This window comes from Marinobacter sp. (assembly GCF_048269445.1).
Classification (GTDB): Bacteria; Pseudomonadota; Gammaproteobacteria; order Pseudomonadales; family Oleiphilaceae; genus Marinobacter.
Genome location: NZ_JBLXIQ010000005.1, coordinates 115,343 through 173,013, shown reverse-complemented (window position 1 = coordinate 173,013; position 57,671 = coordinate 115,343). Strand labels below are relative to the sequence as shown.

53 protein-coding genes (2 of these 53 running past the window's edge) are annotated in these 57,671 nt (G+C 58.3%); 24 read left to right on the top strand and 29 right to left on the bottom strand.

The window, feature by feature from the left end:
- Window positions 1-780 carry the 3' portion of an adenosylmethionine decarboxylase gene (gene speD / locus ACN0XM_RS12295; protein ID WP_417567233.1) on the top strand. 15 nt of this gene lie to the left of the window's left edge, so the window shows 780 of its 795 coding nt (coding positions 16-795); the start codon falls outside the window, past its left edge; it ends in the stop codon at window positions 778-780.
- Between the two features lie 136 nt (window positions 781-916).
- Window positions 917-1,762, top strand: coding sequence for a pirin family protein (locus ACN0XM_RS12290; RefSeq protein ID WP_417567232.1), 846 nt, complete (start codon window positions 917-919; stop codon window positions 1,760-1,762).
- Window positions 1,763-1,775: 13 nt separating this feature from the next.
- On the opposite strand, the gene ACN0XM_RS12285 is transcribed toward ACN0XM_RS12290, so the two are convergent.
- Both ACN0XM_RS12285 and ACN0XM_RS12280 read right to left on the bottom strand, forming a co-directional pair.
- Window positions 1,776-2,642, bottom strand: coding sequence for a phosphoribulokinase (locus ACN0XM_RS12285; protein ID WP_417567231.1), 867 nt, complete (start codon window positions 2,640-2,642; stop codon window positions 1,776-1,778).
- Window positions 2,643-2,660: 18 nt separating this feature from the next.
- A complete protein-coding gene (locus ACN0XM_RS12280; RefSeq protein WP_417567230.1) occupies window positions 2,661-6,425 on the bottom strand; it encodes a DUF1631 family protein in 3,765 nt (1,254 codons plus the stop codon).
- Window positions 6,426-6,594: 169 nt separating this feature from the next.
- On the opposite strand from ACN0XM_RS12280, the gene ACN0XM_RS12275 reads away from it, so the two are divergent.
- Window positions 6,595-7,665 carry an aminopeptidase gene (locus ACN0XM_RS12275; protein WP_417567229.1) on the top strand — a complete coding sequence of 357 codons (1,071 nt, stop codon included), beginning with the start codon at window positions 6,595-6,597 and terminating at the stop codon, window positions 7,663-7,665.
- Here the strand turns inward: ACN0XM_RS12275 and argA are convergent.
- From argA to coaBC, 7 genes are all read right to left on the bottom strand, one after another.
- On the bottom strand, window positions 7,639-8,946 hold the full coding sequence (gene argA, locus ACN0XM_RS12270) for an amino-acid N-acetyltransferase (protein ID WP_417567228.1): 1,308 nt from the start codon (window positions 8,944-8,946) through the stop codon (window positions 7,639-7,641). The genes ACN0XM_RS12275 and argA overlap by 27 nt on opposite strands.
- 90 nt (window positions 8,947-9,036) lie before the next feature.
- Window positions 9,037-10,206 carry an acetylornithine deacetylase gene (gene argE, locus ACN0XM_RS12265; protein WP_417567227.1) on the bottom strand — a complete coding sequence of 390 codons (1,170 nt, stop codon included), beginning with the start codon at window positions 10,204-10,206 and terminating at the stop codon, window positions 9,037-9,039.
- A gap of 26 nt (window positions 10,207-10,232) precedes the next feature.
- Window positions 10,233-11,483 (bottom strand): acetylornithine deacetylase, encoded by a 1,251-nt coding sequence (locus ACN0XM_RS12260; RefSeq protein WP_417567226.1) that lies wholly within the window; start codon window positions 11,481-11,483, stop codon window positions 10,233-10,235.
- Between the two features lie 24 nt (window positions 11,484-11,507).
- Complete coding sequence (argB, locus tag ACN0XM_RS12255; protein ID WP_417567225.1) at window positions 11,508-12,404, bottom strand: acetylglutamate kinase; 897 nt, start codon at window positions 12,402-12,404, stop codon at window positions 11,508-11,510.
- A 58-nt stretch (window positions 12,405-12,462) separates the two neighbouring features.
- Window positions 12,463-15,099, bottom strand: coding sequence for a phosphomannomutase/phosphoglucomutase (locus ACN0XM_RS12250; RefSeq protein ID WP_417567224.1), 2,637 nt, complete (start codon window positions 15,097-15,099; stop codon window positions 12,463-12,465).
- 95 nt (window positions 15,100-15,194) lie between these two features.
- Entirely contained in the window at window positions 15,195-15,656 is a 462-nt protein-coding gene (gene dut / locus ACN0XM_RS12245) for a dUTP diphosphatase (RefSeq protein ID WP_417567223.1), read from the bottom strand.
- Between the two features lie 40 nt (window positions 15,657-15,696).
- Entirely contained in the window at window positions 15,697-16,896 is a 1,200-nt protein-coding gene (coaBC, locus tag ACN0XM_RS12240; protein ID WP_417567222.1) for a bifunctional phosphopantothenoylcysteine decarboxylase/phosphopantothenate--cysteine ligase CoaBC, read from the bottom strand.
- Window positions 16,897-17,081: 185 nt separating this feature from the next.
- On the opposite strand from coaBC, the gene radC reads away from it, so the two are divergent.
- From radC to rpmG, 3 genes are all read left to right on the top strand, one after another.
- Complete coding sequence (gene radC / locus ACN0XM_RS12235) at window positions 17,082-17,756, top strand: RadC family protein (RefSeq protein WP_417567221.1); 675 nt, start codon at window positions 17,082-17,084, stop codon at window positions 17,754-17,756.
- Window positions 17,757-17,984: 228 nt separating this feature from the next.
- A complete protein-coding gene (rpmB, locus tag ACN0XM_RS12230) occupies window positions 17,985-18,221 on the top strand; it encodes a 50S ribosomal protein L28 (protein WP_099618617.1) in 237 nt (78 codons plus the stop codon).
- 11 nt (window positions 18,222-18,232) lie between these two features.
- Window positions 18,233-18,388, top strand: coding sequence for a 50S ribosomal protein L33 (gene rpmG, locus ACN0XM_RS12225; protein WP_008173465.1), 156 nt, complete (start codon window positions 18,233-18,235; stop codon window positions 18,386-18,388).
- A gap of 68 nt (window positions 18,389-18,456) precedes the next feature.
- Here rpmG and ACN0XM_RS12220 read toward each other — a convergent pair whose 3' ends face one another.
- The 3 genes from ACN0XM_RS12220 to ACN0XM_RS12210 all read right to left on the bottom strand — a co-directional run bounded on the left by ACN0XM_RS12220 (window position 18,457) and on the right by ACN0XM_RS12210 (window position 20,767).
- Entirely contained in the window at window positions 18,457-19,317 is an 861-nt protein-coding gene (locus ACN0XM_RS12220) for an endonuclease/exonuclease/phosphatase family protein (protein ID WP_417567220.1), read from the bottom strand.
- Window positions 19,318-19,379: 62 nt separating this feature from the next.
- Window positions 19,380-20,015 (bottom strand): thiol:disulfide interchange protein DsbA/DsbL, encoded by a 636-nt coding sequence (locus ACN0XM_RS12215; RefSeq protein ID WP_417567219.1) that lies wholly within the window; start codon window positions 20,013-20,015, stop codon window positions 19,380-19,382.
- 143 nt (window positions 20,016-20,158) lie between these two features.
- On the bottom strand, window positions 20,159-20,767 hold the full coding sequence (locus ACN0XM_RS12210) for a c-type cytochrome (protein ID WP_417567218.1): 609 nt from the start codon (window positions 20,765-20,767) through the stop codon (window positions 20,159-20,161).
- A gap of 176 nt (window positions 20,768-20,943) precedes the next feature.
- On the opposite strand from ACN0XM_RS12210, the gene yihA reads away from it, so the two are divergent.
- Complete coding sequence (yihA, locus tag ACN0XM_RS12205; protein WP_417567217.1) at window positions 20,944-21,567, top strand: ribosome biogenesis GTP-binding protein YihA/YsxC; 624 nt, start codon at window positions 20,944-20,946, stop codon at window positions 21,565-21,567.
- Window positions 21,568-21,578: 11 nt separating this feature from the next.
- On the opposite strand, the gene gntR is transcribed toward yihA, so the two are convergent.
- The 6 genes from gntR to ACN0XM_RS12175 form a co-directional block, all read right to left on the bottom strand.
- Complete coding sequence (gene gntR / locus ACN0XM_RS12200; protein ID WP_417567216.1) at window positions 21,579-22,577, bottom strand: gluconate operon transcriptional repressor GntR; 999 nt, start codon at window positions 22,575-22,577, stop codon at window positions 21,579-21,581.
- 50 nt (window positions 22,578-22,627) lie between these two features.
- Window positions 22,628-23,146, bottom strand: coding sequence for a gluconokinase (locus ACN0XM_RS12195; RefSeq protein WP_417567215.1), 519 nt, complete (start codon window positions 23,144-23,146; stop codon window positions 22,628-22,630).
- Between the two features lies 1 nt (window position 23,147).
- Window positions 23,148-24,464: a TRAP transporter large permease gene (locus ACN0XM_RS12190; RefSeq protein WP_417567214.1), complete on the bottom strand. Its 1,317-nt coding sequence runs from the start codon at window positions 24,462-24,464 to the stop codon at window positions 23,148-23,150.
- Window positions 24,457-25,059: a TRAP transporter small permease subunit gene (locus tag ACN0XM_RS12185; protein WP_417567213.1), complete on the bottom strand. Its 603-nt coding sequence runs from the start codon at window positions 25,057-25,059 to the stop codon at window positions 24,457-24,459. Before ACN0XM_RS12185 ends, ACN0XM_RS12190 begins: the two co-directional genes overlap by 8 nt.
- A gap of 61 nt (window positions 25,060-25,120) precedes the next feature.
- The gene (locus tag ACN0XM_RS12180) at window positions 25,121-26,131 is read right to left on the bottom strand and encodes a TRAP transporter substrate-binding protein (protein WP_417567212.1); all 1,011 of its coding nucleotides are present in this window, start codon (window positions 26,129-26,131) and stop codon (window positions 25,121-25,123) included.
- Between the two features lie 304 nt (window positions 26,132-26,435).
- Window positions 26,436-27,122, bottom strand: coding sequence for a TetR/AcrR family transcriptional regulator (locus ACN0XM_RS12175; protein WP_417567211.1), 687 nt, complete (start codon window positions 27,120-27,122; stop codon window positions 26,436-26,438).
- A 194-nt stretch (window positions 27,123-27,316) separates the two neighbouring features.
- On the opposite strand from ACN0XM_RS12175, the gene ACN0XM_RS12170 reads away from it, so the two are divergent.
- From ACN0XM_RS12170 to coaD, 4 genes are all read left to right on the top strand, one after another.
- The gene (locus ACN0XM_RS12170) at window positions 27,317-28,762 is read left to right on the top strand and encodes a coniferyl aldehyde dehydrogenase (protein ID WP_417567210.1); all 1,446 of its coding nucleotides are present in this window, start codon (window positions 27,317-27,319) and stop codon (window positions 28,760-28,762) included.
- A gap of 176 nt (window positions 28,763-28,938) precedes the next feature.
- Window positions 28,939-29,577: a hypothetical protein gene (locus ACN0XM_RS12165; protein ID WP_417567209.1), complete on the top strand. Its 639-nt coding sequence runs from the start codon at window positions 28,939-28,941 to the stop codon at window positions 29,575-29,577.
- A gap of 27 nt (window positions 29,578-29,604) precedes the next feature.
- Window positions 29,605-31,197: a GMC family oxidoreductase N-terminal domain-containing protein gene (locus tag ACN0XM_RS12160; protein WP_417567208.1), complete on the top strand. Its 1,593-nt coding sequence runs from the start codon at window positions 29,605-29,607 to the stop codon at window positions 31,195-31,197.
- 92 nt (window positions 31,198-31,289) lie between these two features.
- Window positions 31,290-31,772 (top strand): pantetheine-phosphate adenylyltransferase, encoded by a 483-nt coding sequence (coaD, locus tag ACN0XM_RS12155; protein ID WP_417567207.1) that lies wholly within the window; start codon window positions 31,290-31,292, stop codon window positions 31,770-31,772.
- A 50-nt stretch (window positions 31,773-31,822) separates the two neighbouring features.
- Here the strand turns inward: coaD and ACN0XM_RS12150 are convergent, their stop codons facing one another.
- The 5 genes from ACN0XM_RS12150 to ACN0XM_RS12130 all read right to left on the bottom strand — a co-directional run bounded on the left by ACN0XM_RS12150 (window position 31,823) and on the right by ACN0XM_RS12130 (window position 37,914).
- A complete protein-coding gene (locus ACN0XM_RS12150) occupies window positions 31,823-33,118 on the bottom strand; it encodes a DUF945 family protein (protein ID WP_417567206.1) in 1,296 nt (431 codons plus the stop codon).
- 15 nt (window positions 33,119-33,133) lie between these two features.
- Complete coding sequence (gene ppk1, locus ACN0XM_RS12145) at window positions 33,134-35,275, bottom strand: polyphosphate kinase 1 (protein WP_417567205.1); 2,142 nt, start codon at window positions 35,273-35,275, stop codon at window positions 33,134-33,136.
- Window positions 35,276-35,342: 67 nt separating this feature from the next.
- Complete coding sequence (gene hemB, locus ACN0XM_RS12140) at window positions 35,343-36,359, bottom strand: porphobilinogen synthase (RefSeq protein WP_417567204.1); 1,017 nt, start codon at window positions 36,357-36,359, stop codon at window positions 35,343-35,345.
- A 141-nt stretch (window positions 36,360-36,500) separates the two neighbouring features.
- Window positions 36,501-37,532, bottom strand: a complete 1,032-nt coding sequence (locus tag ACN0XM_RS12135) for a lipase secretion chaperone (protein ID WP_417567203.1) — start codon at window positions 37,530-37,532, stop codon at window positions 36,501-36,503.
- 160 nt (window positions 37,533-37,692) lie between these two features.
- On the bottom strand, window positions 37,693-37,914 hold the full coding sequence (locus tag ACN0XM_RS12130; protein ID WP_417567202.1) for a hypothetical protein: 222 nt from the start codon (window positions 37,912-37,914) through the stop codon (window positions 37,693-37,695).
- 272 nt (window positions 37,915-38,186) lie between these two features.
- Between ACN0XM_RS12130 and ACN0XM_RS12125 the strand changes: the two genes are divergently transcribed.
- From ACN0XM_RS12125 to panP, 4 genes are all read left to right on the top strand, one after another.
- Entirely contained in the window at window positions 38,187-38,819 is a 633-nt protein-coding gene (locus ACN0XM_RS12125) for a TetR/AcrR family transcriptional regulator (protein WP_417567201.1), read from the top strand.
- A gap of 2 nt (window positions 38,820-38,821) precedes the next feature.
- Entirely contained in the window at window positions 38,822-40,522 is a 1,701-nt protein-coding gene (locus ACN0XM_RS12120) for an isovaleryl-CoA dehydrogenase (RefSeq protein ID WP_417567200.1), read from the top strand.
- Between the two features lie 260 nt (window positions 40,523-40,782).
- A complete protein-coding gene (locus ACN0XM_RS12115) occupies window positions 40,783-41,127 on the top strand; it encodes a DUF503 domain-containing protein (protein ID WP_417567199.1) in 345 nt (114 codons plus the stop codon).
- 194 nt (window positions 41,128-41,321) lie between these two features.
- Window positions 41,322-42,998 (top strand): pyridoxal-dependent aspartate 1-decarboxylase PanP, encoded by a 1,677-nt coding sequence (gene panP, locus ACN0XM_RS12110; protein ID WP_417567198.1) that lies wholly within the window; start codon window positions 41,322-41,324, stop codon window positions 42,996-42,998.
- Between the two features lie 86 nt (window positions 42,999-43,084).
- On the opposite strand, the gene ACN0XM_RS12105 is transcribed toward panP, so the two are convergent.
- Entirely contained in the window at window positions 43,085-43,351 is a 267-nt protein-coding gene (locus tag ACN0XM_RS12105) for a hypothetical protein (RefSeq protein ID WP_099618595.1), read from the bottom strand.
- 95 nt (window positions 43,352-43,446) lie between these two features.
- The gene (locus ACN0XM_RS12100; RefSeq protein WP_417567197.1) at window positions 43,447-45,006 is read right to left on the bottom strand and encodes an inorganic phosphate transporter; all 1,560 of its coding nucleotides are present in this window, start codon (window positions 45,004-45,006) and stop codon (window positions 43,447-43,449) included.
- A 209-nt stretch (window positions 45,007-45,215) separates the two neighbouring features.
- Between ACN0XM_RS12100 and ACN0XM_RS12095 the strand changes: the two genes are divergently transcribed.
- The 3 genes from ACN0XM_RS12095 to ACN0XM_RS12085 all read left to right on the top strand — a co-directional run bounded on the left by ACN0XM_RS12095 (window position 45,216) and on the right by ACN0XM_RS12085 (window position 49,530).
- Window positions 45,216-46,331, top strand: coding sequence for a GGDEF domain-containing protein (locus ACN0XM_RS12095; protein ID WP_417567196.1), 1,116 nt, complete (start codon window positions 45,216-45,218; stop codon window positions 46,329-46,331).
- A 94-nt stretch (window positions 46,332-46,425) separates the two neighbouring features.
- Window positions 46,426-46,872, top strand: a complete 447-nt coding sequence (locus ACN0XM_RS12090) for a flavodoxin (protein WP_417567195.1) — start codon at window positions 46,426-46,428, stop codon at window positions 46,870-46,872.
- Between the two features lie 99 nt (window positions 46,873-46,971).
- On the top strand, window positions 46,972-49,530 hold the full coding sequence (locus tag ACN0XM_RS12085; protein ID WP_417567194.1) for an EAL domain-containing protein: 2,559 nt from the start codon (window positions 46,972-46,974) through the stop codon (window positions 49,528-49,530).
- A gap of 8 nt (window positions 49,531-49,538) precedes the next feature.
- On the opposite strand, the gene ACN0XM_RS12080 is transcribed toward ACN0XM_RS12085, so the two are convergent.
- From ACN0XM_RS12080 to ACN0XM_RS12070, 3 genes are all read right to left on the bottom strand, one after another.
- Window positions 49,539-50,393: an acyl-CoA thioesterase gene (locus tag ACN0XM_RS12080; protein WP_417567193.1), complete on the bottom strand. Its 855-nt coding sequence runs from the start codon at window positions 50,391-50,393 to the stop codon at window positions 49,539-49,541.
- 134 nt (window positions 50,394-50,527) lie between these two features.
- Window positions 50,528-51,682: an NAD(P)/FAD-dependent oxidoreductase gene (locus ACN0XM_RS12075; protein WP_417567192.1), complete on the bottom strand. Its 1,155-nt coding sequence runs from the start codon at window positions 51,680-51,682 to the stop codon at window positions 50,528-50,530.
- A gap of 84 nt (window positions 51,683-51,766) precedes the next feature.
- The gene (locus ACN0XM_RS12070; protein WP_048496576.1) at window positions 51,767-51,934 is read right to left on the bottom strand and encodes a rubredoxin; all 168 of its coding nucleotides are present in this window, start codon (window positions 51,932-51,934) and stop codon (window positions 51,767-51,769) included.
- A 259-nt stretch (window positions 51,935-52,193) separates the two neighbouring features.
- On the opposite strand from ACN0XM_RS12070, the gene ACN0XM_RS12065 reads away from it, so the two are divergent.
- The 5 genes from ACN0XM_RS12065 (at window position 52,194) to phoR (ending at window position 56,416) form a co-directional block, all read left to right on the top strand.
- A complete protein-coding gene (locus ACN0XM_RS12065; protein WP_417567191.1) occupies window positions 52,194-52,751 on the top strand; it encodes a hypoxanthine-guanine phosphoribosyltransferase in 558 nt (185 codons plus the stop codon).
- A complete protein-coding gene (locus ACN0XM_RS12060) occupies window positions 52,732-53,316 on the top strand; it encodes a chorismate--pyruvate lyase family protein (RefSeq protein ID WP_417567190.1) in 585 nt (194 codons plus the stop codon). The genes ACN0XM_RS12065 and ACN0XM_RS12060 overlap by 20 nt, the downstream gene beginning before the upstream one ends.
- Window positions 53,317-53,386: 70 nt before the next feature.
- Entirely contained in the window at window positions 53,387-54,274 is an 888-nt protein-coding gene (gene ubiA / locus ACN0XM_RS12055; RefSeq protein ID WP_417567189.1) for a 4-hydroxybenzoate octaprenyltransferase, read from the top strand.
- Window positions 54,275-54,350: 76 nt separating this feature from the next.
- Window positions 54,351-55,043, top strand: coding sequence for a phosphate regulon transcriptional regulator PhoB (phoB, locus tag ACN0XM_RS12050; protein ID WP_417567188.1), 693 nt, complete (start codon window positions 54,351-54,353; stop codon window positions 55,041-55,043).
- A gap of 53 nt (window positions 55,044-55,096) precedes the next feature.
- Window positions 55,097-56,416, top strand: a complete 1,320-nt coding sequence (gene phoR / locus ACN0XM_RS12045; RefSeq protein ID WP_417567187.1) for a phosphate regulon sensor histidine kinase PhoR — start codon at window positions 55,097-55,099, stop codon at window positions 56,414-56,416.
- Here phoR and ACN0XM_RS12040 read toward each other — a convergent pair.
- Window positions 56,413-57,294, bottom strand: a complete 882-nt coding sequence (locus ACN0XM_RS12040; RefSeq protein ID WP_417567186.1) for a response regulator — start codon at window positions 57,292-57,294, stop codon at window positions 56,413-56,415. The two genes, phoR and ACN0XM_RS12040, sit on opposite strands and share 4 nt — an antisense overlap.
- Window positions 57,295-57,538: 244 nt before the next feature.
- Between ACN0XM_RS12040 and ACN0XM_RS12035 the strand changes: the two genes are divergently transcribed.
- Window positions 57,539-57,671, top strand: the start of a protein-coding gene (locus tag ACN0XM_RS12035) for a lytic murein transglycosylase (protein WP_417567185.1). The gene runs 1,118 nt beyond the window's last position; only the first 133 of its 1,251 coding nucleotides appear in the window; the start codon lies at window positions 57,539-57,541; its stop codon lies beyond the right edge, outside the window.

Here is a 57,671-nt window from a genome sequence, read left to right as displayed (position 1 = left end):
CAGCTGCACGGTTTTAACAACCTGACCAAATCCCTGAGCTTTAATATCTACGACATCTGTTACGCGCAGACCGAAGAACAACGCGAAGCTTACATCGACTACATCGATGAAATGTACAACGCCGAGCGTCTTACCCAGATCCTGTCCGATGTGGTCAAGATTATCGGGGCCAACATCCTCAATATCGCGCGCCAGGATTATGAGCCCCACGGTGCGTCAGTCACCATGCTGATCGCCGAGCACGAACTCACCAATGGCGAAGAGCCGGACAACGAAGAGTCTCCAGGCCCGCTGCCCGACACCATCGTTGCACATCTGGACAAAAGCCACGTCACTGTCCATACCTACCCGGAAAGTCATCCCCATGATGGCGTGAGTACCTTCAGGGCAGACATCGACGTGTCCACTTGCGGCCTGATTTCGCCCCTGAAAGTATTGAACTACCTGATCCACAGCTTTGACTCCGACGTGGTTACCGTGGATTACCGTGTCCGCGGCTTCACCCGCGATGTGGACGGCACCAAGCACTATATCGATCATGACATCAACTCGATCCAGAACTATCTGACCGAGGATACCCAGAATGCGTATCAGATGATCGATGTGAACGTGTATCAGGAAAACATGTTCCACACCAAGATGATGCTGAAGAACTTCAAGCTCGATAACTATGTGTTCGGTGTCAATGCCAGTGATCTGGATCCGACGGAAGCCCAATCCATCGAGGACAGGCTGCGCCGGGAAATGCTGGAGATCTTCTACTCCCGAAACGTGGAATAAGTGTTCACCGGTGGCGCCCCGGGCGGGCCGCCACCAGTCCTTCAGTTTTTTTGATGTCTCCCGCCAGATTTCTGCGTTTTATACTTGTCTCTCCGCTCGCTTTAATAGTAACCAGAGCAAACAAAAGGAGGACACCATGACCCTGCGCTCCCTGAAACAGATAATTCCCGCATTGGAAACTTCCGATGGTGCCGGTGTGCGCATCAAACGTTCCATTGGCCAGCGGCAAAGTGTTCGCCTGGACCCGTTCCTGATGCTGGACGAGTTCGGCTCAGCCGAGGCGGCAGACTACATTGCCGGCTTTCCGTCCCATCCCCACCGCGGGTTTGAAACTGTGACCTATATGATTGAGGGTCACATGCTTCACGAGGATCATCTTGGCAATCGTGGCGATCTGCGTAATGGCGGCGTGCAATGGATGACTGCTGGCCGTGGCATCATCCACTCGGAGATGCCCCAGCAGGAGGAAGGCGTGATGCGGGGCTTTCAGCTATGGCTGAATCTGCCCGCCGCGGAAAAGATGACTGAAGCCGGTTACCGTGACATCCAGCCCGAAGAAATCCCGGAGATCGCTTTTGACGGCGGCATGATTAAGCTGATCGCCGGTACGATGGAGGTTGATGGCCGATCCCACCGCGGGGCAGTGCCCGACCGGAGCACCCAACCGGTGTACGCGGACATTCACCTGGTACCCGGGGGCAGCATTCGACTGCCAGTTCCCGAAACTCACAACAGCATGTTGTACCTGTACGAGGGAGACGCCAGTCTGGGTGACGCAAGATTGCAAAGCAGCGCTGCCAACATCCTGGGTGACGGAGACCAGATCAGCGTCCAGGCAGGAAACTCTGGCGCGCGCCTGCTGCTGATTGCCGGCAAGCCCATCGGCGAGCCGGTGGTTCAGTATGGACCATTCGTAATGAACACCCGTGAAGAAATTGAGCAGACACTGCAGGATTACCGGGATGGTCGTCTGACTGCCTGAAAACCGCAGTCGCTCAGGCGAACGGCTTTCGGGCCATCAGCTGCTGGACCATGGGCCTGACAATCAGGTCCATGGCCAGCGGCATTTTTGTGCCCGGGATCACCAGGGTATCGTGGCGTGACAGGCTGCTGCCCGTAATCACCTGCAACAGATAGGGAAACTCGACTTCCGAGGGTTCCCGGAACCGGATTACCAGCATGCTCTCATCTTCGGTGGGTACATCCCGGACCACGAAGGGATTGGAGGTATCCACCAGCGGGATGCGCTGAAAGTTGATGTGGGTGTGGGAAAATTGCGGCACGATGTCATGAACATAGTCGTCCATGCGGTTGATGATAGTCTCCACAACCGCTTCTTGACTGTAACCGCGCTGATGGGTGTCCCGATGGATTTTCTGAATCCATTCGAGATTGACGATGGGCACAACGCCGATCATCAGATCCACGTACTGGGCAATGTTGTAGGTATCGCTAACCACCCCGCCATGCAAGCCTTCGTAAAACAGCAAATCGGTGTCAGCGGGTAGTGGTCCCCAGGGCGTAAAAGTCCCGGGTTTGTGGCCAGCAGTCACCAGTTTCCGGTCTTCGTCGTGAACGTACTGCCGGTAACGGCCATTGCCGGTGTGGCCGTAGTCGTAGAAAAGCGCTTCGAGCTTGTCGATGTGGTTGGCGGCCAGGGCGAAATGGTTGCGCTCACCAAACTGGCCTTTGGCGGCCAGCCGGGCCATCTGCTCCCGGTTGTAGCGGTGAAAGCTGTCACCACTGACCATAGCCGCATTCAGGCCTTCACTGGCAAACATCCGGCTGAAAATCTGGCCGGTGGTGGTGGTACCTGCCCCGGATGAACCGGTAACAGCGATAATCGGGTGGCGTTTTGACATAGGCGCAGCGTGCCGGAATCAGGTGAGGCTGTCGAGTAATCGGGGCTTTTCGACTACAAAGCCCTGAGCGTAATCCACACCGAGCTGACGGAGCATATCCAGAACATCCCGCGATTCAACCTGGGAAGCGATCACCTCCCGTTTCATGTAGTGCGCCATATCCACCATCGAGCGCACCATCGCGCGGTCGGTTTCGCTGGTCGACAGCTGGCCGGTAAAGGCATTATCGATTTTGATCAAATCCACTGGCAGTGAGCGCATCAACTCGAAGGAGCTTGGGCCACTGCCAAAGTTACCCAGGCAGAACCGGCACCCGAGTTCCTTCATCTCCAGAATGAAGTCTGCCACCGACTGGACATCATTGATGGCAGACGCCTCGGTGAGCTCGAACCAGAGCCGCTCGATAGGCGCGTCCTTCTCACTCAGCTTCTCGTAGATAAACTCCAGCAGCGTCTGATCATTCAGAGAGTAGCCGGATAGGTTGATACACACACCACCCAAATGCCGCGGGTCTGGTGCCTTCTCCCTGAGCCAGTCCAGCATGTGTCCCACTACCCAGCGGTCGACCGCCTGCATGCGGTCGTAACGCTCGGCCATGCGGACAAAGTCCCGACCGGTAATAAGGTTGCCTTCGTCATCGTACATGCTGATCAGCACTTCGTACTGGGCCGCCATGGACGCATGGGCATGCAGAGGTATAATTTTCTGGCACCGCAACAGCATGCGCTCTTCGTTCAGATTACTGAGGCTCGCCACCTTGGCGGCAATCTGCTCCTGCCTGGCCTGATCTTGGGCGCCCAGTGCATATTCCGAAACCTTGCCATGCCCCAGTTGCCGGGACGCGGCCAATGCCTGTTCCGAGGCCCGCAACCAGCGTTCGGCACTCACCAGGGCCGGCAGGGTAGGCACCACACCGACATTCGCGGAAAGCCGATAAACCCGACCCCCGAAGGTAAACTCGGCGGCTTCGATTGCCTGAATGAGATTTGTCGCCGCCTCGGTGGCATTTTCCGAGGGCACCAGCATGGCAAACTCGTTCCCTGCAAGCCGCGCCACGGGCATGCCATCACCCACATGACTGCGAAGAATGTCAGCGACCCGCTTCAGGGCGTCATCGCCGGCCTGGTAGCCTGCTGTGTCGTTAAGCAGACGGAAGCGACGAAGATCCAGCCGCACCAGGGAGCGCTCATCTTCCCTTCTTGCCAGCTGCTGATCCAGCATGCGCTCGAACTCACGGCGGCCCAGAAGCTTTGTCAGCTCATCGTGAGTGGAGGCCCATGACAGCTGGTCATAAACCTTGCGAACCATACGGTCGATACTCTCATCCACCAGGGGCCGCTCATACTGGCTGTCCGGCACAATGATGCCTTTGCGCATATGCCGGGCCAGAGCCTCAAGCTCCAGCTCTACCACCCGCATCCCCTGGTGATTCACAAACACAAAACGACTGAATCCGCGGGCGATCCAGACCAGCCGGATATACTGCGGCTCCTCCGGCTTTTCCTGATCTCGTAGCCAGTCACCCGTGCGCAGTTGCTGGGCCCGGTTGATCCAGCGCTGCAGGCTGCGTTGTTCGCGGTCAGACAATTTTCTGGCATCTGTCTGGTCCGGCTTTGCCGGCGGGATTTCCACCAGCTCAGGCGATTTATCCGGGCTGCGAACCAGAAACTGCTTGAGCTCGTCCCGGATCTGGGAGGACGGCATATGGTTGCTGGAAATGGAGGCAAGGCCATCCTGGATCATCCGCAACAGCTCTGGCAGATTGATGGAGCTGTTGGTATCCTCGGCAAAGGACAGTAGGGAATCAATGACCGACAGATAGTCCTGCCATAGCTGACTGTCCGGCCCTTGCCGGATCCAGGTCAGCGAGAGTAAATCGCGCCAGCCACCATCCAGCAGACTCAATACGGCCTTCGGCACCTTGCGTCCACCCAGTTTCTTATCCAGGACATCGGTGACGGCCTTTTTCGATTCAGCAACCTTCTGAGCGCCCTCTGCAGCAGCAGTTACCCGTTCGACATTTCTGCGATATACCAGATTCTGGCGGTTAATCAGGGTATCCAGCTCCTGCATGGCTTGCTCGAACACTCCGGTGTCCTGCTCGAAATCGGTGGTAATACGGTGAACAAGCTCATCCACCCGACGTTGGACCACGGGATTGATCCGCCCCCCCTTGACTCCCAGCTGGGCCAGACGATTCATGACGCCACGGACGGGACTGTCCTGATCCTCAAAAAACGCGGGATCCCGCATGACCACTTTAAGTACCGGCACTTCCAGTTGTCGCATACGCTGCTGGGCGTAGTCACTGAGTTTGGGGCTTTCCACCACGGAACGGAAAAACCGGTCGACCACATCCAGTGTGCCCTGCTGCTCCTCGTTCAGCCGGTTATCACCGCTTTCCTTGACCTTCTCGACAACCCGATCCCTGAGTGGTGTCACATCGGCCCCTGAATCCACCGCCTGTATCTGCAGTTGTTGCAGTTCACGCTGCAGTTCTCCGGAAGATAGCGGGCGGGCGTTGGGTTGGAACAACATCGGTTCAGGGTCACCCCGCGCCACCCGGCTTGCAGTCAGCGTAGTGAGCAGATTCCGCACGGTTGCGAAGGCGGTTTGCGCCGCTTGGGCGTAGCCCCGGAACTCGCCACCGAGCCTACCGGGTTTGCGCCGGGTAGCAGTTTCAGCGATAGCAGCCTTTTCCGGCTCTGGTTGCGGGGCAGTGGCCGGCTTTTCTGCCGCACGTGGCGCTTCCGGCCTGGCCTGCGCCGGCTTTTCATCAGGCTTTACACCGGCCTGTTCGCTCAGGTACTTGCTCAGATCCAGATCCGGCAGGACGCCATGACGAATCAGAATATTGTTCAGCTCTTTGTAAAGAGGCCCTAAATGCTGCAGAACGGTCTGCTCGAAAACCCGCAGGCAGACTTTTTCCACCTCACGGGAGGCCTTGAGCTGATTCAGTCCGCTCTGGAAAGCCTCACAAACCAGTGACGGCCCGAGGGGGTTGTGATGCCCGGTGGCATTGGCAATACCCAGGTTGTCGAGACGCAGCTTGAGCTGGAGCAGGTCGCCCCGATACTGGGTATCCGCCTTGGTGACCATCACCCGGATGGTCAGCCAGTCCTCAAATTCGCCCTTGTCCACCACCGACAATTCGGAACCGGCAAAGCCTTTGGGGGCCGGTTTGAGAGGAGATTCCAGGCTACGCGCCATCTGGTGCCACATGCCGCGCTGACGGGCCTGGATCTGGCCCGATGCATCCATGTATTCATTGGCTTGCTGATCATTCGAGGCCTTCTGGGCAGCCTGCTTGAGCCCGGCGACCATCTTTACAAAACAGCCATCCATCAGCGGCTCAATAAACTGAATAACCGCTTTGGCAGACTGATGCAAAACGAACTGGACCTTGTCACTGGGCGCACGCAGAGAGGAGCGGTCCTGATTCCGGGAACTGCCGCATTGCTGCAACATGGCATCCACGGCTTCCGGATTTGGTCGGGTAAAATTCACCCCCATCGCCCCATCAATACGCCGGACGACGGCCACATGCAACTCATGGCGGCGGGCACCGTCCAGGCCACGGAAACGCACGATCAACTCCGGTGGCGTGCCAGACGCAAAGGCCCGGTCAAGCTTGCGGGAGGTTTCGCCGGAATAACGAACAAACAGGCCTTCCGGACAGAAATCGGAAATCTGGCATGGCCATGCCTCACCGGTTCCCAGGTCTATCTGGGCGGCAAGCTTGATGGGTTGACGGGAGCTGCTACGACGTTCTCTCGGATCCATGAACTACCTGATTTCTCGCACAGTCGGAGATAATCGCCGGACCCACGGCCCGACACCGACTAACATCCCTGAAACGGCGGCAGATGCCACCTGCTACTATGGAAAGCATGACTGTACTATAGCGACCTGGCCCCCGCAGGCAAACCAACCCACTATAACATCCTGACCCATGAAACAGCTTAGTCAGATCTATCTACTTTTGCTACTGGTAACAATGCTTAACGGGTGTACGACTATTGGCTACTATTCCCAGGCGGTCAGCGGTCATACTTCCCTGATGGTCTCAGGGCAACGGGTGGCAGCGGTTATCGCTGACGACAGCACTCCGGCGGAGCTCCGGGAAAAGCTTGCCATCGCCCAGCAGGCCCGGGAGTTTGCGGCCCAACGGCTTGGCCTGCCAGTCGGGGATGCGTTCCGTGAATACGTGAACCTGGACCGGCCCTGGGTGGTGGTCAACCTCGTGGCCGCACCGGAATTCTCGCTGGAGCCCCATCGCTGGTGTTACCCGATTCTCGGCTGCCAAGCCTATCGAGGGTATTTCAGCCTGGAAGCTGCAAAAAGGGAGCAGGCGTCATTCCGAGCCAAAGGCTTCGACACCTTTATTGGTGGAGTAACCGCTTACTCAACCCTGGGCTGGTTCGATGACCCCCTCCACACAGGATTTACCCGGTTACCGGAGGATCGGATGGTCGCCCTGATGTTTCATGAACTGGCCCATCAGGTAGTGTACATCGCCGATGATACGGCCTTTAATGAAAGCTTCGCCACTGCCGTGGAACTGGAAGGGCTGAGACTCTGGCTGGTGGAGCAGGGCAAACCCGGTCAATTCCGGCAGGCGCTGGAGCGCCTTTCGCGCCTGAACCAGACCCTGGCTCTGGTTCAGGCCTTCAGCACCCGGCTGGAAGCGCTCTATGAACAGCAGGGGAGTCTGCCCGATGACCAACTACGGTCCCGCAAGGCAGACGTGCTGGAGCAGCTGGCCCAGGCCTACCAACAGACCTCTGAACACTGGCCAGAACCAGGCCCACTCGGCCCGGCGCCAGTGACCCTTAACAATGCCAACCTCGCTCTGTTCCGGCAGTATAACCAGCACGTGCCGGCGTTCCGCCAGTTACTCCGGGAAAACGGATACGACTTCGCAGGTTTTTACCCGGCGGTCGACGAATTATCACAGAAACCGGAGCCTCAAAGGTCAGAACTGCTTACTGACTTGTCAAAGCGGTTTAAAGAAAACCTTTGAGTTCCGCTGGGTGTTGTAGGAAGCCAGTTTGGGCCCGGGCAGAGCCTGTACGGTTGAGGGCTGGAAGCCCCGTTCCCGGAACCAGTGCTCAGTCTGGGTGGTGAGCACAAACAGCTTCTGGATACCCTGGCCCCGGGCCAGTTTCTCAACCATCGCCAGAATTTCATCACCCCGCCCGGCCCGGCGATAGGTCGGGTCTACCGCAAAGCAGGATAACTCACCGGCGCCCTCATCGGGGTAGCTGTAGAGGGCAGCACAGCCTACAATCGTGCCGTCGCGCTCGGCCACAACAAACCGGTCGATTTCGGTTTCCAGCATCTCCCGGGACCGGCGCACCAGAATGCCCTGCTCCTCAAGCGGTTGGATCAGCTCCAGAATCCCGCCAATGTCTTCCACCCTGGCCTGGCGGATCTGCTCGTAGTTATCGCCACTGACCAGTGTGCCGGATCCATCCCGGGTAAAGAGCTCCTTCAGCAACGCGCCGTCGTCCACGTAGCTGATGATGTGCGCCCGGCGCACACCCTTCACACAGGCGTCACAGGCGGCTCTCAGCAGGTCAGCGTCGTGACCGGTCACAGCACCGGCAACAAGCCGCTCCGACGCCTGGCGCGCCGACAGCTCCCGGATGAGAACACCGTCCTCTTCCTGCAGCCCGAGATCATCGATAAACACGATCAGTTTCTCGGCCTGCAGCGCTGCCGCCACCTGGCTGCCAACTTCCTCGTAGGAGAGGTTGAAGGTATCCCCGGTGGGTGAGTAGCCCATCGGCGGCAACAGCACAATGTGCCCCAGCTCCAGCAATTTCTCGATGCCAGTCACATCCACCCGGCGAACTCTGCCGGTATGACCAAAATCGATCCCGTCCAGCACCCCCACCGGCTTGGCGGCCACATAATTGCCACTGGAAACCCGGATACGGGCATTATGCATGGGGGAATTCACCAGCCCCATGGACAAGTGGCTTTCCAGGTAGGCCCGCAGGCCCCCAATGGCTTCCATTACCATGCCCAAATGCTCTTCCGGCGTGATACGCAGACCTTTTGCGAACGACGATTCCACGCCGGCAGTGTCCAGCCGCGTCTGAATCTGCGGGCGGGCGCCAAAGGCAACGACCAGCCGCACACCGAGGCTGCTCAGCAGCGCAATGTCATGGATGATGTTGATGAAGTTCCCGTGCTCAATGGCATCCCCCGGGATGGTCAGCACCACCGTGTGTCCACGGTGGGCGTTGATGTAAGGGGATGAATGGCGAAATCCATGCAGCCAGTCGTTTGATTTCAATTCGAATACTCCAAACTTTTTTCTTTACGCGGCCTGCAATTCAGTTTGACGAACACTGTCGGGAGCCCCCTATTTGACCCGGACTCCAGCCTAAAGGCAAAACTGTCGGATAAGCCCCTGCAGGATCTTCACGGTTGGTGCCAGTTGAGACAGCTCTATAAACTCATCCGGCTGATGCGCCTGATCGATGGATCCGGGGCCCATCACAAGGGTTTCGAGACCAAGCTTCTGCAGCCACGGGGCTTCGGTAGCGAAGGCAACGGCATGGGCGGTATGGCCGGTCAGCTGCTCACAAGCTTTTACCAGGGCCGCATCGGCGGGGGTTTCGAACGGCGGCACCCCGTCGAAGAGCGGCTCGAATAACAGGGACAGTTCCCGGCGTTCTGCTATCGGCTGGACCTTGTCGAGGATCGCCTGGCGCAGGGTTTCCATGCTCATGCCCGGCAGCGGGCGCAGATCGAAGTGCAGCTCACACTCGGCACAGATCCGGTTGGGGTTGTCACCACCATGGATGCAGCCGAGGTTCAGGGTCGGGAACTGCACCTCAAAGTTCGGATTCCGGTACTTTCCCTGCCATGTTGACCGGAGAGCCAGCAGCTCGGTCATGGCTTCGTGCATCCCTTCAAGAGCGTTGCGGCCGAGGGCCGGATTCGAGGAGTGGCCCGACTGCCCCTCAAACTTCAGACGCTCCATCATGATGCCTTTGTGCATGCGCACGGGCCTCAGGCTGGTCGGTTCGCCGATGACGGCGTAGCGGGCCCTGGGCTTACCGGCTTCGGCCAGTGCCCGGGCGCCATCCATGGAGCTCTCCTCGTCCGCGGTGGCCAGAATGATCAGGGGCTGTTTCAAGTCTTCCCCGACAAAGGCCCTGGCCGCTTCGATGGCCAGCGGGAAAAAGCCTTTCATGTCGCAGGTGCCCAGACCGTACCAGCGGTTGTCCCGCTCGGTCAGGGTAAAGGGATCACTCTGCCAACGCTTGTCGTCGAAAGGTACCGTATCCGTATGGCCGGACAACACCAGCCCACCCGGGCCGCTGCCCAGGGTTGCAATCAGGTTGAATTTGCCAGGCATGCCCGGAACTTCCAGAATCTCCACGGAAAAACCAAGGGCCTCAAGCCACTCTGCCAGGATACGTACCACCGGCTCGTTGCTGTGGTCCCACTCGGCCGAGGCACTGCTGATGGACGGCAGGGACACCAGACGAGCCAGCATGTCACGGATGCCCGGCACCGCTGCGGTCTTGCTATCGGACTGCGACATAGTTTCCTCTCAGATTCCCAAAGGAATCATTGTGCACGGCCCCGCCGCCACACTTCAAAGTTGGTAATGGCCCGGATCAGCATCGGATAGGCGACTTCTCCGCCAGCAACCACCCGGGCCACCTCAAATTCCTTATCGCTGACACTCACCAGACGGCCTTCGACAACGTTGTCGTTGGAGAGCGTCACCCTGACCCTATGGTCAATCCACTGGCTCGCATTCGTCATATCAGCCACATACCAGCCTTCGACCCCCGGGTTTTCTCGCGGCACAACTGGCTCTATGGCTTTATCGGGCGTTTCCGGCATCACGGGTTTGGCTTCCGTGAGAAATACATCCGGGACACCCGCGCCGTTATAGCGCACTGGCCAGCTGCGAGTGGCTTGCTCCGCCCCTTCGGCTCTGACAGGGATCCCCAGCAGTAACTCACCAGGCTGCAGACTCACCGTGAGCTCTCCACCTTCCAGCAACCACTGCCGGTAAAGCGCCTTCAACTGATCACTTGGCTCCAGCCCCCGGGCTTGAAGCCCTGCTACCAGGGCATCCAGTGAACGTCTGGTCCATTCATCGGGTTCAACACCCGCCTCACGAGCGCAATACGCGGCGACGCGGCGCATCAGGCCGGCATCCCGCACGGTCAGCTGTAGAGGTTCCGTGCCATTTGACATCGTGATCTCTCCGTCCTGGTAACGGACTCTGGCCGCTGGCCAGTCCAGTTCCAGGCTACCGGTACTGATGGTATTGAGCTCGGCATGAATACGGTCAGGCTCCTGGCGCAGAAACGCTTCGCCGGCAAGGCCCGTAATCCCCATCCGGATCAAATCCCCACTTCCAAGCTGTTGGCGAGGATCTGGTGCGCAGGAGAGAACAAACAGGGCCTGTTCGCCTTCGCGGTTCGCACCGTCTGCGGTCACCCAGTTTCGTAACATGGTGGGGTCGAGCGTCAGACTCACACCATCCAGCCTCAGGGACCACTGCCCCGGCAGATTGGAGGGCTCAGCCAGGCCGGTCAGCAAGTTGACCGGAGAACCGGCGTCAAATTCAGCGCGGGCGATGTTCAGGGGCTGGGTCAGTTCAAAATCCTGCCAGCTGGCGCCGTTGAGAATCACACGGCCTTCCACGCCGGAACTGATGCTGCCCCGGTGCAACACTCCGAATTCTTCCAGCGCCTTCCGTGCGTCCGCCATTCGTTGGTCTGCCAACCACCAGACGCCCGCCTTGAACGCGACAAAGCCGACCAGGACCAGTATTACCAGCGTCGTTAGCAGGCGCTTCATCCGGGAACTCCTCGTCGGGTGTCGTCAGTTACGGGAAATCAGGGTGCCGACACCCTCATCGGTGAAGATTTCCAGCAGGCAGGCATGAGCGACCCTGCCGTCGATAATATGGGCCGTGCGCACGCCATTCTCCACCGCGCTCAGGGCACACCGGATCTTCGGCAGCATGCCCCCGTGGATGGTGCCATCCTCGATGAGGTCATTGACCTGTTTTGCCGTCAGCCCGGTCAGCACCCTGTCATCCTTGCCCTTCAGTCCGGCCACGTTGGTCAGCAATATCAGCTTCTCGGCCTTCATGGCTTCCGCCACCTTACCGGCAACCAGATCTGCATTGATGTTATAGGAAGCGCCGTCCGGCCCCACCCCGATGGGTGCAATCACCGGAATCACATTGCTGCGGGTGAGCATATCAATAACATCCACGTTGACACTGGCAACTTCGCCCACGTGACCGATATCGATGATTTCCGGGCGCTCCAGTTCCGGAGAACGGTTAACCACTTCCAGCTTCCGCGCCCGAATCAGGTTGGCATCCTTTCCAGTAAGGCCCAGTGCGGTACCACCTTGAGCATTAATCAGTGAAACAATTTCCTTATTCACCTGGCCCCCGAGCACCATTTCCACTACGTCCATGGTTTCGGCGTCAGTAACCCGCATGCCGTTGACGAACCGGGACTGGATGTTCAGACGCTCCAGCAGTTCTCCGATCTGGGGGCCTCCGCCGTGAACCACGATGGGGTTGATGCCCACCAGCTTCATCAGCACCACATCGCGGGCAAAGCTGCTCTTCAGATCCTCGTTCTCCATGGCGTTGCCGCCGTACTTGATAACAACGGTCTTGCCGGTAAATCTTTGAATATAGGGCAGGCCCCGGCTAAGTACCGAAGCCACCTGCATTGCTGTTTCACGATCCAGCGCCATGTTTATGCCTTACCAGTCCTGAGTTAAAACTACCTGCGGAAACCGCCGGGAAAATTGTTCAGAAGTCCGCCACCAGATCCGGTGCTGCCTTCCGCAGTTGTTCCCGGAAGACAGCCTTTATGCGATCAAGGGCGTCCTCGGTTTCTGCCTCGAAGCGCAAAACCAGAACCGGCGTGGTATTCGATGCCCGGCACAGACCCCAGCCGTCTGCGTAATCCACCCGAATGCCATCAATGGTACTGATGTTGCCGTCACCGAAGTCTCCCACTTCACCGAGCCGCGTAATAATGTCGAACTTGGAGCTCTCCGTCACCTCGAGATTTATCTCGGGGGTACTGATATCTTCCGGGAATTCCTCGAAAACTTCATCACTGTGGCGGTCTTCAATGCCCAGAATTTCGAGCAGGCGGGCAGCAGAGTAAAGGCCATCATCGAAACCGTACCAACGCTCCCCGAAAAAGATGTGACCGCTCATTTCGCCGGCCAGCAAGGCACCGGTCTCTTTCATTTTGGCTTTCATCAAGGAATGACCGGTTTTCCACATGATCGGCCGACCGCCGGCTTCTGAAATCACACCCGCCAACCTTCGGCTGCACTTCACATCATAGAGAACATCGGCACCCGGGTTCCGGGACACTACATCCCGGGCAAACAGCATCATCAGGCGGTCCGGCCAGATAATCTTGCCAGAATTGGTCACCACACCGATACGGTCACCATCGCCATCGAAGGCCAGCCCGATATCGGCTCCTTCGGATTTCACCCGGGCAATCAGATCCGCCAGGTTGGCCGGCTTGCCGGGGTCTGGGTGGTGATTTGGGAAGTCTCCGTCGACATCGCAATACAGCGGAATAACCTCACAGCCCAGCTCTTCAATCAGAATGGGGCCCAGCTCACCGGCAATGCCATTGCCAGCGTCCACCACCACCTTGAGCGGTGCGGCCACTGCAATGTCGCCGACGATCCTGTCCAGGTAGGCGCGGCGCACATCTTCGGTGGACTGACCACCCTGTCCGCTGGCCAAGTCACCGGTCTGAATGCGCTGATACAGCTTCTGTATGGCCTGACCTGACAGGGCTTCCCCGCCCAGCATGATTTTCAGGCCGTTGTAGTTAGCCGGGTTGTGGCTGCCTGTTACCATCACGCCAGAGCCGGTCTGCAACTCATGGGTGGCAAAATAGAGCACCGGCGTAGGCACCGCACCGATATGAATCACGTTGCAGCCGGCTGCCATGAGGCCCCGCGCAAGTGCTTCCGCAAGAGCCGGGCTTGAGTGGCGGCCATCGTAACCGATACAGAGGCTGCCGACGCCACGTTCCAGGGCTTCCGAACCAATAGCCCGGCCAATAACCTGAACTATGTCCGCCGTCAGGGTGTCGCCAACAATGCCCCGGATATCGTAGGCCCGGAAAATATCGGGCGAAAGGTCGACCTGAGGCAGGGCCACCTCCTCAACTTCGGGGGTGTAGCCAGAGCCAAAGGCGGTATCGTCGCCGCGGCCAAAGCCGAGAACATCCTCGTCGCCGTCCAGCATGTCGACATCCGGCATATCTTTGTCCTGAAACAGGGGCTCTTCTGCACTATGCGATGCGCCTGCGCCGGACTTACCTGCACTGACCGGCTTCGGCCTCACGCTCTCACCCGCTTTCGCAACCCGCTTGTCGACAACCTGGGACACCCGGTAAAGCACTTCGCCAGTGGATGCCACCATGTCCCATCGGAACGCCGGCAACTTGACTCGCTCACCGCCGAACACCTTGTGAGCCCACTGGATCAGGACCGTCAAATCCTGGCGCAGCCCTTTCTGGGCACCACCGAGCAGAACCCAGACAACAATCGCGGCAATCAAAGCCGGGACGCCCACAAGTATCGCGATCGTCACAATGTCAACCGGGGCTGCGGCGGCCCTGGCCGGCGTATAGGTCAGGGTCCAGTCTGGATTGAGGAGCGTTCGGGATTCAGCATTACCAGACCCACTGCCGCTGCTCACCACTGTCCGGGTGGCTCCCGAGACGGTCTGAACCAGCGCCAGTTGGCCGCCAAGAGTGGTGTTAACCACTTTCAACAGCGGTTGAATCTGCGCCGTGTCGAAGATCACCAGCAGGCTGCCTGCCACGGCATTGCTTGCCGGCTTACGAACCGGTGCCGCCATCTGCACGAGCCATTGATTGTCGCGAGGGAAGGCATCTGGATAGAGCCTTTGACCGGTTTCAGCGCGCCGGGCCAGCTCCAGACCGGAGAACCCCAGTGCCTCTTCCCCGCTCGCCGTACGGGGGACCATACCGTAGGGAAACAGATGCACCGCCTCGATACCGGGCAGAGCGCTCTCCAGCTGAGCTTCCACGGCAGGTATCTCGCCTGAGTTACCAAAGGCCTGAATCACGTATGGCTGGGTGGCGAGACCATCGATACTTTTCTGAACCTGCTCGAAATACTGATTCAGGCGCAGGGCGGCGGCATCTGCCTCCAGGGCTTTCAATGATGCAAAGCGTTCACTGGTAGCCGGCTGCACGACCAGGAAAAGAAGCAACGCAACAGCAGCAACACCCGCCAGAAGAACCACCAGCGACTGACCCATGGCTACGGAGTTCAGTCGCTTGAGCTTTGGCCCCGCAGCCTTACCCTTTTTTGTCGCCTTCTTTGCCGGTTTCTCATCAACGGACGCGTCGGCAGTCTTCTTTTTACCCAGCTTCATAGTCCATCCTGCAGTTATAATTTTTTCGTCCTGGACAAGCAGTTATCCGCAAAGTATAGACACCGGCGCAGCGTTCTGCTTGGCCGGTGCCGCAACTATTGGCTCCCCGTGGAACCAAAGCCGCCCTCACCTCGTTGACTGGCGTCGAACTCGGCAACCACCTCAAAATCCGCCTGAACCACAGGCACCAGCACCAGTTGCGCCAGGCGCTCGCCGACATCCACAGTAAAGCTGGTGCGCCCGCGGTTCCAGCAGGAAACCATCAACTCGCCCTGGTAATCGGAATCAATCAGCCCGACCAGGTTGCCCAGTACAATGCCATGTTTGTGACCGAGGCCGCTTCGGGGCAGGATCATGGCAGCAAGGGACGAGTCGGCAATGTGGATTGACAGCCCGGTTCTGATCAGCTGCGTATCACCCGGCTCCAGGGTCAGCGGCCCGTCAAGACAGGCCCGGAGATCGAGACCTGCAGACCCCTCGGTCGCATATGCGGGAAAGGGAATCTGGTTGCCAATCCGGTCATCCAGAATGCGCACCTGAAGATTTTTTCTGCTCATGAAAGGTCCTGTTTGTTGAGAGCTGGTACCCGACGCAATTTCAGCGGACACCCTGGCCAAGATGATCGACAATAATTGCCACGAGACGCCGGGCAATGTTCGTTTTACTGTCTGGGCCCAGAGACTCGCTGCCCCCGGGCCAGAACACCGTCACCGCGTTATTCTCGCTGTTGAACCCCAGCCCGGTCGTCGAGACATCATTGGCCACGATCATATTGAGCTTTTTGCGTTGCATTTTTTCGGTGGCGTAGCGCTCCACATCGGTTGTCTCCGCTGCAAAGCCCACGGTAAATGGCGCATCGGTACGCCCGGCAATCGTCGCCAGGGTATCGGGATTGCGCACCAGCGATAGCGACATGGCTTCACTGGATTTCTTGATCTTGTCGCCGGCACAGTTTTCCGGCCGATAATCAGCCACCGCCGCAGTAGCAATAAACAGGTCACACCCCTCATCCACCGCCCGGGAGGCTTCACGCAACATATCCTGTGCCGTTAACACACTACGCACATCGACTCCGGCCGGTGCAGGCAGGGTGACCGGGCCGCTGACCAGAACCACATGGGCACCCGCGTCACGAGCTGCACGGGCCAAGGCGTAGCCCATTTTCCCGGAACTGTGGTTGCTGATATAACGGACCGGGTCAATGGGTTCGCGAGTGGGGCCTGCAGTGATGACCACCCGCTTGCCGGTCAGCGCTGTACCGTTTCCGGCATCCAGAAGACCGAGGATCGACTCAGGCTCCAGCATCCGCCCGGCGCCGGTATCGCCACAGGCCTGCTCGCCCTGGTCCGGGCCCCACAATTCAACCTGCGGATCCTCCTCAAGCAACCGGATATTCCTCTGGGTGCGCGTATTGCCCCACATGGCCTGGTTCATGGCCGGCACCACCGCGATAGGCGCCTCGGTTGCGCAACACACGGTGGTGAGTAGGTCATCTGCCATACCCTGGGCCAGCCGGGCAATAAAATCCGCAGATGCCGGGGCAATGATCACCTGATCGGCCCATTTGGCCAGCTCAATATGGCCCATGCCCGCTTCTGCCTCTGGATCCAGTAGGGAGGTGCGCACCGGCTCACCACTGAGCGCCTGGAACGTCAGTGGCGTTATAAAGGCTTCTGCCCCGCGCGTCATCACCACCCTTACCTCATGCCCCGCTTTTTTCAGCAGGCGCACCAGTTCGGCACTCTTGTAGGCAGCAATACCACCGGTCACTCCCAGAAGGATTCGTCTGGCGGCCATAGGGGCTCCGTTTCCACATGAAAAGAAAGGCTTATAAGATAGCATGCTCGGGCGGCACCGACAGCCCGCAGACGCTGAACATACGTTTACCGATTGTTACTTTTTAAAGTAACCTTTGTAACCCTGAGATCACTGTCTCGGTGCAGGAAGCACCCCGTCACAAAAAACAACGCAAGGAAGACCGCATGACAGACCCCGCATGGCCCATGGATGAACGTCCGAGGGAACGCCTGCTCGCCCACGGCGCCCAAACCCTTTCAGACGCCGAGCTGCTTGCCATTTTCCTGCGCACGGGCACCACCGGTATACCGGTAATGGCGCTGGCCCGCCACCTGGTTGACGAATTTTCCGGTCTCAGGGGCCTGTTGACCGCCTCCCGCCGCCAGTTCTGTGAGGTAAAAGGCCTGGGGACCGCTAAATACGCCCAGGTTCAGGCGGCCATGGAAATGGCCCGTCGGGTGATGGACGAACCACTTCGCCAGGGTGACCCCCTGCGCTCGCCGGAAGACACCCGACGGTTCCTGACCAGTCGCCTGGGCACCTACCCCCACGAGGTTTTTGCCGGTCTGTTCCTCGACAACCGCCATCGGGTGATTCAATACCGGGAGCTGTTCCGGGGCACCATCGACGGCGCTGCCGTTTATCCGAGAGAGGTGGTACGACAGGCTCTGGAGGACAACGCAGCAGCCGTTATTTTCGCACATAACCACCCATCCGGCGTAGCAGAGCCCAGCCAGGCCGACATTTCCCTGACCCGACGCCTTAAGGAAGCCCTCGGTTTGGTGGATATCAGGGTTCTTGACCATATGGTTGTGGGCCACGGTGAGGTAATATCACTGGCTGAACGGGGTCTGATGTAAAGCCTGGTGTAAAATGGTGAACGTCTGTGCCGGAAAATTGGCCAAATTCCCAACAATTTTTTGCGTTGGGGGGCAGGTTCTGGTATAAAAGCGTCCCTTTCTGGCGGCGTCTGGCGAGCAGCCTTCAGTTCAGAGGCGCGAATGGGGGCCTAACAGTTCCCTGGCAACCAGAGACGCATCAAAAACGAATTCGCATTATTGAGACCATTGCTCAGGTCGGAGGCAAGTATGTCCAGAGTTTGTCAGGTTACCGGAAAGCGTCCGGTATCCGGTAACAACGTTTCCCACGCGATGAACCACACTCGTCGTCGTTTTCTGCCGAATCTGCAGAACCATCGTTTCTGGGTTGAAACCGAGAAGCGTTTCGTGAAGCTGCGCGTATCCACCAAGGGTATGCGCATCATCGACAAAAAAGGCATTGACGCTGTGCTGGCCGATCTTCGCGCCCGCGGCGAGAAATTTTAAGGAGCCGCATCATGCGCGAGAAAATCAAGCTGGTATCATCAGCAGGCACTGGTCACTTCTACACGACCAAAAAGAACAAGCGTAACACTCCGGAAAAGATCGAGATCAAGAAGTACGATCCGGTTGTCCGCAAGCACGTTGCGTACAAGGAAGCCAAGATCAAGTAAACTCTGATCCGGCACCCACAAAAAAGCCCGGCCAATGCGCCGGGCTTTTTTGTCGCCAATAACCGCCCTCAGAATTTTTCCAGATACCCCTCCGGCAACGCCACTTCCATGGCAATAGGCAGATGGTCTGACATCGGATAGCTGACCACCTCCGCGCGCCGAATTTCCAGCGACGGGCTCACCAGAATGTGATCCAGGGCCTTCTCCGGTCGCCAACTGGGGAAACTGTGGGCGGTATCCGGCAGAGGCACCAGGTTGGTCTCTTTTAGAGGCGTCTGGGTCAGCAACTGTTCAGCGTGGGCATTCATGTCGCCCATCAGAACCACATGCTGGTAGTCCGCAATCAGCTCCCGGATGTAACCCAATTGTCGTTGCTGGGCCGCCTTGCTCAGGGAAAGGTGCATTAACACCAGTACGAGCGGGTCATGTTCAGTTCCGTAGCGGGCAATGATGGCGCCACGGCCTGGTATCAGCCCGGGTAGTTTGTGTTCGGTCACATCCAGCGGCCGGTATCGGCTGAGCAGACCGTTACTGTGCTGAGCAATCTGACCGAGATTGCGGTTCAGCTGCTGGTGCCAGTAAGGAATGCCCGCAGCCTCGGCCAGATACTGCACCTGATTTATGTAACCACTGCGCAAGCTGCCACCATCGCATTCCTGCAAGGCCACGACATCGTAGTTGCTCAGCAGTGACGCAATGCGATCCAGGTTTTCGATGCGGTTGCGGTGGGGCAGGAAGTGTTGCCAGCTACGCGTGAGGTAATGGCGGTAAGAGGAGGTATTGATGCCCACCTGAATATTGAAGGTCAGCAGCCGAATGTACCGGTGTGGTTCGAATTCCGGCACATGTTCGGTTCCGGAGCAGGCACCCCGGGGCCGGCCGGCAGGCCCCAAAATGCCATTCAACTGCTTTCGGATATGCTTGTACATAATGGCGGTCTCAACCGGCCGGCTGCTCGCGGTATTCGGGCTTCAGTCTCACTAATGAGGCCCTATTCAGCACTCTCGTGCTCTTTGGCGACTAGATAATCCAGCACTTCCAGAACAGCTTCATGGCTGCCAGCCATGGACGCACTGGTTCGGTACTTGCCATTTACCAGCATAGTCGGTGTTCCGGTGACCCGCGCACCACGAATCTTGGCCTGGGCCTTCTGCATCAGCGCATTCACACCAAAGCTTTTGTAATTGGCCAGAAACTCGTCCCGATCCACACCGTAACCCGCAACGAAATCCGCCAGCGCTTCCGGCGTATTCAGCGGGCGGCGCTCGCCGGCAAGAGCATCAAACAGGGCATCGTGTACCTTGTCCAGTTCACCCATGACCTGCAGGGCATAGAAAGCATAGGCATGGGGCTCCCAGTTCCGCCCGAGAGCAGCGGGAATCTTGACAAAATTGACGTAGTCCGGCGCATTGGCCTCCCAGTTCTCAATCAGTGGCTTGAAGTTGTAGCAATGCGGGCAGCCATACCAGAACACTTCTGCCACCTCGACCCCAGACTGACTGCTGGTAGGCACAGGTGTCTCCAGACGCTCGTAGTGCGTACCCTCCGTCCACTCTGCGGCACTGGCAAAGCCAGAAACAGACAGAACCAATAGGAGCAGGAAGGCGGCTCTGAAATATCGAAACATGGAAAATCTCCGGTTATTTGAATGTCGTTATAGAAGGATTATGACCCAGCGAAGCTGAAAAGTTCCACACGCCCGCTGTTACAGTATCGACAGGGACAAAAAACCCCGCACGAGGCGGGGTTTTCTGGAGCAGACCCAGCGGATCAGTTAAGACCGGAAATGTAACTGGAGACCGCTTCGATTTCAGCATCTGTCAGCTTTGACGCCACATCCATCATGATGGCCGCATTGGCACCGGCATTGCGGGTACCTCCACGGTAAGCTTTGAGCTGTTTGGTCACGTACTCAGCGTTCTGGCCGCCCAGAGCCGGATAACCGCCTGGCTCGTTGCCGTTGCCTTGAGGGTTATGACAACCGGCACAGGCAGGGACGCCAGTGGCCATATTGCCACCACGGTACAGTGCCGCGCCCGCATCAATCAGATCCGGATTTGCCTGGCTGACAATCATGTCCTGATTGTCAAAATAGGCCGCCAGATCCAGCAGTTCCTGGTCTGACCTGTTATCCAGCAGGCCGGTCATTTCCGGAATGACCCGATCACCCGCCTTGATGGCCACCAACTGGCTATAAAGGTACTTTTCGCCCAGACCGGACAGCTTCGGGTAAACACCCATGACAGGCTTCTGGCCACCCTGGCCATGACAACCGGCACATACCGCTGCGTTCTGTTCGCCTGCCTGAGGATCTCCTGCCCCGTGAGCCACCGCTGTGAGGGCAACACCGAGAACAACTCCTGCGATCAGTTTTTTCATGCTCGCTCCGCTTCTCTCATCTTTTAAGGGTATTCTTCGTTATGCAGCCGGCAGGCGCTGACCAGTCAGGCTCAAAACCGGGGCTGACAGCGGTCGCGCGCAGCACGCCGCCCGGAATTGGTGTAGCATTATACATTAATCCCTGATAACTGAAATCCAAAGGAAAGCCAACCGCTGTGGACCCTGATCTGACTCAAAAAACCGTCTCTTTTAACAGCGCCCGTTTCCTGGTCAGCGCCTCCCGCCTGGACGAATGCCCGCCGGATATCGGCGCTGAAGTTGCTTTCGCCGGCCGCTCCAATGCTGGTAAGTCCAGCGCTCTCAACGCCATTACCATAAACGGCAAACTGGCGAGAACCAGCAAAACCCCCGGCCGCACCCGCCTGATCAACTTTTTCTCCCTCAACCGGGAGCAGTGTCGTCTGGTGGATCTACCCGGATATGGTTATGCCAAGGTCTCCAGAGACATGAAGGATGACTGGCAAAAGCATCTGGGGCATTACCTGAACGACCGCCGCTGCCTGCGCGGGCTGGTTCTGGTGATGGATATCCGCCACCCGCTGACCGATTTTGACCAAATGATGGTGGAATGGTGCGAACATAACAACCTTCCGCTGATGATTCTGGCCACCAAGGCGGACAAACTGAAATTCGGGCAGGCCAAGATCGCCATGATGGGCATCGCAAAAAACCTGAAGGCATTCACCTGTGTGCAACACCTGATCATGTTCTCTGCGACGTCAAAACGCGGTGTTGAGGAATGCCGTGGGGCACTCACGAACTGGCTCGAAGCCGTTTAACTGGAAACCGCTTAAAGAGTTCCACCGGGCTCGATTCGGTAACCCAGGTCGATGAAACGCTCGCCCATGGCTGCCCCAGACAGGCGGGCAATCAGGGCCTCGGCGGCTCGCTGGCCCACCTGCTCCCGCGGCGTAATCACGCTGGCCAGTGCCGGCACCATGACCTGGCCAACATCGTGGCCGTGGAAGCCGGCGATGGCGATCTGCCCCGGCACCGGAATACCCCGCCGCTGACATTCGAAAAAGGCACCAATGGCCACGTCGTCGTTGGTGCAGAAGATAGCATCGGTATCCGGTGCTTCAGTGAGGATGCGCTCCAGCAGTGTAGCGCCAACGCTGAAGGAAGAGCGCTGTTCGCTGCGCAACGTAACCGGAGCCAGCCCGTGCTCCTCCATGGCCCGGGTGTAACCTTCCTGGCGTTGCAGCGTACGGGCATCCAGCCGGACTGCCAGGTACACCACATGACGGCGGCCGCGGCGAATCATTTCCCGCACCATGTCGTAGGCCGCGAGCACGTTGTCAAAGCCCACGGCCTGCTCAAAGGGCGGCGTGTGGGTGTCCATGATTTCCACCGTCGGAACGCCCGCGGTCCCCAGCATCCTCAGTGTTCGATCAGTGTGCTGGCTCTCAGACAGAATAACGCCGTCGACGTTGTATGACAGCAGCGCGGCCAGACTGCGCTCTTCCATCTCCCGACTGTAACCATAGTGGGCCAGCATCAGGTGATAGCCGGCCGGCTCGGTGACCGATTCAATGCCCTTGATGACATCGGCGAAGACCTGGTTGGTGAGTGATGGCAGCAACACTCCGATGGCATGGCTGGTGGACTTGGACAACAGGTCGGGCGCCCGGTTCGGGATATAACCCAAAGCCTCAGCCTCGGCGAAAATCCGTTCCCGCATGTGCTCGGACACATTATCGCCGCCCCGAAGGCACCGGCTCACGGTCATCTTCGTGGCACCGACCCGATCGGCAATATCCTGCAATGTGGGGCGTCTCTTCTTCACCATTCGGTTTCCTGGTAACAATCCGGGCTCCATCATACGCGAGCTCGCGCCATTCAGCTTTCCCGCGACCAGTCCGGGGTGTCCAGGGCTGACAGACAACGCTCGACAATCCGGTCCGGCAGTTCGGAGACATCCATGGTAATCGCTTCCTCGTCCGGGTCCGGCTCCTGCAGGGTACGGAACTGGCTTTCGAGCATGGTTCGACCGTTGAAATAGTGCTCCTCACGACTGGCGTGCCGGGACCAGATGGTCTCCATATCGCCCCTGAGGTAGACAAACTGCAGCGACGGATTGCCCGCCCGCAATCGGTCTCGGTAGGCCCGTTTCAGGGCCGAGCACGCCAGTACAAGGCCCTTCTGCTCACCCCGGACCAGCTCCGCGAGATCGTCCAGCCAGCCACTGCGATCGGCATCGGTCAGCGGAACGCCACTAGCCATCTTGGCCACATTGGCCTGGCTGTGGAAGTCGTCGGCGTCGAAAAACCTTATGCCGAGCCTTTCCGCCAGCCGGGTGCCAATCAGACTCTTGCCACAACCGGACACGCCCATGACGATAACTTTGCAAACACTCATGTTATTGCCACCACAATGCCAGTTGTGGAAACGCAATCAGCAGGGCAAGGGCGACGATCTGCAGGGCAATAAACGGCAACAGCGACCGGAAGATTTCGCCCAGGGTGATGTCCTTGGGCGTCACCGTCTTAAGGTAGAACGCCGCCGGACCAAAGGGCGGTGACAGGAAGGACACCTGCATGTTCATGCAGAACACCACACCGAACCAGATCGGGCTGTAGCCCAACTCAGTCACGATGGGCACGAAAATCGGCATGGTCAACAGGGCCACCCCGACCCAGTCGAGGAACATTCCCAGAATCAGCAGAATCAGCATCATGAACAGGATGGTGGTCAGGCCATCGCCGCCGCTGACAGCAAAGACCATCTCGCGGACGAAGTCGATACCGCCCATCAGATTGTAAACGCCGACCAGAGCGGTGGCGCCAATGCCGATCCAGATGATCATGCCGCACACCCGAAGGGTGCTGATGGTAGCCTTGCGCACCATGGGCAGGGACAGTTCGCCACGAATCCAGGTACTGATGGCAATACCCATGACACCCAGCGCCGATGCTTCGGTAACCGAAGCCACCCCGCCATAGATACTGCCCAGAACCACCACCACCGAGAGAATCGGGAACAGCAGGGCCTTGAAGAAATTCGGCGCCGGGGTGTCCGGTTGATCCTGATCAGAGGGGATGGGGGCCATTTCCGGCTTCAGCCAGACCCTGACCAGCACATAGCCCATGTAGAGCAACGCGAGGATCAACGCCGGGAGGAACGCGCCCTTGAACAGATCACCAATGGAGACGTTCGCGGTCAGGCCGTAGATGATCAGGACAATGCTCGGTGGCAGCATGGTGCCCAGGGCACCACCGGCACAGGTGGTCCCAATGGCCAGTTTGCGGTCATAGCCCAGGCGCAGCATCTGCGGGAGGGCCAGAATGCCCAGCAACACGGTTTCGCCGCCAATCACGCCTGACATGGAGGCCAGGATCACCGCTACCACCAGGGTTTGCAGGGCAACACCGCCGCGCAGTTTCCGGCCAAAGCGGGCCATGGCATCGAACAGGTCCCGGGCGATGCCGGAGTGATCCAGTAGCGACGCCATCAACACGAACATCGGCACCGCCAGGAAAACGTAATTGCCAATAAAGCTGTACAGGCGACTGCTGACAATCGGCAGCGCATCCGGGCCAAACCAGCCCAGGGCAAAGACCAGAGCCACCAGGCCGGTGGCGAAGGCCAGTTGCATGCCGGTCAGCAACAGCACAACCAGCATCAGCAGCATGAGCAGGCTGCCGTAGCCAATCCCGAGAGAAGCCAGCTCAAACATCGTCTATTTCCCTGGTTGGAGCCGGGCGGCGCAGATCACGAATCAGATGCAGGACAAACTGGAGCGTCATGATGACGATCGCCACGAGAATGATCACTTTCAGAAAGGCGGGAAAGGGTGGATTCCAGGCCGACCCCGAGGTCTCCAGGCGCCAGGCACCCCAGGGTGCCCGAACGGCGCCTTGTGCCATGAACCAACTGGCGTAGAGCATCATGCTGCAGAACGCCAGCCCGAACAGATGGTGAACCACCCGAAGCCAGCGCTGGATCCGGGGCGACACAGCGTCGTAAATCAGCACGATGCGCACGTGCCGGTCGGTTGCCAGGGCATAGAGTCCACCCAGTACGAACAGGGTGGCGCCGGCAAAAGTCACTGTTTCGTGCACCCAGAGTGTCGGCGAGTTGAGCACGTATCGCTGTACGATCTCGTAGAACGACACCAGAACGATCACAGCGAACACCAGGCTCAGCCTCTTGCCCAGCCAGACGATAGCCCGGTCGAGGCGGGTAAAGCCGATATCCTCGTCGGATTCGGGCAGCAGATCACCATGGTCCGGATTGAGCTCCGGCCCGGAGGAAAGGTTTGCAGCAGACATAATGAACTCCGCGCACCGGGCCGGTTTGGCCTGCCCGGTTACTGGTTACGGGGCATCGTCCTCAGAGCAGGCCCTGGGATTCCAGGTAGCCGGTCACGGACTGGTAGACTTTTTCAGCATTCGGGGATTGCTCGGCGTAGATTTCCCACTGATCGCGGGCAATCGTCCGGAACTTCCGGCGCTCTTCGGCCGACCAGTCATGCACGGTGATATCGGGGTTGGCCCGGGCTTTCTTGACGGCCTTCTTGTCCGCCATGGCCAGCTGGGTGCTAATGTCCTGGGCAAAGTCCCGCGCTGAGACGGTCATGATGGCCTGAATGTCCCCCGGGAGTTTTTCCCAGTCTTTCAGGTTCATGGCAATTTCGATCAGAGGAAGGGAATGAAAGCCTGGATACACCGGATGGGCAGCAATCTCGTGCAGGCCGGCTTCGTGATTGGTGGAAAACACCGTGTAATCGGCGGCATCGATCACGCCCTTGCTCAGTGCGGTATACACCTCAGAGCCCGGCAGATTTACCGGAGCCGCCCCGGCGGCGGCAAACACGGACTGTACCAGGCCTTCCGGTGCCCGCATCTTGAGGCCTTTCAGGTCTTCGACGCCATCCAGCGGCTTCTTCGAGACAAACGACTCCAGGCCGGTACCACCGCCGCCAACAAATTTCACACCGTAGGGTGCATAGAGCTCGTTCATCAACTCATAGCCACCGCCGTAGTAGATGTAATCGATCAGCTGGTCCGGGCTGGACCAGGCACCCACGGTATTGCCAATGAGTCCAAACGCGGGGTCTTTGCCGGAAAAGTAGCCAGTTACGGACACATGGCCGTCAAGGACACCCATGTTCATGGCACCGAGGGTTTCGGTGTGACTGACCACACTGCCCACGGGCAGCAGATCAATGGCCACGCGGCCGCCGGTCATTTCCTCTACGCGGTCAGCCCATTCCTGCTGAATCTCGAAATTCTTGACACCGGAGGGGTCGGAAGACTGGAACTTGAAGGTGTAGTCCGCGGCGAAGGCGTTGAAAGCAAATGTAGCTGACAACAAGCCAGCAGCGAGTCTGGTCGGGAACATAATCGGGTCTCCTGATTGTTGTTGTGCCGGCGCATGTTACCGGTAACATATTTAGCGTATCGAATTCGGAAACCACTTACAAGGGTGTTTATTGATCAAGGAGCAGGAGCAGAAACGGCTGGAAATAAAAAAGCCGGTCTGCAAGAAAGCAGACCGGTGAAACGTCAGGGTTTGCGACGTGCTAAAACCTGAGAACTCACTCAGGAGACGCGAGGAATGTCCGAATTCCTAACGTCTACTACTTGGAGGGAGGGATTCGACGAAAGTTCCAGAGAAGATCATTTTTTGATCATCTCTTCGGCTATCACTTACCCGACGCTGCGTTTTTACCCGCCAAACTGGTCTCAGGAAGCGATGGCCGGTACTTTTCTCTCAGAGCCATCACCTGATCACGATAGGCTGGCGTCAGGTAGGGAATCTCAAGGGTAAGCACCTGGTAGATACCCTGCTTGAGTTCGGTCAGTGTCAGGCAGGCCGATTCCTCGGCCGCATGGGCCGTTTTCAGGAACGCCATCCAATTGGTGATCACCAGCCAGACATTTAACGACATGGCCGAACGCAGGTCATCCTCCTGAGGCTCAATAATTCCGGCTTCTGCCAGCTTCTCAAAGATGCAACTGATCGACGCCAGACAGCGATTGGTGAACTCCCGGTAGTCCTGGCGCAGGCGCTGGTCGCCATCCAGCAAGTACTCCAGGTCGCGATGAAAGAACCGGTAACTCCAGAGCCCATCAAAAACCGACTCGAGGTAGAACGTCATATCATCGAGCGTCATGGCCCGGTCTTCCGGAATATCCAGGTAGAAATCCACCAGCTTTTCGTATTCCAGGAAGATCTCGTAAATGATGTCTGACTTGTTGCGGAAATGGTAATAGAGGTTACCCGGCGAAATCGCCAGGTGAGCCGCGATATGGTTAGTGGTAACGTTACGCTCGCCCCGCTCATTGAACAGCTCCAGGCTACAGAGCAGTATTTTATCTCTTGTCTTCATACACTCTTCGGCATTTGTTGTTGTGCGGCTCACAGATGGCCCGATTCGCCAGCCACCTTCGCTTGACTCACTAGAGTATATACTCTAATAATACCATCAGACGCAAATTGAACACTTTTTCGCCAGCCGTTCAACCCCCTGAATAACAGGCTGCCGACTGAAACCAGATTGGCGCCACACAAGGAGAGAGCACCATGGGAGCCACCGTCGTCCAGCTCACTGAGAGCAAGAAACATATCCAGCATACCCACCGGGTGTTTGAGGATCAGAAGAAGGCATTTCGCAACAACCCCATGCCTTCTCTGACCGAACGGCAGGAGAACCTGAAACGCCTCAAGCGTGTGCTGCTGAGCAACCAGGACCGACTTCTGGATGCCATTGACCGTGATTTCAGCTGCCGCTCAAAGGACGAGTCCCTGATCGCTGAGGTAATGCCCTCCATCCAGGGCATCAATTACACCCTCAAGAATCTCAGTGGCTGGATGAAGCCGTCAAAACGCCATGTTTCGGTTCTGTTCCAACCGGCCAGCAACAAGGTTCACTACCAGCCCAAGGGCGTGGTCGGTGTGATCGTACCCTGGAACTACCCACTGTATTTGGCCGTGGGGCCATTGGTCGCTTCCCTGGCTGCGGGCAACCGCACCATGATCAAGATGTCGGAATACACCCCGCACACCTCAGCATTGTTCAAGGAGCTGATCGAAGCCAGCTTCCCGGAAGATCTGGTGTCGGTGATCAATGGCGAGGCCGATGTGGCGGCAGACTTTTCGTCACGTCCGTTTAATCATCTGCTGTTCACCGGGTCCACTTCGGTGGGTAGGCTGGTCATGAAGGCCGCAGCCGAAAACCTGACCCCGGTGACCCTGGAGCTGGGCGGCAAATCGCCGGCGATCGTGTCACCGGATGTGCCGATGGAGGATGCCGCTCAGCGTATTGCTTTCGGTAAGGCATTCAATGCGGGACAGACCTGCGTGGCCCCGGATTACGTGCTCTGCCCGGCCGATCGGGTTCAGGCTTTTGTGGACGAGTTCCGGGCCCGTTTCTCGGAAATGTATCCGAGCCTGCGGGATAATGATGACTACACGGCGATTATCAACGAGCGCCAGTATGATCGGCTGCAGGGCTACCTGGAGGATGCCCGGGACAAGGGCGCGGAGCTGGTGGAGATCAATCCGGCCCGTGAGAATATGAAGGATGGCACCCGCAAGATTCCGGTGACGCTGGTTCTGAAAACCACACCAGACATGAAGCTGATGCAGGATGAGATCTTCGGCCCGATTCTGCCAGTGGTGGGTTATGGCAGCCTGGATGAGGCCATCCATTACATCAACGACCGTCCGCGGCCGCTGGCACTGTATTTCTTTGGTTATGACAAGGCGCAACAGCAGCATGTTGTGGATAACACCCACTCGGGCGGCATGTGCATCAACGATGCACTGATGCACGTGGCTCAGGATGATCTGCCATTTGGTGGCATCGGAGATTCCGGTATGGGGCATTACCATGGCCGCGAGGGTTTCCTGACGTTCTCTCATCACCGGGCTATTTTCACCAAGCAGAAGTTCAACAGCGGCAAGTTTGTTTATGCGCCCCATGGAACGGCGGCGCACAAGATGGTTTATAAGCTGTTTATCCGCTAGATTCCGGCTTTGGGAGTCTGTCGAGGGCTGGTATCACTTTCCGAAACACGCCGTTAATACGTCCCTGTAGGCTTGAGCAAAACATCCCTGTTTTGCACAGTTTCGGAAAGTGATACCAGCCCCCGACGATCAGGCGCTTTCCCTGCCCTCAATAAAATAAAAATGAGAAACCATCCATGCACGAACCAAATCCCCATAATTCAAACCAGTCTCAATTCCTGGACCTGGACCGCCGAAGCTTTCTGAAAACCGGGCTCGGAGGCGCCCTGTTGCTGGGTACTGTCAGTGTGACCGCCGGGCTGAGCGGTTGTGCCACGCAGCCGACCGGCAGGTTGAGTGCCGTGGGCACCCGGATGGACGCCAGCTATCAGTTCCGCTTTCTGACCCGGGATGACATCACACTGTTCGAGGCGCTGCTTCCGGCCATGATTGGTCCGGGGTTACCGGAGCAGCCGCAGGCCCGGAATATCGCCATCGCAGGGACGATTGAACGTATTGATGCCGGGATCCACAATTTCGGGCCAGCCAACCAGAAAGAGCTGCGCCGGCTGTTTGATCTGCTGAATTTCGGGCTGACTCGGGTGACCATCGCCCGGGTCTGGTCCAGCTGGCCGAATGTGACAACCGCAGAGGCAGATGCGTTTCTGGAGCGCTGGCGTACCAGCGGTATTGGTCTGTTCAACAATGGCTACATTGCCCTCACCAAGGTCAGCAACGTGGCGTTTTATGGTCATCGGGATTTCTGGCATTTGTCCGGTTATCCCGGGCCGCCACCGCAGGCGGTCGATGCCCTCCCCCAATTCAACAACGCCTGATTTCCAGCTGATCCGAAGGAGCCAACCATGTCATTAACTGATCGTATTGCCCGAGGTCTGGAATCGGGCTGGAAAGTCACCGATGGTGCCAGCCTCACGGAGAACCTGACCACGGAAGCGGATGTTGTGGTTATCGGAACCGGAGCCGGTGGCGGCACCACCGCAGAGATTCTCGCCCGCAGCGGGCTGTCCGTGATTCTGGTGGAAGAAGGCCGGCTTTATTACCAGAAAGACTTCAAGATGGACGAGCTGACCTCCTACGCCAACCTTTACCAGGAGGGCATGAGCCGGGTCACCCGCGACGGCGCCATTGCGATTCTTCAGGGCCGCTGCGTGGGCGGTTCCACGACAGTCAACTGGACCAGCAGTTTCCGCACGCCGGATGCCACCCTGAATTACTGGGCCGACCAGTTCGGCCTGGACGAACTCCGACCGGCGGCCATGGCCCCCTGGTTCGACGGCCGCGAGGAGCGGCACAACGTTGCACCCTGGCAGGTCGCCCCAAACGTCAACAACGACATCTTGCGCCAGGGCTGCGAGAAGCTGGGCTATAGCTGGAAGATTATTCCCCGCAACGTCAAAGGCTGCTGGAATCTGGGCTACTGCGGCGTCGGCTGCCCAACCAACGCAAAACAGGGGGCGCTGATGACCACCATTCCCGGCGCCCTGGACAACAATGCCCGACTGTTTCACAGCCTGAAGGCCGACAAACTGGTGATGAGCCAGGACCGAATCGACCACCTCCAGGCCACAGCCTTCGCCAGCGATGGCATAACGCCAACCGGGATTACGGTAACGCTTAAAGCCCGACACTTCGTGGTCGCCGCCAGCGCCATTGGCTCTCCGGGACTGCTGTTGCGGTCAAATATTCCGGATCCCGACCGGCGTATTGGAAAACGCTCCTTCATCCATCCGGTCAACGCCGCCGTCGCCCAGATGCCCCAACAGGTTGACCCGTTTTACGGTGCACCCCAGTCCATTTACTCCGACGAGTTCAACTTCCGCAACGGCGTCGACGGCCCGGTGGGCTACAAACTGGAAGTTCCGCCGCTACACCCGGGCATGGCCAGCGGCGTGATACCTGGACACGGTGAAACCCAGATCAACAGCATGGCCGGGCTGCCCCACATGCAGTCCGTCATCGCCCTGCTTCGGGACGGCTTCCACCCCGAAAGCCCTGGTGGCACCGTCTCCTTGCGGGACGACGGCAGCCCAGTACTGGATTACCCGGTCACCGACTATCTCTGGACTGGCCTGCGGGAAGCCTTCCATACCATGGCAGAAATCCAGTTCGCCGCCGGCGCAGAAAAAGTTCGTCTGATGCACCTGGATTCCGACTGGTACCACACCCTGGCCGAGGCCAAAGCCGCCATTAACCGGCTCCCCATGGAACCCCACCGCGTCCGCCTGTTCACCGCCCACCAGATGGGCGGCTGCGGTATGGGCAACAACTCTGAGAACTCCGTGGTCAACAGCTTCGGCGAGCACCATCACGTCAGCAACCTCAGTGTCCACGATGCCTCGGTTTTCCCGACCAGCATCGGCGCTAACCCGCAGTTGTCGGTCTACGCATTGGCCGCAAGGAATAGCACCAGGCTGGCGCAGAGGTTGGTGGGATAAAAGGACTTGGTCGGGGAGAGTGCCTCTGAAGCTGCCTACAGAAAGCCCAAAAATACTGCTATCCTGAGCGCCTGAAAAGAAAGGAGCTGTGCATGTCCAAAGTCATCTACCCGGGCACCTTCGACCCCATCACCAACGGCCACACCGACCTCATTGAGCGGGCCGGCCGGATGTTTGATGAAATCGTCGTTGCCATTGCCTATAACCCCAAGAAACAGCCGCTTCTTAACCTCGAAGAACGCTGCGAACTGGTCCGTCAGGCAACTGCGCATATCCCCAATGTCAGCGTCACCGGCTTCAGCAACCTGCTGGCAGACTTTGTCCGTGAACAAGGCGCCACCGTGATCCTGCGGGGCCTGCGCGCCGTCTCCGATTTCGAGTATGAATTCCAACTGGCGGACATGAACCGTCGGCTTGCCCCGGAAGTGGAAAGCGTGTTCCTGACCCCCGCGAATCACTTGTCCTACATTTCCTCCACCCTGATCCGGGAAATCGCATCCCTGGGCGGTGATGTGTCAGAATTCGTCGATCCGGCGGTAGAGGCGGCCCTGAAACAGAAGTTTGAACGGGCCTGAGGTCACAAAAAAGCCCCGATACCGGGGCTTTTTTGATCCTGACCGAGGATTCAGAGCAAAGGTGGTAACGGAATTTCCACGCCATTCACATCAACCACCAGATCCTTCATCTGTGCGTCCAGCAACAGTCTGTCACCCTCCTGAACCAGCAAGCCCTGCTTGATCAGCGGCGCCAGCTGCAACTGCAACTCTGGATATTTCTCTGCCAGAGCCATGGGCAGGCTCAGATTCATTTCGCCGACCAGGCGTTGCATCACCATCAGCATCTCAGCTTTCTGATCTGCCGTCAGCTCCGGATGGGAGATCTGGGCGTTTCCGGTTACCGCGCCTTCCGGAGTTGTTATATACAACTCCGGAAAACCCACGGAAAAGCCGGCCGCCGCCAAATTCCGTACGGCGGCATTGATCTGCTCCATGGCTGCCATCTGCCGATCAAACTGCTCCTGGCCGCCCGAAGCCTGCGTAACCGCCAGTGCCTGCATCGCCGACAGGCTTTCTGTAAGGGCACTCCAGGCAGCCACTTCCAGCCCCTCCAGAGCGAATACCAGCCGTTGGGGACCATACGCCTGATCGGAAAAGGCAATATCGGCAACCTCGAAGGCCACCCGCGAATCCAGACGCTCGCCATTGCCGACGGACTCACTGCTGCTCTGAACAGAAATGCCGTTCAGAGCAACCGGCTGTCCCTGATCGGGCGTGACAGACACTGATTCAGCCATAACTTCGCCAGAGCCGGTCCAGACCTCACCGGAGAGGTGGTTCATGGTCTGCTCCATCCGGAAGTCGCTGATTCGGACATCCATTTCAGGGCCAGAAAATATCAGTGCGGGCCAGACCACCAGTGCCTCGGCACTGGTGCCCGCGTCACCGATCTCGATTCTTGCCAGACCGCCACTGGAGGCCAGAGACTCGCCCGTCCCGGAATCCGTAACCGACATGCCCGGCACTTCCAGCTCAAAGGTCGCAGTCCCCCAGAGTCGAGTCTCCAGAGTCAGCGTTGGATCTTCTTCGGGAAACCAGTCCATACCCTGTGCAGACCAACCATCGACCGGCTCAAAGTCTATCAGGCTGCCTGTCACTCCATGGGTCACATCCGCCCGGAAAGCCACCCGGTTGGACTCGCCCGTTTCAGGATTCAACAGGCTGACTGACGCCCTCAGCTCTGAACCGAGAAAGCCCCGGCGATACTCCTCTGTCTCCAGCTTCAGGAATGGCTGAGCACTGTTGACCTCTGCCGCGGCCTGCTGCCACTGCTGTTCGGTGACATAACCCACCAGCCACGGCAGTCCACCGGCCACAACCAGCACTCCGGCGCCGGCAATCATCCATTTGGCATTCAAAAGCATTCTCCGTCGGGGAAATCAGTTTTTTCCGGTCAACCGTTCCAGCAACACCAACTGGGCCGCCAGGCGCTCCTCACCCTCGGCGGGCTGGTTCTGGATGTAACTGCCGTCCGGTTGCAACACCCAGGACTGACAGTTATCGGCCAGGTAGGTGTCCAGATCTTCGCGAACACGGGCCGCCAGGGCCGGGTCGTCCAGGGGAAACGCGGTTTCCACACGGCTCAGCAGATTGCGCTCCATGCCGTCGGCGCTCGAGCAGTAAACATCCGGCCTGCCATTGTTGCCGAAGTAGTAAACCCGGGTGTGTTCGAGAAAGCGACCAATGATGGACTTTACCCGGATGTTATCGGACAAGCCCGGCACCTCCGGGCGCAGACAACAGATGCCACGGATGATCAGATCAATTTTCACTCCCGCCTGGGAAGCCCGGTATAGGGCCTTGATCATCTGGATCTCGGTCAGGGCATTGAACTTGATGATAATCCGGCCTTTCTCGCCATAGTCGGCCTCCCTCTCGATCAGGCTGAGCAAGCGGGAGTGCAGGGTAAACGGAGAGTGAAACAGCTTTTTGATCTTCAGGGCCTTACCCATGCCTGTCAGCTGCTGAAACAGCTTGTTGACGTCATCGCTGATGGATTCGTCACAGGTCATGAAACTGTAATCGGTATACAGGCGGGCGTTGCCAGCGTGATAGTTACCCGTACCCAGATGCACATAGCGCCGCAGCCGACCCTCTTCCCGGCGCACGATCAGGATCATCTTGGCGTGCGTCTTGTAGCCAACCACGCCATAAACCACGATCACCCCGGCTTCCTGCAGCCGGCTCGCCAGCTCAAGGTTCTCCGCTTCACTGAACCGGGCCCGCAATTCGATCACCGCGGTCACTTCCTTACCACGCCTGGCCGCGTCCGCCAGTGCTTCGACCAGTTCGGAGTCCGCCCCGGTTCGGTAAAGGGTCTGGCGAATTGCCAGCACCTGGGGATCCTTGGCAGCCTGGCGCAACAAATCCACCACCGGACTGAAGTTCTCGAAGGGATGGTGCAAAAGAATTGGCTGCTTGCGGATGGAGTCGAACATCGAATCCTTGCTTCGGATCTGCTTGGGAATCGATGGTGAGAAGCCGGAATAGGTCAGGTCCGGCCGGTCTACCAGGCCACCGACAGCCATCAGCCGGGTCAGGTTAACCGGGCCATGGACCTGGTACAGATCCCGCTCGGTAAGACCAAACTCAGTCAACAGGAACTGGACCAGTTCCTGGGGGCAGTTGTCCGCCACTTCCAGTCGAACGCCGTCGCCGAAACGGCGGCTGAGCAGCTCGCCTCGCAGGGCTGAAGCCAGATCTTCCAGGTCATCCTCAAGCTCAAGGTCGGCGTTACGTGTCAGGCGGAACTGGTAGCAGCCTTTTACTTCCATGCCCGGGAACAGCTCGTCGGTATGGGCATGAATCATGGAGGACAGGAACACCAGGTTCTCTCCACCGTCGCACACGTCATCCGGCAGTCGCACCAGTCGCGGCAGTGACCGGGGAGCAGGCACGATCGCCATCCCGGTTTCACGGCCAAAGGCATCTTTGCCATCCAGCTCAACAATGAAGTTCAGGCTCTTGTTTACCAACCGGGGAAACGGGTGCGAGGGGTCCAGCCCGATGGGACTGACAACCGGCAGAATTTCCTCCTCAAAATAGTTACGAACCCATTCGGCCTGCTGCGGCGTCCACTCACGGCGTCGCACAAAATGGATGTTCTGCTGTTCCATTTCGGGGATCAGGACATTATTGAGGATGTCATATTGTTCGTGGATGTAATCATGGGCAACACGGCTGATTTCCGCCAGCGCCTGATCCGGCATCATGCCATCGGCACCAATGGTCTCACGGCCGTATTTCATCTGCTGTCGCAGCCCGGCAACACGGATCTCGAAGAATTCGTCCATGTTACTGCTGAAGATACAGCAGAAGATCAGGCGGTTAATCAGAGGATGGGTAGTATCCAGAGCCTGTTTGAGCACCCGGTAGTTGAACTGCAGTTGGCTCAGCTCCCGGTTGAAGTAATTTTCATTAGCGTCCAGGTTTACCTCTTCGCCCAACGGGGGAACTTCCACGGGCGCAGGCACGCTCAGTTCACCGCTTTTCGCCTGGTTCTTGGCAGTTTCCGTTGTCATGTATCCTCGGTTCCAGTGTTGTTCACCGTCGCGTGTTTGCACGCCGGCGATTGGTTTGTATCGGTTGTCAGCCTTGTCGTTCCCGCATCAGCCGGGCCGCACGCACGGCAAAATAGGTCAGGATACCGTCGGCGCCCGCGCGACGCATGGCCATCAGGCTTTCCATCATCACCGCGTCGCCGTCCAGCCAGCCATTCTTTGCCGCTGCCATGTGCATGGCGTATTCGCCGCTGACCTGGTACACAAATGTCGGCACCTGCAATTCCGTTTTCACCCGATACACAATATCCAGGTACGGCATACCTGGCTTGATCATCACCATATCGGCACCTTCGGACAGGTCCATGACCACTTCGTGCAGCGCTTCGTCGCTGTTGGCAGGATCCATCTGGTAAGTGGACTTGTTGCCTTTGCCGAGATTGGCTGCCGAACCCACCGCATCGCGGAAAGGCCCGTAATAACTGGACGCATACTTGGCAGAATAGGCCAGGATTCGGGTATTCACATAGCCAGCATTCTCCAGGGCATCCCGAATGGCACCGATCCGCCCATCCATCATGTCGGAGGGGGCAACCACATCGGCACCGGCATCGGCATGCGAGAGAGCCTGACTGACGAGCGCTTCAACAGTCACATCGTTGAGAACGTAGCCGTCGTTATCAATGATGCCGTCCTGGCCGTGGGTGGTGAATGGGTCCAGCGCCACATCGGTGATCACGCCCAGCTCCGGCTGCGCTTTTTTCAGAGCCCTGACCGCCCTCTGGGCCAGGCCATCCGAATCCCAGGCGCCAGAACCGGAAAGGTTCTTTTTCTCCGCGGAAACTACCGGAAACAGGGCAACGGCGGGAATTCCCAGATCTACCAGCTCAGTTGCCTGTTCAACAAGAAGATCGATACTCAGGCGTTCAACCCCCGGCATGGATGGCACCTGCTCGCGTTGGCCCTCGCCTTCCAGTACGAAAACCGGATAAATGAGGTTGTCTGGGGTGAGCTGGTTTTCCCGAACCAGCCGGCGCGAAAAATCGCTGGCCCGATTGCGACGCAGACGGGTAGTTGGGAAAGCTCGGGGAGTCAGATTCTGCACGGACAACCTCCTGAATGACTGAACAAAAAGTCTGATGAATAATCCCGGCGTCGGTCCGGCGCCACTTACGTCATCATACACGGCCAGCGCCGCCGGTTGCAGACTCCCTTAGCAGGTTAATCCGATTTGATGACAGGGCGATTACCGGATTGAATCCAGCGCCTCGGCACGGATCCGTTCGGTTTCGTTGAAGTGGCTCGCCCTGAGGCGATCCAGCGCCTCCTCCCGCTCCTTCGCCGCCAACCCGGACGACATCAGGCGATCCCGTTCCACGGAGTACCCCTGCCAACGTTGGTCCCACACCTGCTGTTCCTTTTCAAGCTGCGCCAACCGGTCCGCTGCTTCCACTCCGAACGCCTCCTGTCGCCAGGCATGAAGTGTCCGGGGATCGTCCGCAAGCTGCTGACGCACCTGCTCATACTCGGTGAATTGACGGGTTTCTTTCCTGGCCTCACGGAGCGGTCCCGGTAGCGAAGATTCGGCCTTGCGAAGGGCTGCAACCTTCTCTTCAGCCGTCAGCGTTTCGTCCCGGGCAACTCGGCGTTTTTCCATCTGAAAGCGGTCAACCGCTTCATCATCGGCAAAAAAGGCCTCCGCGGTAGCGGCGTCCAGCCAGGTTCGGCGCAGGGCATGGATCTCGGTCATCCGTCGCCGCATCTCATCCGGGTCAAGGCCAGTCACATCACCATAGGTCTGTTCAAGTTCCGAAACGGCCAGTTTGTAATCGAGATAAGCACCGAGGGTTGCCAGGGCCTGGGATCTCGCCGGTTCTTCGAGCACTACAAGGGCGGACTCGATACGGGCCACCAGCTGTTCCAGAGACTCCTCCCCCAGGGCAGACAGAAAATACTCGAACATCTGGCGTAAATGCGGGGTGGGCATCAGATTGCCTAATCGGTCTGTTCTGGCCCAGCCGCCCGGAACAGACGTACCTGTCAGGGAAGAAGGCAGAGCTTCCGGAATCGTGGCAGCCGACGACTCGCCAACCAGCTTCGAGGGCGCAGTCTGCTCGCCGGAAAACCGTTGTTCCGGAATCACGACCGATTGCCCATCTTGATTGAGAGCGTCGGTTGGCGGGGTGGCTTCCTGTGGGTCAGTGGTGGACAGCCAAAGTATGGCAACAACTGCTATTATCACCGGCAAAGTAACGCAAAATCGGATAAAAGACTTCATGGCCAGGGGCGGGTCCGGAATCAGTGGGTGACTGGCGCCTTGCCCCGGTTAACAGGACAGGATGGTATTGACCGAGGATAAACCAGGCTGGCTGGCTATAACGAGACCGACATCAAAAACAGAGCCGGGGCGAACCCACCCCGGCCTGCCCGGCTGCCATTCAGAGGGACCGGTTGTTGAAACCGACGTCCACTTTGCGCGGGGAATCAGAACGGAAGGTGGTGTCAACTTCCTGTATCTTGCCGCCGTGGTTCAGAAATGCATCAATGTCTGCCTGCAACTGTGCGCGAATCCGCGCACGGCCGGCAATGGAGTGGTTGTCGTCACCTTCACTGGCCCAGCTCGCGGACTGATCCAGGTTGCTTTCGTCGAATTCACCCATGATCTTTTCTCCATCAACGAAAACAGATTGTCGAGTGCTGCGCCCCTGCAGGGGGCCTCACTCCGTGTCGACGAACGACCGCCTGCGGCTTCGTCTTGGCGTCTTTATAATCTGCTTTTTGTGAGTACGCCATTTGCTGGCAACGACTTTTTTGTTATTTTTTGTAACATGCCATAACACCATGAATATAATGCCTTAATTTGCCATGTGTTGAGAGCCAGCAGAATTGACATAAATAATGAATAATGATTCACTTCTTACAGGGAGTCGTAATGGCCTATCGAGAAACAGAGAAAATGCGTCAGCGTAAGGCCGAGGCGCGAAAACGGATTGTGGAATGCACCTACCAATGCGTTGAAGAGGGTGGATTCCGAAGCGCGCGAATTACCCGCATCGCCGGCCTCGCAGGCGTAGCGACGGGAACCATTTACCGGCACTTTGAGTCCAGGGAAGACCTGTTTGCGGAAATATTTCGGCTGGCCACCCAGCGCGAAGTCGACAAGGTTGCCGAGGCACTGGCCACCTCAGGAAACGCGACCGAGAGGCTGGAACGGGCTCTGAGACAGTTCGCGGAACGAGCTCTCAGGGGCCCAATGATGGCTTGGTCCCTGATCGCGGAGCCGGTGGACCCGAAAGTGGAAGAGGAACGGCTGGCCTACCGGAAGGCCTACGCCAACCTGTTTGAGGAAGCAGTCCGGGATGGCATCGCAGAAGGTTGCATACCGGATCAGGACGCACGCCAGAGCAGTACCTGCCTGGTCGGCGCTATCGCAGAAAGCCTGGTTGGCCCGCTGTCGCCAACCCAGACCAGCCAGCCGGCCTGCGCAACTACTGACAACAACGACTTGCTGGTCGATTCCATCATCCGCTTTTGCATGCAGGGGTTGACCGGCACCAGGAGGTAGCAATGAACGAGCGCCAATCCCGGCCCGACATGCCATCAACCGATCAGGAAGATCGCTACCTGGCCACCACCCATGAGGTCTTCAACCAGCCACCGGCCCTGGAGAATTACAACCTGTTCGAGCAGGACATCGCGCTTCAGGAGGCCGCTCTTCGCGAGGGTGCCGGAAGGACAACCGCAGACCTCAAGGCTTTCGGCGCCCTGGCCGGCACCGCAGAAACCATTGATCTGGGCTTCCGCGCCAACGCCAACAAGCCGACGTTCAACACCCATGACCGTTTCGGTCACCGCGTCGACGAAGTGGACTTTCACCCGGCCTACCACGAGCTGATGCGCATTGCCTTCGAAAACGGCCTGCACAGTAGTCCCTGGAGCCAGCCCGGCCAGGGCGCTCATGTGGCCCGCGCTGCCAAATACTACATGCACTCCCAGGTGGAAGCGGCCCATTGCTGCCCGGTGACCATGACCTTTGCCGCCGTCCCGTCCATCCGGAAGCAACCGGAACTGACGGCGGACTGGGAGGCGCGGATCCTCGCCAATCGCTACGACCCACGTAACCTGCCGGACAGTCAGAAAACCTCCGTCACCATCGGCATGGCCATGACTGAAAAACAGGGTGGCAGCGATGTCCGGGCCAACACCACCAAAGCCTATCCAGTCGGCACCAAGGGCCCCGGCCAGGCTTATGAACTGGTTGGCCACAAATGGTTCGTCTCCGCTCCCATGTGCGACGCCTTCCTGGTGCTGGCCCAGACCCAGGTCGGACTGTCTTGCTTCCTGATGCCCCGCTGGCGCCCGGACGGCACCAAGAACCCCTGGCAGATCCAGCGCCTGAAAAACAAGATGGGCAACATCGCCAACGCGTCCAGCGAAGCCGAACTGCGCGGCGCCCTGGCCTGGATGGTAGGCGAAGACGGCCGCGGCGTACCCACCATCATCGAAATGGTGTCCATGACCCGCTTCGACTGCATGATCGGCAGTTCCGCCGGCATGCGCCAGGCCGTAGCCCAGGCCACCCACCACTGCCGCCACCGCAGTGCTTTCGGCGCACGACTGATCGAACAACCGCTAATGCAGAACGTCCTGGCCGACCTGGCCCTGGAAAGCGAAGCCGCACTGGCCTACACCATGCGAATCGCTCGCGCCCTGGATAATCAGGACAAGGAACACGAACGCCTCCTGGCCCGCCTGGCCACCCCGGTTGGCAAATACTGGATCTGCAAGCGCACCCCGAACCACGCCTATGAAGCCATGGAATGCATCGGCGGCAGCGGCTTGATGGAAGACTGCATCATGCCCCGTTTGTTCCGCGAATCCCCGGTCAACGCCATTTGGGAAGGCAGTGGCAACGTCCAGTGCCTGGACACTCTTCGCGCCCTGCAAAAAGAACCCGAAACCCTCGACGCCTTCTTCAAAGAAGCGGCCGAAGCCAAAGGCGCCGACCGCCGCTTCGACCAGTTCCTGGCGCAGCTGCAACACGACTTCGCCGACATCAGCGATTTCCAGTACCGTGCCCGCAACCTGGTCGACCGGATGGCCCTGGTCATGCAGGCCTCATTGCTGATCCGCCACTCCGACAAAGCCGTGGCAGACGCTTTCTGCGCCACCCGCCTGCAATCCGGCGGCGGCATGAACTATGGCAACCTGCCGTCCGGCACGGACCCGGCAGCCATTATCAAACGGGCAACGCCTGTAGTAGGCTAAATGAGTGCCGTTAGCCAATCCTGTCGGATTACTCCTTCGGCTAAGCCGACCTACGGTTAGCTAACGCTTCGTTTTTCGCCCCTGGTCACTGGGGGCAAGAACGGCTGTGAGAAGCCCACTGAGAACTTTGAGAGTCGGTGGGGAATCCCCTCCCAAAAATGTGCGGAGCCATGGATGGCGGAGCCCAAGCGCCACAGGGATGTGCCGCAAGGAGCGTTTTTTGGAGGGGATTCCCCATCGACTCCTGCACGGAACCAGACATGTCAGAAGCGCTGAGAAAACTCCTGAGGGAAGGCCAAAAGCCCCAGCAGCCGGTCATCACGCCCCACGTAGGCGTCCTGACCCTGCACTTCCAGCTCTACGGCTGCGAAGACCTCAAAGCCAAACGCAAAGTCTTCACTGCCCTCAAGGCCGTCTGGGGCAAAGAACCGGACCTGGCCGTAGCAGAAACCGCCGACCAGGAAGCCCTGGACTGCGCCACCTGGACCGTCGCGGCCCTGGGCACCTCCTCCCAGCAAATCACCCAGCGCCTCGATCAGGTTGAAAAAGCGATCGAAGACCGGGTGGATGCAGCCATACTGGATATACACCGGGAAATACTCTGACCGGAACACAGCAACCCTGGCCGGGGCCCTGTGGCGTAACCTGTCGCCAGGCCGTATACTACGCCCCCTCAGGGATGCCAGTGCGCCTGCCAGCGGCAGGTGACCCGTAACCAATGCCGGACATGAATGCCGGCCTTATCCGCAGGGCATCCGGAACCGGCCCTTCGGATGACCACTGAGTGTGAGTGGCGCCTATGACCGGAAAGAAAAAATCCGCCCAGGCCTCGGTTGAGGCCATGTATCGCGTGTTCACGGTGCCCGAGGCTCCGGAATCCACGCTGAGCCGGATTGACCAGAACATTTCCCGCAACCTTGCCGGCTTCCTTCAGGAGCACATCGTTGCGGTCGAGCGTGACCTTTCGGATGTGGAGAAAGACTTCTCCGATTACACCATCCCGGAAAAGCCCGTCTTCGTGTCTGAACAGGCCCAGTTCCTGCTCGACAAACTGGTGGCCAACTCCGTTCACACCGCCTCCCCCGCGTTTATCGGACACATGACCTCAGCGCTGCCCTATTTCATGCTGCCGCTGTCCAAAATCATGATTGCCCTGAACCAGAACCTGGTTAAAACCGAAACCTCCAAGGCGTTTACCCCCATGGAACGGCAGGTACTGGGCATGATTCACCGCCTTGTGTATCAGGAGGACGGTGCGTTTTACCGCAAATGGATGCACGACCCACGCCACGCCCTGGGCGCCATGTGCTCTGGCGGTACCATTGCCAACCTGACCGCTCTCTGGGTAGCCCGCAACCGTGCCTTCCCTGCCGAGGGCAGCTTCCGGGGCCTGCACCAGGAAGGCCTGTTCCGGGCACTGAAATACTATGGCTACGAAGGCGCTGCCATCGTGGTCTCCCGTCGCGGCCATTACTCCCTGCGCAAAGCCGCCGATGTGCTCGGCCTGGGCCGGGAATCCCTGATTCCTGTGGATACCGACGACGAAAACCGCATCAATACCGATGCCCTTCGGGACAAATGCCTGGAACTGCAGCGTCAGAAAATCAAGGTGATGGCCATCTGCGGCGTTGCCGGCACCACTGAAACCGGCAACGTCGACCCATTGGATGGCATGGCCGACATCGCCCGAGAATTCGGCGCCCACTTCCACGTCGACGCCGCCTGGGGTGGCCCCACTCTGTTCTCCCGCACCTACAAGCACCTTCTGCGAGGCATTGAGAAGGCCGATTCCGTCACCTTCGATGCTCACAAGCAGCTATACGTGCCCATGGGCGTGGGCCTGGTGGTGTTCCGAGACCCAAGTCTCGCCAGTGCCGTCGAGCATCATGCCCAGTATATAATTCGGAAAGGATCCCGGGACCTGGGCAGTACAACCCTCGAAGGCTCCCGGCCGGGCATGTCCATGCTGATCCATTCCGGCCTGAAAATCCTGGCCCGGGAGGGCTACGAAATCCTGATTGACCAGGGCATCGACAAGGCGAAAAGCTTTGCGGAAATGATCGAGGCGGAATCCGACTTCGAACTGATCACCAGGCCGGAGTTGAACATTCTCACCTACCGGTACTGCCCGGAGAACGTCCAGCAGGCCCTGGAACTTGCCGACCCACTGCAGGCGGAAAAGCTCAATTCCTGCCTGAACCGGATCACCAAGTTCATCCAGAAAACCCAGCGGGAACGGGGTAAGGCGTTCGTCTCACGGACCCGACTTGAGCCAGCCCGTTATTTCCATTTCCCATGCATTGTCTTCCGGGTGGTATTGGCCAACCCCCTAACGACGCGGGAAATACTGGCAGACATCCTCTCAGAACAGAGGGAATTATCAGGGGACGAGGGGATTCAGGATGAAATAACTATCCTGCATCAGATGGCGAAAGCCGTATTAAAACAGCACGAGATCAGCTCCAGACAAGCTTGAAGGTAATTCCAGAGCTTGAACGAGCCGGTCGGGGTACGTTTCAAAAACCGTGCGGAGCCAGGGATGGCTCCGCATTTCGCGTGACCTCAGTAAAGCGCCTCTTCATCATCCAGAACATCGTGGATGATATCCAGGAACATGCGATCCGCCTCGCTCCAGTTCTCCGGGATCCGGATGTTCGTGTTGGCACTGATTTCCCGGGCAATAATCTCATCGGCATTCGGGTCACTACGGTGCTTCCGGGCAATCTCCATGGATTTCACCGCGATGGTAGGATCACTCAGCACCTTCTTGATGAACACCCGAAGCTCATCAATCATCCTCGCCTGACGGCCCTCACTCGACGTACTCATACTTCACTCCCCGGACATATGACTGTCGGGGGCGAACACCCCCGTAATATCTTCATAGTATGGCCAAACTGGGCAGTTACAACCAGCCCAAGGTCTCAGATCAGAAGGCCCCGCAGGGTAAAGAACAGGATAGCCGCCATGATCGCAGACGCCGGCACGGTAATGATCCAGGCAGCAGCGATCCTTACCAGGTGGGAACGTTTGACCATTTCTTCCCGGTAGATCTTTTTCAGCCGCTTGCGCTCAGACTTGGACAGAGGCACCTGCTTTTTCTTCTTGGCCTGTTTCAGCAGGTTTTCCATTTCCTCAACCGAAGCATTGCGGAAGTCATCAAGGAACGGCTTGAGACGCTCCTGCTCTTCCGGGTCATGATGTTCCATGATCTTGTGGAGTTGGGTTGCGTAGTTGGATTTTAGATATTCCCGAAGAAAGCCAACACCAAATACACCACCAATCGCGATATGAGTAGAGCTAACCGGCAGGCCCAACTGGGAAGCAACGATTACGGTCAGCGCCGCGGACAGGGCAATACAGAAAGCCCGAGTCTTGTCCAGTTCGGTAATTTCGCTGCCAACGGTCTTGATCAGCCGAGGTCCGAACAGCATCAGGCCAACGGCAAGGCCGAGAGCACCCACCATCATGACCCACAGGGGAATACTGGCCGAGGTAATCACCGTTCCGGCCGACAGGGCATCGTTAATAGCTGCGAGGGGACCAATGGCATTGGCCACGTCATTGGCGCCATGAGCAAAACTTAGCAGGGCGGCGGCAAAAATCAGGGGCCAGGTAAACAGGGTGTTCACTCCCGCCGGGCTGTTCTCCATGGTTGATGCCAGTCGCCCCACCACCGTACGCATGATGAAGAACACCACGGCTGCTGCCACAAGACCAATCAGGGTCGCCTCAAGGAAATCCACCTTAACGATCTTTTTGACGCCTTTGATCATCAGGTAGGTACCGAAAGCCCAGGCCATAATGGCTACCAGCCAGGGTACGAATGTGCGCGCCGCCGGAACAACATCCTTGCGATACAGTACCGTCTTCTTGATCGCGAACAGAAACAGGGCCGCCAGGGCACCACCCAGCACGGGGGAGATGACCCAACTGGCAGCAATCTTGCCCATCACCGCCCAATCGGCAATGCCCCAACCACCCGCGGCGATGCCAGCACCGAGAACGCCACCAACGATTGAATGGGTAGTGGAGACAGGCGCGCCCATCCAGGTGGCCAGGTTCAGCCAGAGAGCGCCAGCCAGAAGGGCCGCAGTCATCAGCCAGACAAAGGCCCGGCCATCTTCAAGACTGGTGGGATCAATGATGCCGCCCTTGATGGTGGATACCACATCACCCCCGGCAATGACCGCACCGCCCGCCTCGAAAATAGCGGCAACAACAATCGCCGCGCCTAGTGAAAGGGCCCCGGAGCCAACCGCCGGCCCCACGTTGTTGGCAACGTCGTTGGCGCCGATGTTGATCGCCATATAGCCGCCAATGACCGCCGCCGCCATCAGCAACATGCTGTTCGGCATTCCCTGGCTGAATGATCCGACAGTCAGCCAGATTCCAAGTAGGAAAAGCAGGCTGATGCCGACCCTGTATCGTTCCGTGGTAGGGCTGGTAAGAAGGGTATCCAGGAATCCGCTCGAACGGGCCATAACAGATCAGGTCTCGTTTAGTCTGTGGGAAATGCTCGCAGGCTCTGCCGCGGCGCAACTATAAAATCTTTGACACAAAATTGAAATAAAATGGTCATCTTCCATACAGGCTAAACACATCACAGACGGGACTGCAAAATTTCACTAACTTCACTCATAATCCGGGCTAAAAGCGTCTAAATTACAAAAACACCACAACTAAGGCTTCCATGTCCCAACCAACCTCCTCCGGCCAGATCGCCGCTGGCGAACGGGAAGACGCTCAGGTCTCGCGCCTGCTCACCTGGCTCTCGGCAACCGCCATCGCCTTTCTCATCGGAATCGGCGCCAAGGCCTGGCTCGCGGGCCACACAACCCATGCCTGGGTGCTGTGGTCGTTTATCGTGCTGATCGGCGTGAACATGCTGTATTTTGCCAACACCAGGAACCAGACAAGGCAAAAAGGGGGCCTGATTGTCATTGTCGGCCTGCTGTTTACCTATCTGATCGCCTCTGGCGGCGAGAGCAATACCGGTCCTCTCTGGTTCTACGTATTTCCGCCCTTGCTGTTCTACCTCACCGATCTGAAAACCGGCACTGCAGTTTTGCTGTTTTGCTACCTAATCGCAGCAGTGGTCTTCCAGTTTCCCGGCCTCCCACTGGTGGCTGCGGATTACAGCATGGATTTCAAGATCCGCTTCTTTGCCACGCTCACCTTCGAATCAATATTCTGTTTTGTCCTTGAGGCCAGCCGTCTCAAGGCCCGCAATGAGCTGGTGGCACTTGCCGAAACCCACGAGCATGCTGCGAGAACCGATGAACTCACCGGGCTGCCCAACCGCAGGGACATGCAAAACCGCCTGGCCATGGAGTTCTCCCGCTACCAGCGCTCCGGGCACCACTTCTCCGTTGCCCTGATCGATCTTGACATGTTCAAGAGTATCAACGATCAGTTCGGGCACGATGCCGGTGACGAAGTGCTCCGCGAATTTTCCAAGCTGATGAACACAGTGATCCGGCAAACCGATGTCGCGGCCCGGTGGGGTGGTGAAGAGTTTCTGGTGCTCCTACCCGACACTTCGCTGATCCAGGCACTGACTCTGGCAGAAAGGCTTCGCTCCAAGGTAGCCAGCCAACCATTCCGGTTCCGGGAACACAACCTGCCGGTCACCATCAGCGCGGGCGTCTGTTCCATTGCCAAGGCCGGGGCCCTGGACGCCCTGCTTAAACAGGCCGATGTAAACCTCTACAGTGCCAAGGAATCCGGCCGCAACCGGATTGCGCCACGAGTGCGCAGCCAGAAGGCTGACCCGCCCGCTGCCCGCTTCAGAAATCCATCCGGTTAAGCCCCCCAGTTGAGCCCATCAAGCGCGCCCGTTATGATCGTGCGCGACCATGGGACCGTAAGGTCTGAACCCAGTACATTGCACAGGTAAACCGATGACAGCCATTCGTATTCTGGTGGGCAGCGTCTACGGCGGCGCGCTGCTGACAGCCCGAGCCATCAAAAAAGATCTGGAAACCGGGGGGCATCAGGTCACCGTGCTGGAGAACCCGGCACTGGAAGACATCACATCAAACCACGACCCCCTTCTGGTGTGCACCTCCACCACCGGCCAGGGCGAGCTGCCACCGAACCTGCTGCCATTCTATCTGGATTTGCGGGACCAGCTTCCTCAGCAGCCGGGCCGACCGTTCGGCGTGATCGTTCTGGGCGACAGCTCCTACGGCGATACCTTTTGCGGCGCCGGCGAACTGATGGAGGAAGCTCTGTACGAGACTTCCGCCCGCAAGGTCGGCGATACCCTGCGCATTGACGCCCTGGAAACCATGGAGCCGGAAGCAGACGCACTGCCCTGGGCCCGGGAATGGCTTAGCCAAGTCTGACCGGCTTACCCAAATTTGCCAAACATCTCCTGCCTCCGACTTGAGTCGTTAAAGGCGACCGGCCATACTCGGAAAGACAACGATAAAAAGCGGTATACCGTGGTATCAACACAATGGCTCCGTTTGCTGATAGCACTGACTCTGTTGTCAGGCCTGGCAGCACCTTCCCGAGGGGCTGAGACATCGTATATCCCGCAGATTGAGTACCTCCGATCCGGTCCCGATAGCACGCTCACCGCTACGGAAGCGCTGGCCTCCGACGACTGGCAGATACTGAAAGAGGAAAGCCCGAACTTCGGCTATATCAGGGATACGGTCTGGCTCCGGTTTCCCGTTCGCAGCCCGGCAACGATCAACCTCCTGGAAGTCCGCTATTCCCAGCTCGACAGACTCACGTTCTATCTGCTGGAAAATGGCCGAATCGCAACCCGGATAATCACCGGGGATCGAGTTCCCTTCAAGCAACGGCCCATTCTGAACCGCCATTTCCTGTTTCCATTCGAACAAAGCATTGCCAGTGAGTACCAGATTCTGCTGGAAGTAAGTACCCAAGGGGCCATGCAGATACCACTAAAGCTCTGGAACGCGCAGGCATTTTTCGAGTACACATCAACCGAAGACCAGCTGCATGCTCTGTATTATGGCATCCTGATTACCGTCATCTTCTTTAATCTATTTATATTTTCGGCTCTGCGGGAGCCGGTTTATCTACTCTACGTACTCTCGACCCTTGGCTACCTGCTGCTGATTGGTAGTCTCAATGGCACAACCTTCCAGCTAATCTGGCCAGACAGCCCCGCCATACATAACCAGATGATGCTGCTGTCGGTGCCGTTCGCGATGCTGTTCACCCTGCTGTTCTCCCGCTCGTTCCTGAAGCTGAAGAAAACCGGACCTACTCTGGATCGGCTTGTTGTTCTCACAATCACCCTGAATGCTGCCGTTGCCGCTACCACCTTCTTGGTTGATTACAGCACCGGAAGCCGCCTGACCGTGGCACTGGCCATACCCAGCTGCCTGCTCCTCACCGCCCTTGGCCCGTTACAATGGGTCAAGGGTAATCCTCAGGCCAGTTACTACACTCTGGCCTGGGGCGCTTTGACCGTCGGCAGTGCCATAACCGCAGCCAACAAATACGGACTGCTCCCCAATACCTTCCTGACCACCTACGGAATGCAGATTGGTTCGGCTTTGGAAGCCATCCTGCTCACACTGGCACTGGCGGCCCGGCTGTACCAGCAACGGCAGGAGAAAGTGGAAGCCCGGGAGGCCGAGCTCAGGGCCATGGCAGCGCGACGCTCGGCCGAGCTCAAGCTCATGGACCACGCCCTGCATAACCCACTCACCGGTCTTCCCAACCGCATCAGTTTCGAGATGGTGCTGAACGACCTGATGATGCGCAGTCCGGATAAGCGCTATGGCGTTGCGATCATTCACCTGAATAATCTGCAGTCCGTTACCAAGACCCTGGGCCACCGTAACAGTGACCGGATCCTGGAGCTGGCGTCGAAGCACTACAATGCCGTAGTCCGGGAACTGCCGGGCGCCATACCAGTGGAACAGAGTGATGAGCGCAACTTCTTTCTGGCTTCGCTGGACCCGCAGACCTTTGCGTTCATTGTCGATGCGGATGCCACCGGCTCGGTTCCCCGGTCGATTCTCAAAGGTCTGGACGGCATCCGGTACCCTATCGATTACCTTGGCATGGAGGTGCCTCTGGACCCGCAACTGGGTGTGGCGATTTTCCCGGACCATGGCATGGACGCGAACACACTGATCCGCCGGGCGGTTATTGCGGAGGGCTCGGACTCGGCCCGGGAACGGGGCATCGCCTATTACAAACCGGCACAGGATTCCTACAGCGCTGACCGGCTTACTATGGTCTCGGAGCTGCGGCAGGCACTGGAAAATGATGGGCTGGTGCTTTTTATGCAGCCCAAACAGTGCCTGAAAACCAGCCGAATTGTGGGCATGGAGGCACTGATCCGCTGGCCAGGGCGGCCCCAGCCGATTCGCGCTGACGAGATTGTCAGTCTTGCGGAGCAGACAGGGCTGATCAAACCTCTGACCCGATGGGTGCTTGAGCAGTCTCTGGCCTTGCGCTCGCAGCTTCTGGACCGGGGCTGGCCCCTGACGATTTCCGTGAACATTTCTCCGAACAATTTGCGGGAACCGGATTTCCCGATTTTCGTGCAACGGTTAATGAGCAGCTATCAAGGCCATCAGGGTGCGATCATATTTGAAGTCACGGAAACCTCAATGATGCAGGACCCTGGCAATTCCCTGAAAGCCCTGAACTCCCTGAATGCCACGGGCATTCCGGTTTCCATTGACGATTTCGGATCCGGTTACTCTTCGCTCTCCTACATCAAGCAGTTACCGGCCAGCGAGGTAAAGATCGACCGGTCGCTGGTCACGGATCTTGCCACCGAGGCCGAAGACCGGGTGATTGTGCAGACCACCATCGATATGTGCCACAGCCTGGGCTATCGGGTGGTGGCCGAAGGCGTGGAGGATCATGGTACAGCGGATCTGCTGCGGGATATGGGGTGTGACATGATCCAGGGTTACCTGCTCACGCCACCACTTCCTTTTGACGAACTATTGGCCTGGCTGGGCCGAAACCACCAGCAACCGAACCAGCGCAAACTCGGTTGAAAACCTTGTCAACGTTGGCGGATCAGTGCCTCTTGCGTGGTGGAAGCCACCAGCACGCCTTCCTCATTGAAAAAGTTGCCGCGATTGAAACCGCGGCCCGCCGAGGCGCTCGGGCTGTCCTTGTCGTACAGCAGCCATTCATCCATCCGGAAATCCCGATGGAACCAGATGGCGTGATCAAGACTGGCCACCTGCAGACCTTTGCTCATGAAGGTCAGCCCATGGGGGTTCAGGGAGGTACCGAGAAACTGGAAATCGGACGCGTAAGTCAGCAGGCAGCGGTGCAGCACGGGATCATCCGGCAACGGCCCCTGGGCGCGAAACCAGCTCTGTTTGTGGGGCGGACGTTTTTCCGGCTTTAACGGATTCACCGGGTTAACGGGCCGGATCTCGATCGGGCGATCACGGGTCAGGGTTTCGCGCAGTCTTTCCGGCACCTGGGGCGCCAGAATCTTACCCCATTCCTGTTCTGAACGAAGTGATTCCGGGGCCGGCGCCTCCGGCATCTTAAGCTGATGCTCAAAGCCCTCTTCAGCGACCTGGAACGACATGGAGCCCGTCAGAATTTCCTTGCCGTCCTGGCGGGCAATCACCCGTCGAACGGAGAAACTGCCACCGTCCCGAACCCGCTGAACTTCGTAATCGATGGGCATGCTGTGATTGCCGGGACGCAGAAAGTAGGCATGGAGGGAGTGACACAGTCGACCCTCAACGGTGCGACTGGCAGCCATCAGTGCCTGGCCGAGAACCTGCCCGCCGAACACGTTGGGAAAGCCTAGATCTTCACTGTCACCCTGAAAATGATCGTCGCCGATGGGTGAAAGGTCCAGCAACTCCACCAGCTTCTTGGTTACCTCAAGCATGCCTGCTCCTGTGATTTCGTTAGCACACGACGGAGTTTTCTACCGCAAGCGGGGAGATTTCGCAATGAAAAGCCGCAAACGGCAGGCACAAACGGCCCCCCAGGGAACCGGAGCCATTCGGCCATTTCGGAGTGTTACCCGTGTATCGGCGGCACCTCCCGGGACAATGCCTGCTTCTCCAAAGCAAAGCGGCCGGTCACTGCAAACCCCAGGACTTCACCGTGCGGACTCTTGAACAGCGCCTTGACGTCCGTGCCGTCCCGCTCCACATCCCAACTACCCTGGGCATCCGGAGCCGGCGGACAGACGGCAGTGGGGCAACAGGGTGTCTTGATCATCACCGGCATCGTGCCATAGCTCACCTCAGTTCGCTCGCCGGTCAGCGTTTTGGCGAGGGCCCGGGCACAGGCCATCAGTGGCAGAACGTAAAGCAGAACGTGACCGTCTACCTCGGCACAGTCCCCGAGGGCGTATACGTCTGGCGCCGAGGTTTCCAGGGCACGGTTAACGGCTATGCCGCGCCCCGTTTCAATACCGGCCGCCCGGGCCAGCCCGGTCCGGGGCCGCAAACCCACGGCAGACAGCACCAGATCGGCGTACAGTGTCTTACCATTGGCCAGGCTCAGGGTGACGCCACTGTCTTTCCGATCGATCCGGTCCACGACGGTGCCGAGATGGAAGTTGACACCCAGATTTTCCAGCTCCTGCTGAACAGCATTGGCGGCAACTTCTGGCAACAGACCAGGCATAACCACTTCGGAAGGCGCAATCACGTCCACTTCGTAGCCGCCGTTTCGCAGATCATTGGCGAACTCACAACCGATCAGGCCGGCACCCATAATCGCTACCCGCTTGCCGTCGCCAAGGGCCTTACGAAACTCACGGTAGTCCATAAGGTCATTGATGGAGAACACGTGCTCCTGACCATCCCCCTCCAGCCTCAGCCGGATGACATCAGCGCCCCAGGCCAGAACCAGCTTTCTGTAGGCGAGGCGCTCGTCACCCAGCACCAGCTCGTGTGCCCGGGTATCAATTCCGGTGACGGTGCTGAACGCCCTGATGTGCACATTCAGCTGCTCCGACATGGCGTCGGATGCGCCCTGAGCCAGGCCTTCGGCATCCTTACCTTTGGTAAAGCCGGTGGAGAGCATGGGCTTGGAGTAGCTCACGCCATCATCGGCAGTCACCATGATGACCGGGGTCTCTTTGTCCAGCTTACGGATCTCCCGCGCCAGCGAGTAGCCGGACAAGCCGGTACCAACGATAACGATAGGGGCCTGCTCAGTCATAACCGCGTTCCTCTAAAAGCACTCTCCGTAACTCAATACACTGCATGACCACCCACTCACACGGCGTGACCAAGCTTCGGGGTATCAGCTGATTTCAATCATCTCAAAGTCTTCCTTGCCGACACCGCAATCGGGGCAGACCCAGTCTTCCGGTACGTCTTCCCACTTGGTGCCGGGCTCAATGCCATCCTCAGGCCAGCCTTCCGCCTCATCGTAAATCAGACCGCAAACCACACACTGCCACTTCTTCATCAGATCTCTCCCAGCTCAATCAGGGCGCAATGATAATTGTCCGACAATCATGCGCACAAGTGCTTTATCCAGTTAACAGATACGAACCACTGTCGAATCAGGCCATCATACCCATCGCCCCGGAATTGACCAATGCCAACAGACAACACCCCGGGTTTCTGCCAATAGCCACAAATACAGACTCGCGGAAAAAGTAGCCCCCTCCCTTCCTGCGACCCTCTCCGGTATAATCGCCCGTTTTATGACAGGACCGACCGATATGACCAATACCGTCGCCGAAATGAATCAGGTTATGGCCGAAGCTGACTGCCTGGTTGACGAACAGCAGGCACAGAGTGCAATTGGCAAACTCGCCGACGATATTACTGAACGCCTGAAAGACAGCAACCCTCTGTTATTCTGCGTCATGAACGGCGGGCTGATCCTCACCGGGCAGTTACTGCCCCGGCTCCGGTTCCCGGTCCAGGCCGAGTACCTGCACGCCACCCGATACCGCCAGGAAACCACAGGTGGCATTCTGGAATGGAAGCTGCAGCCCGAAGCTGACATGAATGACCGCACCATTCTGATTGTGGATGACATTCTGGATGAAGGCACTACTCTGTGTGCCATTGCCGATTACTGCCGGGCCCACGGTGCCAGGGAAGTCCTCACCGCGGTACTGGTGGACAAGAAACACGACCGCAAGGCACGGCCGGATCTGAAGGCTGATTTCACGGGCCTGGAAGTGGAAGACCGTTTCCTGTTCGGTTACGGCATGGACTACAAGGGATACTGGCGCAACGCTCCGGGCATCTATGCAGTCAAGGGTCTCTGACATCAAAAGCCAACTGAGCGATATCGACAGCCACCTGACCATCCCCCCAACGGTCTGGTATCGCTCTCTGACAGCCGCCGGGCTGCGCAATCCCTCGGTGCATGGCCGCGCCCGCTACTGGTTGCAGGTGGAGGGCTCGTTTACGCGGGCCCTGCAGAAACAATGCACCCGGTCATTCCATGTCGAAGTCCGGCAGGAGGGTTTCGGGCCACCGAACCTCGAGGAGTCCCGGCGCCTCGGGATCCCGCCAAGGCAACACGCATGGGTTCGGGAAGTCCGGCTTTGTGGTGACGGCGAGCCCTGGGTACTGGCGCGCACCGTCATTCCTCTGAGTTGCCTGGAAGGTGAAGGGCGCCGCCTCCTGCATCTGGGCGACAGGCCCCTGGGCGCTTACCTGTTCACCAACCCGCATTGGGAACGGGGACCACTGGAAACCGGCCTCTGCAATCCAATTGCCGCGGGTCAGCCGGAACTGGCCCGGCGCTCCCTGTTCAGCAGCCATAACCGATCCCTGCTGGTTGGCGAATACTTCCTGCCGGCACTGTTTCGGCGGAACACGCTTTAACCTGCCTCCTGCCACTGGCTATAATCGCTGCACTTGCTGAATTCGCATAACACCAGACGGACGCACCCCCATGTTGCTTGATGCCATGCCAGATCATATCCAGAGCCGGCTGGCCGACTACGCCAGGCTGCTCAGAATCGACCGCCCGATCGGAACCCTGCTCCTGCTCTGGCCCACCTACTGGGCCCTGTGGCTGGCCGGCGAAGGCCGCCCCGGACTGGCTAATGTTGTCATTTTCACGCTGGGCGTGTTTTTCATGCGGGCCGCCGGTTGCGCAATCAACGATTTTGCTGACCGGGACTGGGACAAGCACGTCGAACGCACCAGGGACCGCCCGCTTACCACCGGGCGAGTCAAGCCCTGGGAAGCCATCGCACTGTTTGCCGGACTTTGTCTTGTCTCGTTTCTGATGGTGCTGCTGTTCACCAATCCGCTAACCCTGTATTTGTCCTTCGGCGGCGCTGCGCTGGCGTTCATCTACCCGTTTATGAAACGTTACACCCATCTGCCCCAATTGTTTCTCGGGGCCGCGTTCTCCTGGGCGATCCCCATGGCCTGGGCGGCAGAGGCGGGCGAACTCAGCCAGCTTACCTGGCTGCTGCTCACCGCCAACGTGCTGTGGACCGTGGCCTATGACACCTTCTACGCCATGGTCGACCGGGACGACGACCTGAAAGTGGGCATCAAATCCACCGCCATCCTGTTCGGTGATGCCGACCGGGCCATCATTGGCATCCTGCAAGCCATGGTGGTGTTGATCCTGCTTCTGGTGGGCCACCGGGCGGAACTGGGTACCTTTTATTATCTGGGCTTGGTGGCAATGGCCTGCCTGTTTGTTTACCAGCAGTATCTGGCGCGGGAGCGAGGGCGTGATGGCTGCTTCAAGGCATTTCTCAATAACAATTGGGCCGGATTTGCCGTTTTTTCAGGGCTGGTGATTGATCTCGCGATTGGCTGAGTCTGTCATATACTTGTAACACTTGGGCGGTGTAATGAGGCAGCAATAAACCAAGGTCTGACACAGGTTAAAGCTCATGACTGGAAAAACTGTCCTGATCGTCGATGACGAGGCCCCTATCCGCGAGATGATCGCCGTGGCCCTCGAAATGGCGGATTATGACTATCTGGAGGCAGCGGACGCCCGGGAAGCCCATGCCCTGATTGTCGACAAACACCCGGATCTAGTGCTCCTCGACTGGATGCTCCCCGGCACCAGTGGCGTTGAGCTGGCCCGTCGCCTGAAAAAAGAAGAGGCGACCGCCGACATTCCCATTATCATGCTTACCGCCAAGGTGGAGGAAGACAACAAGATCCAGGGTCTGGAGGTAGGTGCCGATGACTACATCACCAAGCCCTTCAGCCCCAGGGAACTGGTGGCCCGACTGAAAGCGGTGCTGCGGCGCGCGACCCCTCCCGGCGTGGACAGCCCCATTGAAGTGGAGGGTCTGACCCTCGACCCGGTGGGCCATCGGGTCACCACCAAAGAGGGCGCTCTCACCATGGGCCCCACCGAGTACCGCCTGCTGCAGTTCTTCATGACTCACCAGGAACGGGTATATACTCGCTCCCAGCTTCTGGACCAGGTCTGGGGTGGTAACGTCTATGTTGAGGAACGAACGGTGGATGTCCATATCCGCCGGCTTCGCAAGGCCCTTGGCGACCAGTACGACCATCTGATCCAGACGGTACGGGGAACCGGTTACCGCTTCTCGACCAAAGCCGCGTAAGTAACTCCGGCCAGCTGAGTGTCAGCCCCGGATCGGACACAAGGCAGTTTTTGATGCAACACAACTGGTCTCGGTACCTGCGCTATATCCTCGGTGGCCTGTTTGGCTCCACCATGGTGGGCCTCTACTTCGGCGAGCCTGTTTACGGGCTCACGTTCGGACTGATCATCTACCTCTGGTGGACGCTTGTTCAGGCCCGACGCCTTTACCAGTGGCTGGCCAACCCCAGCGCCACCGACGAAGCGCCCCAGAGTGTCGGCCTCTGGGGTGACATCTTTGATAACCTGCACAAACTTCACCAGAATCATCTGAGAACCCAGGACCGCCTGAGGGCCCAGATCAACCGGGTGCAGGAATCCACCAACGCCATGCGCGATGGTGTGGTCATGACTGATTCCCGGGGTGCCATGGAATGGTGGAACGGGTCAGCCGAATACCTTCTGGGATTCCGACGCAACACGGACCAGGGCCAGTACATCCACAACCTGATTCGCATGCCGGCCTTCAAGGCCTATTTTGATTCCCGGGATTACCGGGAGCCTCTCGAAATTCACTCCCCGGCCAAGCCCCACATCCATTTGCAGATACAGATCAGCCTGTTCGGTGACAACGACCGCCTGATCGTCGCCAAAGATGTCACCCGCCTGTTCCAGCTGGAGCAAATGCGCCGGGACTTTGTTGGCAACGTTTCCCACGAGATGCGGACACCGCTGACGGTGATCAGCGGCTATCTGGAAACGCTGGTCGACAACGCCGATGATCTGCCACCGAAGTGGCGTCGGGCCATTAACACCATGGCCGCGCAGTCGTCCCGGATGGAAGCCCTGATTACCGATCTGATCCTGCTTTCGAAGATTGAAACCGGCGAACAGACGTTGAATGACACCCTTACGGATGTGGACCAACTGATCAGCCAGATCAGCCATGATGCCCGGGCACTGAGTGGTGAAAAGCAACATGAAATCGCGGTTCAGATCAGTGACCACCGATTGCTCAAAGGGGATGAGAGCCAGCTACGTAGCGCCTTCTCCAACCTGATCTTCAATGCTGTGAAGTACACCCCAGCCGGGGGGAAAATCACTGTTTCCTGGTCCGCCAACCGGGAAGGCGGCCATCTATCCGTAAAAGACACCGGAATCGGCATCGATCCCGTGCACATCCCGCGCTTGACGGAACGCTTTTACCGGGCTGATCCTAGCCGGCACAAGGACACCGGAGGTACCGGGCTTGGCTTGGCAATCGTCAAACACGTTCTGCTGAATCATGATGGCAACCTGGAAATTCGCAGTCGCATTGGCGAAGGCAGCGAATTCATCTGCCACTTCCCCCGGGACAGGCTGGTCGAGCGAATACCGGAGAAAGCTGGAAACTAACGGCCCGCCCGAAAGCGAGCAATAAACCTGGACAGATCCTCCAACTTCTTCGGATCCTCGTCGACAAAATGGATCGTCACGCTGACGAAATCGGTGTCCTGGCGCTTGTCCACCGCCTGTAACTGATGCACGTAGCCATTCAACCGGGCCATCTGCCCCTCTCCAGTCTCGATATCGACCACCGCCTGGTCAAGGATGCCGGGAAACACCTGGTCCCGTTTGGCGATCACCCGGACTTCGGTCAGGTTGATATCCTTGACCACCGACTTCAGGGTGCTTTCAGCAAATCGGACAGAGGCAAGGCTCATTGCGCCGCGGGCGGCGGCCTGTTTCTGGGCTGCCGGACTACCCGACATCAGGGGCGACGACGGGGCCGGCCGCTCTGGCGCCTCCGGTGCGGGCGCCGACTCCGACTTGCGAGTCAGCAGCTCTGCAGATTCCGTGAAGGCATCCGCCGGACTGGCCATGGACTTGCCGCTGTGACCCATAGCGTCCTTCAGTTTGCCGCCCATGACCTTGATAATTTTCTTGCTCAGGCCATCCGGGCTGAATGGCTTGCCGAGGTATTCAGAAACGCCGCCCTTGACCGCTTCAATCACATGGTCCTTGTCGCCTCGACTGGTGATCATGATAAACGGCACTTTCTCGTACTGGGGCTGCTGGCGCATCCACTGCAACAGCTCCAAGCCGGACATTTCCGGCATTTCCCAGTCACACAGAACCAGATCAAACGCCGTTCTGGACATCAGTGACTGGGCCCGGCGGCCGTTCTGGGCATCGGTTGTCTCGATTACCGGAAAGCGCTGGCGCACTGTTCGCTTGACCAGATCACGTACAAAGCTGGCATCGTCCACCACCAGCGCTTTCAGCATTACCATATTTCAGACCCTTGGCTATCCACTTCCCGGTTTTCTCACCCCGGTTCCCAGGGTCAACTATAGAACAAAGGCCGACGCCGGAAACCTGCCGGCAACAAAAAGACCACAAATGCGGTTTTCCGGGAACTGGCAGGTTAAACAATTGTCACTCCACCCGGCTCCGAACAATATTCCTCCGGCCCGAAAACGCGCTACCATGGGGTCTGGAATTTTCACACCATCATTACCCTGATCGAGGTTCTGTGTGCTGACCACACCTGCAAGGATTCTGCGTCCTCGCCGCCTTACCCGCGGCTTACTGGTTTCCGGTTTTTTATCACTCCTGTCACTGCCCACCATCGCCCAGGACAGCACTGCACCAGGGCCTGCAGGCTTTG

Coding starts and splice junctions, on each gene's coding strand:
- ACN0XM_RS12060 (WP_417567190.1), top strand. CDS start 52,732: ATGCAGTCAAGGGTCTCTGACATCAAAAGCCAACTGAGCGATATCGAC.
- ACN0XM_RS12185 (WP_417567213.1), bottom strand. CDS start 25,059: ATGTCTGCTGCAAACCTTTCCTCCGGGCCGGAGCTCAATCCGGACCAT.
- ACN0XM_RS12165 (WP_417567209.1), top strand. CDS start 28,939: ATGCACGAACCAAATCCCCATAATTCAAACCAGTCTCAATTCCTGGAC.
- ACN0XM_RS12175 (WP_417567211.1), bottom strand. CDS start 27,122: ATGAAGACAAGAGATAAAATACTGCTCTGTAGCCTGGAGCTGTTCAAT.
- ACN0XM_RS12075 (WP_417567192.1), bottom strand. CDS start 51,682: ATGACTGAGCAGGCCCCTATCGTTATCGTTGGTACCGGCTTGTCCGGC.
- ACN0XM_RS12220 (WP_417567220.1), bottom strand. CDS start 19,317: ATGTACAAGCATATCCGAAAGCAGTTGAATGGCATTTTGGGGCCTGCC.
- ACN0XM_RS12070 (WP_048496576.1), bottom strand. CDS start 51,934: ATGAAGAAGTGGCAGTGTGTGGTTTGCGGTCTGATTTACGATGAGGCG.
- ACN0XM_RS12115 (WP_417567199.1), top strand. CDS start 40,783: ATGTCAGAAGCGCTGAGAAAACTCCTGAGGGAAGGCCAAAAGCCCCAG.
- ACN0XM_RS12065 (WP_417567191.1), top strand. CDS start 52,194: ATGACCAATACCGTCGCCGAAATGAATCAGGTTATGGCCGAAGCTGAC.
- ACN0XM_RS12105 (WP_099618595.1), bottom strand. CDS start 43,351: ATGAGTACGTCGAGTGAGGGCCGTCAGGCGAGGATGATTGATGAGCTT.
- ACN0XM_RS12040 (WP_417567186.1), bottom strand. CDS start 57,294: ATGGTAATGCTGAAAGCGCTGGTGGTGGACGATGCCAGCTTTGTACGT.
- ACN0XM_RS12290 (WP_417567232.1), top strand. CDS start 917: ATGACCCTGCGCTCCCTGAAACAGATAATTCCCGCATTGGAAACTTCC.
- ACN0XM_RS12090 (WP_417567195.1), top strand. CDS start 46,426: ATGACAGCCATTCGTATTCTGGTGGGCAGCGTCTACGGCGGCGCGCTG.
- phoR (WP_417567187.1), top strand. CDS start 55,097: ATGCAACACAACTGGTCTCGGTACCTGCGCTATATCCTCGGTGGCCTG.
- ACN0XM_RS12260 (WP_417567226.1), bottom strand. CDS start 11,483: ATGAAGCGCCTGCTAACGACGCTGGTAATACTGGTCCTGGTCGGCTTT.
- ACN0XM_RS12275 (WP_417567229.1), top strand. CDS start 6,595: ATGAAACAGCTTAGTCAGATCTATCTACTTTTGCTACTGGTAACAATG.
- rpmB (WP_099618617.1), top strand. CDS start 17,985: ATGTCCAGAGTTTGTCAGGTTACCGGAAAGCGTCCGGTATCCGGTAAC.
- ACN0XM_RS12080 (WP_417567193.1), bottom strand. CDS start 50,393: ATGCTTGAGGTAACCAAGAAGCTGGTGGAGTTGCTGGACCTTTCACCC.
- ACN0XM_RS12190 (WP_417567214.1), bottom strand. CDS start 24,464: ATGTTTGAGCTGGCTTCTCTCGGGATTGGCTACGGCAGCCTGCTCATG.
- argE (WP_417567227.1), bottom strand. CDS start 10,206: ATGTCGCAGTCCGATAGCAAGACCGCAGCGGTGCCGGGCATCCGTGAC.
- ACN0XM_RS12250 (WP_417567224.1), bottom strand. CDS start 15,099: ATGAAGCTGGGTAAAAAGAAGACTGCCGACGCGTCCGTTGATGAGAAA.
- radC (WP_417567221.1), top strand. CDS start 17,082: ATGACAGACCCCGCATGGCCCATGGATGAACGTCCGAGGGAACGCCTG.
- ACN0XM_RS12215 (WP_417567219.1), bottom strand. CDS start 20,015: ATGTTTCGATATTTCAGAGCCGCCTTCCTGCTCCTATTGGTTCTGTCT.
- gntR (WP_417567216.1), bottom strand. CDS start 22,577: ATGGTGAAGAAGAGACGCCCCACATTGCAGGATATTGCCGATCGGGTC.
- ACN0XM_RS12160 (WP_417567208.1), top strand. CDS start 29,605: ATGTCATTAACTGATCGTATTGCCCGAGGTCTGGAATCGGGCTGGAAA.
- ACN0XM_RS12150 (WP_417567206.1), bottom strand. CDS start 33,118: ATGCTTTTGAATGCCAAATGGATGATTGCCGGCGCCGGAGTGCTGGTT.
- argB (WP_417567225.1), bottom strand. CDS start 12,404: ATGGCGCTGGATCGTGAAACAGCAATGCAGGTGGCTTCGGTACTTAGC.
- ACN0XM_RS12210 (WP_417567218.1), bottom strand. CDS start 20,767: ATGAAAAAACTGATCGCAGGAGTTGTTCTCGGTGTTGCCCTCACAGCG.
- panP (WP_417567198.1), top strand. CDS start 41,322: ATGACCGGAAAGAAAAAATCCGCCCAGGCCTCGGTTGAGGCCATGTAT.
- ACN0XM_RS12170 (WP_417567210.1), top strand. CDS start 27,317: ATGGGAGCCACCGTCGTCCAGCTCACTGAGAGCAAGAAACATATCCAG.
- ACN0XM_RS12135 (WP_417567203.1), bottom strand. CDS start 37,532: ATGAAGTCTTTTATCCGATTTTGCGTTACTTTGCCGGTGATAATAGCA.
- ACN0XM_RS12180 (WP_417567212.1), bottom strand. CDS start 26,131: ATGTTCCCGACCAGACTCGCTGCTGGCTTGTTGTCAGCTACATTTGCT.
- dut (WP_417567223.1), bottom strand. CDS start 15,656: ATGAGCAGAAAAAATCTTCAGGTGCGCATTCTGGATGACCGGATTGGC.
- coaD (WP_417567207.1), top strand. CDS start 31,290: ATGTCCAAAGTCATCTACCCGGGCACCTTCGACCCCATCACCAACGGC.
- ACN0XM_RS12120 (WP_417567200.1), top strand. CDS start 38,822: ATGAACGAGCGCCAATCCCGGCCCGACATGCCATCAACCGATCAGGAA.
- ACN0XM_RS12195 (WP_417567215.1), bottom strand. CDS start 23,146: ATGAGTGTTTGCAAAGTTATCGTCATGGGCGTGTCCGGTTGTGGCAAG.
- ACN0XM_RS12100 (WP_417567197.1), bottom strand. CDS start 45,006: ATGGCCCGTTCGAGCGGATTCCTGGATACCCTTCTTACCAGCCCTACC.
- phoB (WP_417567188.1), top strand. CDS start 54,351: ATGACTGGAAAAACTGTCCTGATCGTCGATGACGAGGCCCCTATCCGC.
- coaBC (WP_417567222.1), bottom strand. CDS start 16,896: ATGGCCGCCAGACGAATCCTTCTGGGAGTGACCGGTGGTATTGCTGCC.
- ACN0XM_RS12280 (WP_417567230.1), bottom strand. CDS start 6,425: ATGGATCCGAGAGAACGTCGTAGCAGCTCCCGTCAACCCATCAAGCTT.
- ACN0XM_RS12095 (WP_417567196.1), top strand. CDS start 45,216: ATGTCCCAACCAACCTCCTCCGGCCAGATCGCCGCTGGCGAACGGGAA.
- ubiA (WP_417567189.1), top strand. CDS start 53,387: ATGTTGCTTGATGCCATGCCAGATCATATCCAGAGCCGGCTGGCCGAC.
- ACN0XM_RS12125 (WP_417567201.1), top strand. CDS start 38,187: ATGGCCTATCGAGAAACAGAGAAAATGCGTCAGCGTAAGGCCGAGGCG.
- ACN0XM_RS12130 (WP_417567202.1), bottom strand. CDS start 37,914: ATGGGTGAATTCGACGAAAGCAACCTGGATCAGTCCGCGAGCTGGGCC.
- ppk1 (WP_417567205.1), bottom strand. CDS start 35,275: ATGACAACGGAAACTGCCAAGAACCAGGCGAAAAGCGGTGAACTGAGC.
- rpmG (WP_008173465.1), top strand. CDS start 18,233: ATGCGCGAGAAAATCAAGCTGGTATCATCAGCAGGCACTGGTCACTTC.
- ACN0XM_RS12285 (WP_417567231.1), bottom strand. CDS start 2,642: ATGTCAAAACGCCACCCGATTATCGCTGTTACCGGTTCATCCGGGGCA.